At 70.7% G+C, this 54316-nt stretch carries 53 protein-coding genes and 1 tRNA gene (2 of these 54 running past the window's edge); 12 read left to right on the top strand and 42 right to left on the bottom strand.

Annotation, left to right across the window (positions count from 1 at the left end):
* The 5 genes from ACO2TI_RS18700 to ACO2TI_RS18680 form a co-directional block, all read right to left on the bottom strand.
* Positions 1–241, bottom strand: the 5' end (the start) of a protein-coding gene (locus ACO2TI_RS18700) for a D-alanyl-D-alanine carboxypeptidase family protein (RefSeq protein WP_423286688.1). Its footprint begins 920 nt before the window's first position; the window shows 241 of its 1161 coding nt (coding positions 1–241); the start codon lies at positions 239–241; its stop codon lies off the left edge, out of view.
* 30 nt (positions 242–271) lie between these two features.
* The gene (locus tag ACO2TI_RS18695) at positions 272–901 is read right to left on the bottom strand and encodes an alpha/beta hydrolase (RefSeq protein WP_423286687.1); all 630 of its coding nucleotides are present in this window, start codon (positions 899–901) and stop codon (positions 272–274) included.
* The gene (locus ACO2TI_RS18690) at positions 898–1224 is read right to left on the bottom strand and encodes a (2Fe-2S) ferredoxin domain-containing protein (RefSeq protein ID WP_423286686.1); all 327 of its coding nucleotides are present in this window, start codon (positions 1222–1224) and stop codon (positions 898–900) included. The genes ACO2TI_RS18695 and ACO2TI_RS18690 overlap by 4 nt, the downstream gene beginning before the upstream one ends.
* Positions 1225–1318: 94 nt before the next feature.
* A complete protein-coding gene (locus ACO2TI_RS18685) occupies positions 1319–2437 on the bottom strand; it encodes a VanZ family protein (protein WP_423286685.1) in 1119 nt (372 codons plus the stop codon).
* Entirely contained in the window at positions 2437–2874 is a 438-nt protein-coding gene (locus ACO2TI_RS18680) for a CopD family protein (protein ID WP_423286684.1), read from the bottom strand. Before ACO2TI_RS18680 ends, ACO2TI_RS18685 begins: the two co-directional genes overlap by 1 nt.
* 239 nt (positions 2875–3113) lie before the next feature.
* Between ACO2TI_RS18680 and hemB the strand changes: the two genes are divergently transcribed.
* From hemB to ACO2TI_RS18665, 3 genes are all read left to right on the top strand, one after another.
* On the top strand, positions 3114–4124 hold the full coding sequence (gene hemB, locus ACO2TI_RS18675) for a porphobilinogen synthase (RefSeq protein ID WP_423286683.1): 1011 nt from the start codon (positions 3114–3116) through the stop codon (positions 4122–4124).
* A gap of 13 nt (positions 4125–4137) precedes the next feature.
* Positions 4138–5259: a magnesium transporter CorA family protein gene (locus tag ACO2TI_RS18670; protein ID WP_423286682.1), complete on the top strand. Its 1122-nt coding sequence runs from the start codon at positions 4138–4140 to the stop codon at positions 5257–5259.
* Between the two features lie 83 nt (positions 5260–5342).
* Entirely contained in the window at positions 5343–6152 is an 810-nt protein-coding gene (locus ACO2TI_RS18665) for a DMT family transporter (protein WP_423286741.1), read from the top strand.
* Here ACO2TI_RS18665 and ACO2TI_RS18660 read toward each other — a convergent pair whose 3' ends face one another.
* From ACO2TI_RS18660 to tsaB, 3 genes are read right to left on the bottom strand one after another with little or no spacing between them, the layout of a single operon-like run.
* Complete coding sequence (locus ACO2TI_RS18660) at positions 6153–6938, bottom strand: uracil-DNA glycosylase (protein ID WP_423286681.1); 786 nt, start codon at positions 6936–6938, stop codon at positions 6153–6155.
* Positions 6938–7438 carry a ribosomal protein S18-alanine N-acetyltransferase gene (rimI, locus tag ACO2TI_RS18655; RefSeq protein WP_423286680.1) on the bottom strand — a complete coding sequence of 167 codons (501 nt, stop codon included), beginning with the start codon at positions 7436–7438 and terminating at the stop codon, positions 6938–6940. The genes ACO2TI_RS18660 and rimI overlap by 1 nt, the downstream gene beginning before the upstream one ends.
* Positions 7435–8175 (bottom strand): tRNA (adenosine(37)-N6)-threonylcarbamoyltransferase complex dimerization subunit type 1 TsaB, encoded by a 741-nt coding sequence (gene tsaB / locus ACO2TI_RS18650; protein WP_423286679.1) that lies wholly within the window; start codon positions 8173–8175, stop codon positions 7435–7437. The genes rimI and tsaB overlap by 4 nt, the downstream gene beginning before the upstream one ends.
* 41 nt (positions 8176–8216) lie before the next feature.
* Here tsaB and dacB point away from each other — a divergent pair, with 41 nt between their 5' ends.
* The gene (dacB, locus tag ACO2TI_RS18645) at positions 8217–9764 is read left to right on the top strand and encodes a D-alanyl-D-alanine carboxypeptidase/D-alanyl-D-alanine endopeptidase (protein WP_423286678.1); all 1548 of its coding nucleotides are present in this window, start codon (positions 8217–8219) and stop codon (positions 9762–9764) included.
* Positions 9765–9830: 66 nt separating this feature from the next.
* Here the strand turns inward: dacB and ACO2TI_RS18640 are convergent, their stop codons facing one another.
* From ACO2TI_RS18640 to purE, 6 genes are all read right to left on the bottom strand, one after another.
* Positions 9831–10529: an OmpW/AlkL family protein gene (locus ACO2TI_RS18640; protein ID WP_423286677.1), complete on the bottom strand. Its 699-nt coding sequence runs from the start codon at positions 10527–10529 to the stop codon at positions 9831–9833.
* A 79-nt stretch (positions 10530–10608) separates the two neighbouring features.
* Complete coding sequence (locus tag ACO2TI_RS18635) at positions 10609–11991, bottom strand: alpha/beta hydrolase family protein (protein WP_423286676.1); 1383 nt, start codon at positions 11989–11991, stop codon at positions 10609–10611.
* Between the two features lie 189 nt (positions 11992–12180).
* Entirely contained in the window at positions 12181–13173 is a 993-nt protein-coding gene (locus tag ACO2TI_RS18630; RefSeq protein ID WP_423286675.1) for an SGNH/GDSL hydrolase family protein, read from the bottom strand.
* A gap of 15 nt (positions 13174–13188) precedes the next feature.
* Entirely contained in the window at positions 13189–14196 is a 1008-nt protein-coding gene (locus ACO2TI_RS18625; protein ID WP_423286674.1) for an L-threonylcarbamoyladenylate synthase, read from the bottom strand.
* Between the two features lie 10 nt (positions 14197–14206).
* Entirely contained in the window at positions 14207–15367 is a 1161-nt protein-coding gene (locus ACO2TI_RS18620; protein WP_423286673.1) for a 5-(carboxyamino)imidazole ribonucleotide synthase, read from the bottom strand.
* Positions 15364–15831, bottom strand: coding sequence for a 5-(carboxyamino)imidazole ribonucleotide mutase (gene purE / locus ACO2TI_RS18615; protein WP_423286740.1), 468 nt, complete (start codon positions 15829–15831; stop codon positions 15364–15366). Before purE ends, ACO2TI_RS18620 begins: the two co-directional genes overlap by 4 nt.
* A 113-nt stretch (positions 15832–15944) precedes the next feature.
* Here purE and ACO2TI_RS18610 point away from each other — a divergent pair, with 113 nt between their 5' ends.
* Entirely contained in the window at positions 15945–16889 is a 945-nt protein-coding gene (locus tag ACO2TI_RS18610) for a tetratricopeptide repeat protein (RefSeq protein WP_423286672.1), read from the top strand.
* A 25-nt stretch (positions 16890–16914) separates the two neighbouring features.
* Here ACO2TI_RS18610 and ACO2TI_RS18605 read toward each other — a convergent pair whose 3' ends face one another.
* From ACO2TI_RS18605 to def, 12 genes are all read right to left on the bottom strand, one after another.
* Positions 16915–18045, bottom strand: a complete 1131-nt coding sequence (locus ACO2TI_RS18605; RefSeq protein ID WP_423286671.1) for a hypothetical protein — start codon at positions 18043–18045, stop codon at positions 16915–16917.
* A gap of 26 nt (positions 18046–18071) precedes the next feature.
* A complete protein-coding gene (locus ACO2TI_RS18600) occupies positions 18072–18980 on the bottom strand; it encodes a phosphoribosylaminoimidazolesuccinocarboxamide synthase (RefSeq protein ID WP_423286670.1) in 909 nt (302 codons plus the stop codon).
* A gap of 115 nt (positions 18981–19095) precedes the next feature.
* Positions 19096–20160 carry a class II fructose-bisphosphate aldolase gene (gene fba / locus ACO2TI_RS18595; protein WP_423286669.1) on the bottom strand — a complete coding sequence of 355 codons (1065 nt, stop codon included), beginning with the start codon at positions 20158–20160 and terminating at the stop codon, positions 19096–19098.
* Between the two features lie 138 nt (positions 20161–20298).
* A complete protein-coding gene (gene pyk, locus ACO2TI_RS18590; protein ID WP_423286668.1) occupies positions 20299–21729 on the bottom strand; it encodes a pyruvate kinase in 1431 nt (476 codons plus the stop codon).
* A gap of 59 nt (positions 21730–21788) precedes the next feature.
* Positions 21789–22982: a phosphoglycerate kinase gene (locus ACO2TI_RS18585; protein ID WP_423286667.1), complete on the bottom strand. Its 1194-nt coding sequence runs from the start codon at positions 22980–22982 to the stop codon at positions 21789–21791.
* Between the two features lie 56 nt (positions 22983–23038).
* Positions 23039–23389 (bottom strand): AzlD domain-containing protein, encoded by a 351-nt coding sequence (locus ACO2TI_RS18580; RefSeq protein ID WP_423286666.1) that lies wholly within the window; start codon positions 23387–23389, stop codon positions 23039–23041.
* A complete protein-coding gene (locus tag ACO2TI_RS18575) occupies positions 23386–24204 on the bottom strand; it encodes an AzlC family ABC transporter permease (RefSeq protein WP_423286665.1) in 819 nt (272 codons plus the stop codon). The genes ACO2TI_RS18580 and ACO2TI_RS18575 overlap by 4 nt, the downstream gene beginning before the upstream one ends.
* A gap of 50 nt (positions 24205–24254) precedes the next feature.
* Positions 24255–24998, bottom strand: a complete 744-nt coding sequence (locus ACO2TI_RS18570) for a head GIN domain-containing protein (protein WP_423286664.1) — start codon at positions 24996–24998, stop codon at positions 24255–24257.
* 133 nt (positions 24999–25131) lie between these two features.
* A complete protein-coding gene (locus ACO2TI_RS18565; RefSeq protein ID WP_423286663.1) occupies positions 25132–25476 on the bottom strand; it encodes a hypothetical protein in 345 nt (114 codons plus the stop codon).
* Between the two features lie 40 nt (positions 25477–25516).
* Positions 25517–26368 carry a zinc metalloprotease HtpX gene (htpX, locus tag ACO2TI_RS18560; protein ID WP_423286662.1) on the bottom strand — a complete coding sequence of 284 codons (852 nt, stop codon included), beginning with the start codon at positions 26366–26368 and terminating at the stop codon, positions 25517–25519.
* A gap of 59 nt (positions 26369–26427) precedes the next feature.
* Positions 26428–27372 carry a methionyl-tRNA formyltransferase gene (gene fmt, locus ACO2TI_RS18555; RefSeq protein ID WP_423286661.1) on the bottom strand — a complete coding sequence of 315 codons (945 nt, stop codon included), beginning with the start codon at positions 27370–27372 and terminating at the stop codon, positions 26428–26430.
* 13 nt (positions 27373–27385) lie between these two features.
* Entirely contained in the window at positions 27386–27907 is a 522-nt protein-coding gene (gene def, locus ACO2TI_RS18550; RefSeq protein ID WP_423286660.1) for a peptide deformylase, read from the bottom strand.
* Positions 27908–28160: 253 nt separating this feature from the next.
* Here def and ACO2TI_RS18545 point away from each other — a divergent pair, with 253 nt between their 5' ends.
* The 3 genes from ACO2TI_RS18545 to ACO2TI_RS18535 all read left to right on the top strand — a co-directional run bounded on the left by ACO2TI_RS18545 (position 28161) and on the right by ACO2TI_RS18535 (position 30965).
* Positions 28161–29318, top strand: coding sequence for a LysM peptidoglycan-binding domain-containing protein (locus tag ACO2TI_RS18545; protein ID WP_423286659.1), 1158 nt, complete (start codon positions 28161–28163; stop codon positions 29316–29318).
* Positions 29319–29340: 22 nt separating this feature from the next.
* Positions 29341–30435: a DNA-processing protein DprA gene (dprA, locus tag ACO2TI_RS18540; RefSeq protein WP_423286739.1), complete on the top strand. Its 1095-nt coding sequence runs from the start codon at positions 29341–29343 to the stop codon at positions 30433–30435.
* 77 nt (positions 30436–30512) lie between these two features.
* Positions 30513–30965, top strand: coding sequence for a DUF494 family protein (locus ACO2TI_RS18535; protein WP_423286658.1), 453 nt, complete (start codon positions 30513–30515; stop codon positions 30963–30965).
* 73 nt (positions 30966–31038) lie between these two features.
* On the opposite strand, the gene ACO2TI_RS18530 is transcribed toward ACO2TI_RS18535, so the two are convergent.
* From ACO2TI_RS18530 to metE, 5 genes are all read right to left on the bottom strand, one after another.
* Positions 31039–33357: a DUF1631 family protein gene (locus ACO2TI_RS18530; protein ID WP_423286657.1), complete on the bottom strand. Its 2319-nt coding sequence runs from the start codon at positions 33355–33357 to the stop codon at positions 31039–31041.
* 43 nt (positions 33358–33400) lie between these two features.
* Positions 33401–34435, bottom strand: coding sequence for a protein translocase subunit SecF (gene secF, locus ACO2TI_RS18525; RefSeq protein ID WP_423286656.1), 1035 nt, complete (start codon positions 34433–34435; stop codon positions 33401–33403).
* Positions 34436–34451: 16 nt separating this feature from the next.
* The gene (gene secD, locus ACO2TI_RS18520) at positions 34452–36341 is read right to left on the bottom strand and encodes a protein translocase subunit SecD (protein WP_423286655.1); all 1890 of its coding nucleotides are present in this window, start codon (positions 36339–36341) and stop codon (positions 34452–34454) included.
* A gap of 117 nt (positions 36342–36458) precedes the next feature.
* Complete coding sequence (yajC, locus tag ACO2TI_RS18515; RefSeq protein ID WP_423286654.1) at positions 36459–36785, bottom strand: preprotein translocase subunit YajC; 327 nt, start codon at positions 36783–36785, stop codon at positions 36459–36461.
* A 102-nt stretch (positions 36786–36887) separates the two neighbouring features.
* On the bottom strand, positions 36888–39218 hold the full coding sequence (gene metE, locus ACO2TI_RS18510; protein WP_423286653.1) for a 5-methyltetrahydropteroyltriglutamate--homocysteine S-methyltransferase: 2331 nt from the start codon (positions 39216–39218) through the stop codon (positions 36888–36890).
* Between the two features lie 106 nt (positions 39219–39324).
* On the opposite strand from metE, the gene ACO2TI_RS18505 reads away from it, so the two are divergent.
* The gene (locus tag ACO2TI_RS18505) at positions 39325–40251 is read left to right on the top strand and encodes a LysR family transcriptional regulator (protein ID WP_423286652.1); all 927 of its coding nucleotides are present in this window, start codon (positions 39325–39327) and stop codon (positions 40249–40251) included.
* A gap of 62 nt (positions 40252–40313) precedes the next feature.
* Here the strand turns inward: ACO2TI_RS18505 and ACO2TI_RS18500 are convergent.
* The 11 genes from ACO2TI_RS18500 to ACO2TI_RS18450 all read right to left on the bottom strand — a co-directional run bounded on the left by ACO2TI_RS18500 (position 40314) and on the right by ACO2TI_RS18450 (position 52777).
* Positions 40314–40389: transfer RNA gene (locus tag ACO2TI_RS18500), tRNA-Phe, on the bottom strand.
* 47 nt (positions 40390–40436) lie between these two features.
* Entirely contained in the window at positions 40437–41126 is a 690-nt protein-coding gene (locus ACO2TI_RS18495) for a response regulator (protein ID WP_423286651.1), read from the bottom strand.
* Positions 41127–41175: 49 nt separating this feature from the next.
* Positions 41176–43458 carry an ATP-binding protein gene (locus tag ACO2TI_RS18490; RefSeq protein ID WP_423286650.1) on the bottom strand — a complete coding sequence of 761 codons (2283 nt, stop codon included), beginning with the start codon at positions 43456–43458 and terminating at the stop codon, positions 41176–41178.
* A gap of 28 nt (positions 43459–43486) precedes the next feature.
* On the bottom strand, positions 43487–44164 hold the full coding sequence (locus ACO2TI_RS18485) for a DUF4390 domain-containing protein (protein ID WP_423286649.1): 678 nt from the start codon (positions 44162–44164) through the stop codon (positions 43487–43489).
* A 58-nt stretch (positions 44165–44222) separates the two neighbouring features.
* Positions 44223–45572, bottom strand: a complete 1350-nt coding sequence (gene rsmB / locus ACO2TI_RS18480) for a 16S rRNA (cytosine(967)-C(5))-methyltransferase RsmB (RefSeq protein WP_423286648.1) — start codon at positions 45570–45572, stop codon at positions 44223–44225.
* Positions 45553–46185: a LemA family protein gene (locus ACO2TI_RS18475; RefSeq protein WP_423286647.1), complete on the bottom strand. Its 633-nt coding sequence runs from the start codon at positions 46183–46185 to the stop codon at positions 45553–45555. Before ACO2TI_RS18475 ends, rsmB begins: the two co-directional genes overlap by 20 nt.
* A gap of 72 nt (positions 46186–46257) precedes the next feature.
* Positions 46258–46983 carry a 7-cyano-7-deazaguanine synthase QueC gene (queC, locus tag ACO2TI_RS18470; RefSeq protein ID WP_423286646.1) on the bottom strand — a complete coding sequence of 242 codons (726 nt, stop codon included), beginning with the start codon at positions 46981–46983 and terminating at the stop codon, positions 46258–46260.
* The gene (locus tag ACO2TI_RS18465; RefSeq protein ID WP_423286645.1) at positions 46983–48278 is read right to left on the bottom strand and encodes a glutamate-5-semialdehyde dehydrogenase; all 1296 of its coding nucleotides are present in this window, start codon (positions 48276–48278) and stop codon (positions 46983–46985) included. Before ACO2TI_RS18465 ends, queC begins: the two co-directional genes overlap by 1 nt.
* Positions 48279–48340: 62 nt before the next feature.
* On the bottom strand, positions 48341–49339 hold the full coding sequence (locus tag ACO2TI_RS18460) for an AEC family transporter (protein ID WP_423286643.1): 999 nt from the start codon (positions 49337–49339) through the stop codon (positions 48341–48343).
* 7 nt (positions 49340–49346) lie between these two features.
* Entirely contained in the window at positions 49347–50201 is an 855-nt protein-coding gene (locus tag ACO2TI_RS18455) for a GNAT family N-acetyltransferase (RefSeq protein ID WP_423286641.1), read from the bottom strand.
* Positions 50201–52777: a DNA topoisomerase III gene (locus tag ACO2TI_RS18450; protein WP_423286639.1), complete on the bottom strand. Its 2577-nt coding sequence runs from the start codon at positions 52775–52777 to the stop codon at positions 50201–50203. Before ACO2TI_RS18450 ends, ACO2TI_RS18455 begins: the two co-directional genes overlap by 1 nt.
* A 141-nt stretch (positions 52778–52918) precedes the next feature.
* Between ACO2TI_RS18450 and ACO2TI_RS18445 the strand changes: the two genes are divergently transcribed.
* The 3 genes in view from ACO2TI_RS18445 to ACO2TI_RS18435 are tightly spaced (at most 5 nt apart) and all read left to right on the top strand, a layout consistent with a single transcriptional unit that may run on beyond the window.
* A complete protein-coding gene (locus tag ACO2TI_RS18445; protein ID WP_423286637.1) occupies positions 52919–53443 on the top strand; it encodes an SET domain-containing protein in 525 nt (174 codons plus the stop codon).
* Positions 53444–53448: 5 nt separating this feature from the next.
* Positions 53449–54267: a biotin--[acetyl-CoA-carboxylase] ligase gene (locus ACO2TI_RS18440; protein ID WP_423286635.1), complete on the top strand. Its 819-nt coding sequence runs from the start codon at positions 53449–53451 to the stop codon at positions 54265–54267.
* A protein-coding gene (locus ACO2TI_RS18435) for a hypothetical protein (RefSeq protein ID WP_423286633.1) crosses the window boundary here: on the top strand, positions 54261–54316 show its 5' end (the start). It continues 709 nt past the right edge of the window; only the first 56 of its 765 coding nucleotides appear in the window; the start codon lies at positions 54261–54263; its stop codon lies beyond the right edge, outside the window. Before ACO2TI_RS18440 ends, ACO2TI_RS18435 begins: the two co-directional genes overlap by 7 nt.

The following is a 54316-nucleotide window of genomic DNA, read 5'->3' as shown; positions in this document are numbered from 1 at the left end:
TGAGCTTGCCGTCCTTGAGGGCCTGGAACACCACGTAGGCGCTCATCAGCTTGGTCAACGAAGCAGGCTCGATGGAGGCGTCCGGCTCCTTGGCACCCAGCACCTGGCCGGTCGTGACGTCCAGCAGCAGCCACGAGCGCGCAGCAACCTCGGGCGGCTGCGGCATCTGCGCCTGCGCGGTACCGAACATCAGGGCGGCGGCGCCGACGGCGGCCAGCAAGCGGAAGAACAGTCGTTTCATCGGCGAAAGAAGATCAGCAACGGGAAGAAGTCAGGGGCGCCAGGCGCGCAGCACGATGGCTTTCAGCTGCGGCAATGCACCATGGAAGAAGTGGCCGACGCCCGGCACCACAACGACCGGCAGGCCCTGCGGCCGCGCCCAGTCGAGCGAGGCGGCCAGCGGCACGACGTCGTCGGTCTCGCCATGCACCAGCAGCGTGGCGTCGACGTCGGCCACCGCCGGCGCCTGGTGATTGCGCGTCGAGGGCGCTACGAGCGCGAGGCGCTGCGGCTTGAGTTCGGGGGCGAGCCGGTCGGCCGCCGCGGCGGCCACGTAGCCGCCAAACGAGAAGCCGGCCAGCGCGAACGGGCCTGCGGCGCCGACGCGCTCGCGGCCGGCCGCAATGACGGCCAGCGCGTCGTCGACTTCGCCACGGCCCTCGTCCCAGGCGCCGGCCGAGCCGCCGACGCCGCGGAAGTTGAAGCGCAGCACGGCCATGCCCAGCGCCAGGCCGGCGCGCGCCACCGTCTGCACGACCTTGTTGTCCATCGTGCCGCCATGCAGCGGATGCGGATGGCACGCGACCAGCCAACCGCGCGGCTCGCCGTCGGGACGGTCGAGCGCGCAGGCGAGCGTGCCGGCCGGGCCCTCGATCGTGAAGCGTTCAGTCTGCGCGTTCATCGGCCCACGTCAGGCGCAAGCAGCAGGCGCTCGACGACCTTACCGTCGCGCAGGTGCGACTCGACGATCTCGTCGATGTCGCTCTTGTCGACGTAGGTGTACCAGGTGCCCTCGGGGTAGACCACCGCCACCGGCCCGCCGGCGCAGCGGTCCAGGCAGCCGGCCCGGTTGACGCGCACCTTGCCGGGCCCCGTCAGGCCAAGCGCCTTCGCGCGCTGCTTGCAGTGGCCGAAGGCGGACTCGGCATCGTGGTCCGAGCAGGCGGCCTCGCCGGGCTCGCGCTGATTCAGGCAGAAGAAGATGTGTCGCTGGTAGTAGCTCATCGCAGTGGGCGCTCGCGACGCTTCGGTGCGGCGCCTCGTCGGGCCCGCCAGGGCGGCGGGCAGCATCCGATGGATTGTAGAAGCGGCCCTGGGTTCAACCTGCGGGCGCGGGCCTGGGACGCGAGGCCAGTCGTGTCAGCAGGTAAACGATGGCCGCATACGGCCAGATCCAGCCGACCCACTGCGACAGGCCGTGAAAACGGATGAAGCGCCCCTGCTCCCAGCCGAGCAGGCTGGCGGCGTAGTACGGGTCGGCCGGCGCCAGGTTGACCAGCGCCACGCCGGTCGCGATGACCGGCAGCGCAACTGCCGCGGCCGCGCGCCCCGGCAGCCAGGCCAGCGCCGCCGCGACCACGGCTGCCAGCGCCATGCCGGGCGCGACCGGCGGCGTCCACCAGGCCAGCGCGTGCTCGGGGCCGAAGTTCAAGGCCGTCGACAGCGTGGTCGCGGCCAGCGCGAGCAGCAGCGCGCCGACCAGCAGCACCAGCCGGCGCGGGCCAGGACGCGTCAGCGCGAAAGCCAGCAGGCACGGCGCCAACAGCCCGCAAGCAATGCCCAGCAGTTCGACGCCAGGCGCCAGCGCGCGCATCGGCGGCAGCGGATCGGCGGGCAGCCAGCCGTCCCAGGCCGTGCCTTCGAGCCACTGGGCGAACGCCGAGCGCAAGCGCAGCACCGACTGCCCCAGCCCGAACGGCAGCGAAGGCGGAAACAGCAGGCCCACGGGCCACAGCAGCAGCAGCATCATGCCCACGCCCTGGCCATGCGGCACCCAGCGCTCGCGCAGGCGTTCCCAGCGCACCCAGCCGCCAACGCGCTCGACATAGCAGGTCAGCAGCACGCCGGCGGCCGTGCCGCCGGCATTGGCGATCCAGTCCAGCATCGACGGCACGCGCGTGGGCATGCCGTGCTGCAGCACTTCCATCGAGTAGCTCAGCAATGCACCGACGCCGAACGCCAACACGGCGCTGCGCGTCACGGGGCGGCCTTCGCGCAGCTGCGCAGCGGTCAGCAGCGCCCCCAGCGGCAGATAGGCGACGACGTTCGAGACCACGTCGAAGCGGCTGATGAGCCGCGGCAGCGGCAGGGTGAAGAGCTCGAGCCAGCCGTTGGGCGGCTCCTGCCAGCGCCACTCGAACGGATGCAGGCTGGCATAGACGATCAGCGCGAAGAAGCCCAAGGCGAACGCCCAGGCGGAACTGCGAACCGGCGCCATCAGAACGGCTTGACGACGACCAGCACGACGATCGCGATGAACAGCAGCACCGCGCTCTCGTTGTAGACGCGGAACCACCGGTGCGTGCGGCGCGGGCCCGGGCCCTGCGGCTGCTCGAAGCCGCGCAGCAGGCGCCGGTTGTAGTGGTGCAGGCCGATCGCGCCGAGCACGAACACCAGCTTGGCATGCAGCCAGCCGTTGCCCGCGCCGCGGCCGATGCCGAAGCCCAGCCACAGCCACAGCCCCAGTAGCAGCGCCGGCACCATCAGCAGCGTCGCGAAGCGCTGCAGCTTGTGCGCCATCAGCAGCAGCCGCTCGCGCTCGGCGTGGCTGTCGGCCGGCACCATCGCGAGGTTCACGAAGATGCGCGGCAGGTAGAACAGCGCCGCGAACCAGCTCGCGACGAAGACGATGTGGAAGGCCTTGACCCAGAGCATCGCGGCATTATCCCGGCCACGTCGAGCGCGCCGCGCTTCGCGCGTACAAAAGAAAAACCCCGGCGCAAGCGCCGGGGCACAAAGCCGATCGCCGTGAGGCGACCAAGCTCCTGCTCAGGGAGGAAAAGCAGGGAATGACACATCGCGAGACGTATCATTCGCCGCACACTTTAGCAAGTCCAGCTTGCGCCGGGTTGTCTGTTCGGCCGCGGCGCGACACCGTCTGTCGTGAGCCTCGATTGAGTCACTACCCCCAACGCTTTCCCGCCGTGCGCGCGCGCCGTCTGCGCCGCGATGCCGCCACCCGCGCGCTGGTGCGCGAACACCGCCTCGCACCCGAGGACCTGATCCTTCCCGTGTTCGTGCTCGAGGACGCCCGCGCCGTGCAGGACGTGCCCTCGATGCCCGGCGTGCAGCGCATGGGCCTCGAGCCTCTGCTGCGCGTGGCCGAGCAATGCCTGTCGCTGGGCGTGCCGGTGATGGCGCTGTTTCCCGTGATCGACGCGGCCAGGAAGACCGAGGACGGCCGCGAGGCCACCAACCCCGAGGGCCTGGTGCCGAGCGTCGTCCGCGAACTCAAGCGGCGCTTTCCGGAGCTGGCGCTGCTGACCGATGTCGCGCTCGACCCCTTCACCAGCCACGGCCAGGACGGCCTGCTCGACGCCACCGGCTACATCGTCAACGACCCGACGGTCGAAGTGCTGACGCAGCAGGCGCTGGTGCAGGCCGAGGCCGGCGTCGACATCGTCGCGCCGTCGGACATGATGGACGGGCGCATCGGCGCGATCCGCAGCGCGCTCGAGGAGCGCGGCCTGATCCACACCCGCATCATGGCCTACAGCGCCAAGTACGCGAGCGCCTTCTACGGCCCGTTCCGCGACGCGGTCGGCTCTGCCAAGAACCTCGGCAAGGCGGACAAGAAGGTCTACCAGATGGATCCGGGCAACAGCGACGAGGCGTTGCGCGAGGTGGCGATGGACATCGCCGAAGGCGCCGACATGGTGATGGTCAAGCCCGGCATGCCTTACCTCGACATCGTGCGGCGCGTGAAAGACGAGTTCCGCGTGCCGACCTTCGCCTACCAGGTCAGCGGCGAGTACGCGATGCTCAAGGCCGCCGCGCTCAACGGCTGGCTCGACCACGACGCGGTGATGATGGAGTCGCTGCTGGCATTCAAGCGCGCGGGCGCCGACGGCGTGCTGAGCTACTTCGCGCTCGACGCGGCGCGCTGGCTCGCCAAGCAGCGCTGAAGCGCCTGCCGGGATGCGCATCTTCCACGTCTGCGACGGCTTCAACGAGCTCGCGGAACTGCCGGCCGAACTGCCGCCCACCGGCTTCGTGTGGGTCGCCAGCGGCCGTCGCGAGTTCGAGGTCGGCGCCGGCGAGCTGCAGGCAATGCTCACGCGCCTGGGCCTGGGCCAGCTCGTCGACCTCCACGTCTCCGACCTGCTCAACAACCAGCTGCCCTCGCACTACGACTACACGTCGTGGTACGACCTGCTGGTCTTCCGCCGCCTGGCTGCCGGCGCGGGCAGCACCGGCATGTTCGTCGATGACGCGCACGGCACGGCGCAAAGCGCGCGCCAGGCTCTGGCGGCGATCGACACCTCGCCGGTCGGCTTCGCGGTCTACGACCGGCTGCTGATCACGGTGCATCCGGCCGAGTGCCAGGTGCGCGACTATTTCATCGCCCGCCTCACGCAGCAGGCCACCGCCGGCGCGCAGGCGCCGAGCGGCAGCGAAGGCAAGCCGCTCGGCCCGCGCCTGCCGCCCAGCCCGGCCGACCTGATGCTGCGCGTCGTCAACCACATGGTCGACGGCTACCTCGACCTGCGCCGGCTGCTCACGCGCCAGCTCGGCTACCTGCAGCAGGAGCTGCTGCGCGCGCGCAGCCACTTCGACGACTGGCAAGCCCTGCTCGAGAGCCGCAACGCGTTGCACCAGCTCGAAGACATCTGCGAGGACCAGCGCAGCGCGATCCAGGAGTGGATCGACGCGCTCGACGACTGGCCGGTGCCTGCCGAAGCCGGGGCGGCGCGCGAACGCGAGGTGCTGCGCGTGCGCTCGAAAGACGTGCTCGAGCACATCGAGCGCGTGCTCGGCCATGTGCGCCGGCTCGAGAACTCGGCCGAGGGCGCGGTGCAGATGCACTTCTCGGCGCAGAGCAACCGCACCAACGACATCATGCGCACGCTGACCGTGCTCACCGCGATCTTCATGCCGCTGAACCTGATCACCGGCATCTTCGGCATGAACTTCGACTTCCTGCCGCTGGTCCACAGCACGTCCGGCCTGTGGGTCGTGCTGGTGACGATGACCGTGCTGGCGGTGCTGCTGGTCGTGTACTTCCGGCGCAAGCGCTACCTCGCGGACCACCGTCACTGACGATCTTGGGCTCGCACTTCACCGCGCGTCATGCGCTGCTGCTCGTCGGGCTGACGCTGTGCTGGGGCCTGAACTGGCCGGTGATGAAGCTCGGCGTCACGCACTACCCGCCGCTGAGCTTTCGCGCGCTGTCGATGTGGCTGGGCCTGCCCGCGCTGTGGCTGGTGCTGCGCGTGCAGGGCGTGCCGTTCGCAGTGGCCCGCTCGGGCTGGCGCGAACTGGGCGCGCTGACCTTCTTCAACATGCTGGTGTGGCACGTGCTGGCCATTCTGGCGGTGCAGGCGCTGAGCTCGGGGCGCGCGGCCATCCTGGGCTACACGATGCCGATCTTCTCGGCGCTGCTCGGCGCCGCACTGTTCGGCGAACGCATCCACTGGCGCCAGGCGGTCGGCGTCGCGGCCGCGGCGCTCGGCGTCGTGCTGCTGCTGTGGCACGAGATCGGCGCGATGGCCGGGCGGCCCTGGGCGGTACTGGCCATGCTGGTCGCCGCGGCCGCCTGGGCCTACGGCACGCAGCGCATGCGCCGCACGCGGCTGCCCGAGCCGACGCTGGCGCTGGTGTTCTGGATGACGCTCGCGACCGCGATCGTGATGACGGTCGTCGCCGCGCTGCGCGAGTCCTCGCAATGGCATGCGCCCGACGCCACCGCGTGGGCCGCGATCGTCTACAACGCGCTCCTGATCTTCGCGTTCGCGCAGCCGGTGTGGCTGTGGCTGGCGCGCACGCTGCCGCCGATCGCCTCGACGCTGTCGGTGATGATGATCCCGGTGCTGGGCGTGATCAGCGGCGCGTGGTGGCTGGGCGAGACGCTGCACTGGCAGGACTGGACCGCGGTCGCGCTGATCATGGTGGCGATCGCCTCGGTGCTGCTGCCGCAACGCCGATCGGCCTGATCAGTCGGCGCGCTCGGCCGCGCGCAGCGTCTCCACGGCCAAGCACAGGTCGTCCCAGGCCTTGGCCTTGTCCGGCAGGTTGCGCAGCAGGTAGGCCGGGTGGTAAGTCACGATCGTCGGCACGCCGGCGTAGCGGTGCACCCGGCCGCGCAGGCGGCCGATCGCCTCGTCGGTGCGCAGCAGCGACTGCACCGCGAAACGCCCCATCGCCAGGATGATGCGCGGGCGCACCAGCTGCACCTGGCGCAGCAGGAAGGGCTCGCACTGCGCCACTTCGGCGGGGTCGGGATTGCGGTTGCCGGGCGGGCGGCACTTGAGCACGTTGCAGATGAACACCTGCCGCTCGGCATCGCCCTCGCCGCGCGACAGGCCGACGGCTCGCAGCATGTTGTCGAGCAGCTGGCCGGCCTTGCCGACGAAGGGCTCGCCCTGGCGATCTTCCTGCTCGCCCGGCGCCTCGCCGACGATCATCCAGTGCGCGCGCTCGTGGCCGACGCCGAACACCGTCTGCGTGCGCGTGCGGCACAGCCCGCAGGCGGTGCAGCCGGCCACGGCCTCGCGCAGCGCCGGCCAGTCCATCGTCTCGACGCCGCTCGGGCGCGGGCCCTGCGGCGCCGGGCCGGTTGGCTCGGCGGGCGGTGCGACGGGCGCCGGCTCGGCATGAAGCACGGCGACCTCGGGCGGCGCCTCGACGGCCACGGCCACCGTCGCCGGCGCCACGTGGCGCAGCCAGCCGCCGACGCCCATCTCCTGCAGCATCGCGCGCTGCCTGGCGGTCCAGCTCATCAGCCCAGCCCGTGAATGGCTTCGGGGATCGCGAGGCTCATCACCACCGCATCCTCGCGCGCACGAGCGCGCGCCGGGTAGTAGCCGCGCCGCAGGCCCACCGAGCGGAAGCCGTACTGCTCGTAGAGCCGGCGCGCGCGCTCGTTGGACAGCCGCACCTCGAGCCACAGCTGCGTCAGGCGCCGCGCCGCCGCCTCGGCGCGCAAGGCGTCGAGCATCCAGCGCGCATGGCCGCGCCCCTGTTCGGCGGGCGCCACGGTCAGGTTCAGCAGGTGCATCTCGTCGACGCCTTGCATCGCGACGCAGTAGCCCACGAGCGTGTCGCCGGCCATCGCGGCGCGCACCAGATAGCCCGCGCGCTGCGAGTCCAGGAAGTTGCCGCGCGTCCACGGAAAGTCGTAGGCCTGCACCTCGATCGCGAGCACCGCGTCGAGGCGCTCGGCATCGACCGGCTCGAAGCGGCGCTCGGGCAAGTCGCGCTCGCGCGGCAAGGCGCTCATGACGGCGCCCCCGTGGCCGCACGCGACCGCTCGCGCTCGGCCGTGGTCTGGGCGACCTTGTCGCGCACGTACAGCGGCAGCGCCTGTGCGGCGTCGAGCCGCTCGCCGCGCCGCCACGCGGCCTCGGCCAGCGCGAGCAGCGCGTCGGCCCGCGGCGCCGCATCCGGCCAGCGGCCGCCGGACCAGGCAGCCCAGGCGCCGGCGTGCACGCTCAGCGAGTTGCCGGCCACGGCCCAGGCGCCGCGATCCTCCGCCGCCAGCCGCGCGGCCAGCGCGGCCGGGTCGGCGAGCGCGGGCGCCTCAACCGTCCGCCAGGTGCCCCCGACATGCCGATAGGTCGCGGCATAGACCTCGCCCATGCGTGCGTCGACGGCCACCTGCACCGCGTCGCCGGCGCCGCTGGCGCGCGCGTCCTCGGCCACCGCGAGCAGGGTGTCGATCGCGATCACCGGCAAGCCCAGGCCGAACGCGAGCCCCTGCGCGACCGCGCAGGCACCGCGCACGCCGGTGAAGGCGCCGGGGCCGCGGCCGAAGCCGATCGCGTCGAGATCGCGCCAGGCGATGCCGGCTTCGTCGAGCAGGCCGGCGAGCGCGGGCAGCAGATGTTCCGAGGCACGCGCGCCGCCCGGCAGCGCGCGCGTGAAGCGCCGTCCGCGCAGGCCCAGGCCGAGATGCAGGGTCTCGGTCGCGGTGTCGAGCACCAGCAGCGAAGAAAGGGCGGACGCGTTGGGATTCACGAGACATTCGAGTGTAGCGGCGCCCCTCCTATGATCGGCCGATGCCTCGAGCCCTTCCACGTCTGTGTAGCTGGCTGGTCGCCGCCTGGCTGACCGGCGGCATGCATGCCACGACAGCGGCCGCCCCCCCGGCCGCGCCCGCTGCGTCCGGCGCCTTGTCAGGCGCCACCGACACGCTGCCGCTGCCGGTGCTTGCCGCGCTGCACGACGCTCGCCTGCCGCCCGGCGCGCTGGCCGTCGAAGTGCTGGAGGTCGGCGTCGCGAAGCCGCGACTGGCCTGGCGCGAGCGCGAGCCGGTCAACCCGGCGTCGCTGATGAAGCTCTACACGACCGGCGTCGCGCTCGAGCGGCTCGGCCCGGCCTGGACCTGGCAGACGCCGGTCTACGTCTCGGGGCCGGTCGAGCGCGGCGTGCTCCACGGCGATCTGGTGATCGTCGGGCGCGGCGACCCGAGCCTGACAATCGAGCGCGTGTGGCTGCTGTTGCGCCAGGTGCGTGCGCGCGGCGTGCGCGAGGTGCGCGGCGACATCGTGCTCGACAGCAGCGCGTTCGCGGTGCCCGGCGGCGACGCCGGCGATTTCGACGGCGAGCGCCTGCGCCCCTACAACGTGCTGCCCGACGCGCTGCTGCTGAACCAGAAGTCGCTGATGCTGAGCTTCGTGCCCGACGCGGCGCGCGGCGTCGCGTCGGTCTCGGTGGAGCCGCCGCTGGCCGGCGTCGAGGTCGACGCCAGCGTGCCGCTCGGGCGTCCGGGCCGCGCCTGCGGCGACTGGCGCGACGCCCTGAAGATCGACGTCAGCAACCCGCAGCGGGTGCGCTTCGGCGGCAGCTTCCCGAGCGCCTGCGGCGACAAGAGCTGGCCGATCGCGTTTGCCGACGCGCGCAGCTACAACGCGCGGCTGATCGAGTCGCTGTGGCGCGAACTCGGCGGCGGCCTCGACGGCCGCGTGCGCGAGGGCAAGCTCGACGACACCGCCGCCCAGCTGCTGACCGAGTTCGCATCGGTGCCGCTGGCGCAGGTGGTGCGCGACATCAACAAGTTCAGCAACAACGTGATGGCGCAGCAGCTGTTCTACACGCTGCCGCTGGCGACCGCCGAGGCCGCGAACGGCGGCGCGACATCCGATCTCGACGCGGCGCGCGCGCTGGTGGCGGGCACGGTGAGCCAGCGCATCGGCTGCGGCGCCGCGGAACTGGTGATCGACAACGGCTCGGGCCTGTCGCGCCTGTCGCGCTCGAGCGCGCACTGCCTCGCGGCGTGGCTTCAGGCGCAATGGGTTTCGCCGGCCATGCCCGAGCTGCTGGCCTCGCTGCCGGTGCCCGGCCACGACGGCACGACGCGCCGGCCGGGCCGCGACTGGGGCCCGGCCTTGGGGCGTGCGCACCTGAAGACCGGCTCGCTGCGCGACGTGGTCGCGATCGCCGGCGAGGTGCTGGGCGCGTCGGGGCGGCGCTATCTCATTGCCGCCGTGATCCAGCACGACAACGCCCAGGCGGGGCGGCCGGTGCTCGACGCGCTGGTGCAGTGGACGGCCGCGGACGAAGCGGCCGCGGGCTGCTGCGGCGCGATGGCGACGACGCGCCCTTGATGGGGCGCGCCTCGCGTCAAGTCCCGCTGGCGGGCAGCACAGCGCAGAAGCCGCAAGCGCGGAGGCTCAGAAGCTGTAGCCGATGCACAGCGTGTAGACCACCGGGCGGAAGTCGATGGTCGTGCGGCGCACGACCTGGCCGGTGCCGGTGGTCGTGGTCGCCGTCACGTCGCTCTCGACGTCGGCATAGGCGATCGTGCCCAGGATCGACCAGTTCTGGTCCAGCTTGTAGGCCAGGCCGGCGTGCGCGGCCAGGCCCCACGAGCTGGAGAGCTTGATCTTGGTCGGGCCGCCGCTGGCCGCGTTGCCCGACGGCGTGCTACGGCCGTCGATGAATTTGGTGTAGTTGAGCCCCAGGCCCACGAAGGGCTCGACGCCCGAGTTGCCGATCGGCTCGAAGTGCCAGTTCACGAACACCGTCGGGGCCACCTGCTTCATCGACGAAACCTGGCCGAACGGCTCGATGAAGTCGGTGCCGTAGGTCTTGTGCTCGGGCGGGATGCCCAACGCCGCTTCGAGACTCCAGCGCTCGTTGACGCGGTAGATGTAGCCGAAGATGACCGTCGAGGCGTCGTCGACCTTGACGCCCGCCTCGAAGCCGGTGGGCAGCGTCGGCGGGTTGCTGGACAAGGGCGGCGCCTTCGAGTGAAGGTCGATGTAGGCGCCGCCGAGGCTGAAGGTGTGGGTCTGGGCCGCTGCCGGCGCAACGGCACCGGCGGCGATCAGGGCGAGGGCGGCTGCGCCGCGAGCGAGAAGGTGCTTCATGTCGAGGATGAATCCGGGATCGGCGGCCGACTCGCGCCGGCCGCGCTCGAAGGACAGGCTTGGCTCAGGCGTCGATGCCTCAGCCGCCGGCCGCCAGAACTTGCTGGAAGAAGCCGCGCACGAGCGCCGAGCAGAACGGCGGCACCAGCGTGCCGTGGTACTGAGCCTGGGCGTTGGTGCCGGCGGCCGCTTTGGACTGCTGGAAGCCACCGTAGATCGCGTCGCCGACGGCGCCGGCCGGCAGGCTGGCGCGCGTTTCGAGGTCGAAGGCCGGCACTGCAACGCCCTGTGCAGCGAACACGCCTTGCGCGACCGGGGCGTTGATCGACCAGTAGACCGTCGGATCCTGCGCGCCGCCGCACAGCGCCACCGGGTGCGCCGGCTTCCAGCCGATCGCGCTGCCGCCGGGGCCGTCGGTGCCGGCGAGCGTGTTGGTCTTCAGGGCCGCGCGGAAGTTGCTGGTCGCGTAGCCGGCGCGGAAGCTGTCCTTGAGCAGGCCGCCGGTGCCGAACAGCAGCGTGAAGGTCGGATCCTGCGGCAGCTTGTTCTCGGCCAGCAGTTGCGACACTGGCGTGTCGGTCGGGAACAGGGTCGGGGCGGTCGTGTCGTAGGGCGACTGGTAGACGTCGGAGGGCGCCGCGTAGATGTTGCCGTAGGCGCGCTGGTACGAGGTCAGCAGCAGCGGCGCGAAGATCGTCGCGCCGCCGTTGATCGGCCCCGGGCCGGTGACGATGTCGTTGAAGCTCACCAGGTTGTAGGGGCCGGACATCGGACCCGATGCGCTGACGGTGAACTCGCTCGCGTGGTCGCGCTCGATCACCTTGTGCGTGGCCATCGCGACGTGGCCGCCTTGCGAATAGCCGGTGATCAGCAGCTTGGCCGAAGGCTTGACCGTGCTCGCGGCGGCGAGGTGCGCCTTGGCCGCGCGCAGGCCGTCGATCATGTCTCCGGCCTGGGTCTCGGCGTCGAGATAGGGGTGGTAGTTGAGGCTGGACTGGTCGTAACCGAGGTAGTTCGGCGCCACCACGATGAAGCCTTGCGCGGCGTACATCGCCATGACCAGCTTGGCTTCGTTGTCGTTGACCACGTCGGCCATGTTCTTGGACTTCGTGGTGGTGGTGCCGTGCGCGTAGAGCACCACCGGTCGATCGCCGGTGCAGGCGGCATCGGTGCCCGAGGGCACCAGCACGCCGGCCGACGCGGTCTGCGGCTGGCCTTGCGCGTCGCGGGTGACGTAGAGCACGTAGCGCACGTCGACATCGCACGCCGCCAAGCCGGACAGCGGCTGCAGGCCGCTGGTCGCGGTGCCGGCGTCGATCTGCGCGCGCGTGGCGTGGCCGGCGAGCTGGCCGGTGACGACCGTGCCGCGTGCCGGCGGCGCGTCGTCGTCGCTGCCGCCGCACGCGGCCAGGGCAAGCGCCGTCAGCGCGGCCGCGAGGCCGCGAGAACCTTGGAATTTCATCGGTGGGGACCCTTCAGCAGTGGCGCCGCGCCGCCGCGCATCGAAGGCGCGACTTTTTAGCACGGTCGTTCTATTTTCCAGCCGCAGACTGTAGAGGCGCGTTCGCGCCGCTCCGCAGCGGGGAAACCCGCGATGACAGCGCGGCGACATGCGCCGCGTGACAAGCCGGGCCGCGCAGGCCCGTCGCGGTCAGAAGGGGTTGTTCGTCGCGCGCTGGATCGCCAGCGTGCCCACCTGGCCGTGGAAGTTGGGACCGAAGCGCAGATCGTCGGCCCAGAAGTAGCGCGCACCGTCTTCCTCGGCGCCCGAAACCAGCGTGCGCGTCGTGCAGTTGGGCAGCGTGACGTCGCACGCGGCCTCGGTGACGTTGGTGTAGCCGTAGCTGCCGGCGAACTTGATCACGCGCGAGGCCAGCTCGTCGAGCTGAACGAGGCCGATCTTGGTGCCGTCGTTGAGCATGGTCGAGCGCAACTTGGCGTTGAAGCGCTCGGTCAGCGTCGCGAGCGCGTCGGCGCGGTCGAAGTCGTCATGCGCGGCCTTCTCGGCGACGCCGAACGGCGTGAGGCCCTGGTTCGGCACGGTCGCGATCAGCACGCGCGCGCCGGTGTCGGCGAAAGCGTTGACCTGCAGGCCCAGCCGCGTGCCGGCCGCCTCGACCGCATCGATCGCGGTCTGCATGTCGTCGACGGTGGTGATGTTGTTGTACGCCGCGATGATGTCGTTCTGCCCGGTCAGCAAGGTGACGAGGTCGGTGTCGACGAAGCCGCTGGTCGTCTCGTGGCGCGCGATCTGCGCGGCGATGCCGTCGACGCCGCTGCCGGCCGTCGCGTAGTTGCGCGCGCGCGGCGTGGCCTCGACCTCTGACGAGATCGGGCACTGCGGAAAGCCCATGCGGTAGTGGGACGCAAGCGCCTGCACCCAGATCGCGTTGGACAGGCAGTCCATCGAGGCGGTCGAGGTGTCTGCCGTCAGCGCATTGACCGAGTACTTCGCGCCGGTGCTGGTGATCACGCTGGCTTCGTCGCCGAAAACGAGGATGCGCGAGGGCTGGAACGATTCGACCAGGTCGCCGCCACCGCAGCCGTTGAGCGCCGCCAGCGTCAGGCCGGCCGTCAACGCCGCGCCGAGGCGGCGCATCCACACAGTTGAAAGTCGCTTGTTGGTCATCTTCAGGTCGGTCATTCGACAGCAGCGGATTCAGCGTCCGGCCGCGGCGGCGCGCCGCAGCCGATCGCGCACGCCGGCCCAGGCCGGCTCGTCGGGAGGGTCTTCGACCCAGATCAGCGTCACGCCCTCGGCATCGAGATCGCGCAGCGTGGCGAACAGTTCCTGCGCGGCGGCCTGTGCATCGGCGGGCATGCGTGCCAGGCGCAATCCGCGCGGCACGCTCGCGAGGCTGCGGGAATATACCGCCAGCTTGTTGCTGCCCTTCGAAGCGCGCAGCGCGTCGGCCGGCAGCACGTCGAGCGCGGTGCGCAACTGCGCCAGCGGCATCAGCCGCACCGTCGCATGCGGCGCGTAGTGCTGCTCCAGCGTGCCGGAGGCGCGCGGCGCGCTGCCGTCAGGCGCGTGCAAGGGCTCGCCCGCGGCGGCCTCGATCTGCGCGCTGGTCAGCACGCCGGGGCGCAGCAGCACCGGGCGACCGCGCGAGCAGTCGACGATGGCCGACTCGATGCCGACGTCGCAGTCGCCGCCGTCGAGCACCAGCAGCTGCGCGCCGAATTCGTCGGCCACATGGCTCGCGCGCGTCGGGCTCACGCGCCCGAAGCGGTTCGCGCTCGGCGCCGCGACGCCGGCAACGCCCAGCGCCTGCGCGCGGGCCAGCAGCGCGCGCGCGACCGGATGCGAAGGGCAGCGCAGGCCGATCGTGTCCTGGCCGCCGGCCGCAGCGGTGCCGATGCCTTCGCGCCGCGGCACGATGACGGTGAGCGGTCCGGGCCAGAAGGCCTCCATCAGCCGCCGCGCGACCGGCGGCAGCCCGGCGGCGAAGCGCTCGGCCTGCGCCGCGTCGCTCACGTGGACGATCAGCGGGTGATCGCTCGGCCGACCCTTGGCCGCGAAGATCGCCGCGACCGCCGCGTCGTCGTCGGCGCGCGCGCCGAGGCCGTAGACGGTTTCGGTCGGCAGCGCGACCAGCTCGCCGCGCGCGAGCGCCTCGGCGGCCGCGTCGAGCGCGGCGGGATCGGATCCGGCGAGGATGGGCATGAAGGCCGCGTCAATAGGCGGGCAGGCCGAGCACCGCGCAGGCGGCCAGCGCCGTCTCGCGCGCGGCCTGCGGCGTCGCCGCGGTGATTGTCAGGTGGCCCATCTTGCGCCCGCGCCGCGCGCTGGTCTTGCCGTAAAGGTGCAGGTGCGCGCCGGGCAGCGCCAGCACGCGGTCCCAGGCCGGCGTGCGCTCGCAGCCCCGCTCGTCGAACCACAGGTCGCCGAGGATGTTGAGCATCACCGCGCTCGAATGCAGGCGCGGCGCGACCAGCGGCAAGCCCGCCATGCAACGCACCTGCAGCTCGAACTGCGAGACGTCGCAGGCGTCGATGCTGTAGTGGCCGGAGTTGTGCGGGCGCGGCGCCATCTCGTTGGCGACCAGGCTGCAGTCTTGCAGCACAAAGAACTCGACGCACAGCACGCCGACGTAGCCCAGGCCCTCGGCGATGCGTTGCGCGTTGGCGAGCGCCTGCGCGGCCAGGGCGTCGGTCACGCCGGGCGCCGGCGCCTCGGTCACGGCCAGGATGCCGTCGCGGTGCAGGTTGCGCTGCACCGGCAGCGCAACCACGGCGCCGTCGCGACCGCGCGCGACGATGACGCTGACCTCGAAGGCGAGCGGCAGCATCTTCTCGAGCACGCAGGGCACGCGCTGGAGCTCGTCCCAGGCACGCGCCAGCTCGGCACGCGTGGCCACGCGCACCTGGCCCTTGCCGTCGTAGCCCAGGCGCGCGGTCTTCAGGATGCCGGGCAGCAAAGCGTCGGCCACCGCGGCGAGCTGCTCGGGCGTCTCGATCACCGCATGCGGAGCGCACGGCACGCCACAGGCGACGAAGTGCGCCTTCTCGGCCGCGCGGTCCTGGCACACCGCGACGCTTGCGCCTTCGGGCGCGCACGGCAGCTTCTCGCCGAGCGCGGTCAGCGCCTGTGCCGGCACGTTCTCGAATTCGGTCGTGATCGCCGCGCAGGCGCCCATCTGCGCCAGGCCGTCGGCATCGAGATAGCCGCAACGCACGTGCAGGTGCGAGACCAGGCCGGCCGGACTGTCGGCATCGGGGTCGAGCACCGCGGTGCGATAGCCCAGCGACTGCGCGGCATGCACGAACATGCGGCCGAGCTGGCCGCCACCCAACACGCCCAGCGTCGCGCCAGGCAGCACGGTCGGATTCGTCATCGCTTCAGCTCGGCGCTCATCGCGCGTGCGGCCTCGGTCTGTCGCGCGCGAAACGCCTCGAGGCGTTCGCGCAGCGCCGCATCGCCGGCGGCCAGCATCGCCACCGCGAACAGCGCGGCATTGGCGGCGCCGGCGGTGCCGATCGCGAAGGTGGCGACCGGCACGCCCTTGGGCATCTGCACGATCGAATGCAGCGAGTCGACGCCCTGCAGATGCTTGCTCGGCACCGGCACACCCAGCACCGGCACCATGGTCTTGGCGGCCAGCATGCCGGGCAGGTGTGCGGCGCCGCCGGCGCCCGCGATGATCGCGCGCAGCCCGCGGCCCTGGGCCGCCTCGGCGTAGCGGAACATCTCGTCGGGCATGCGATGTGCCGAGACGACCTGCGCCTCATGCGGCACGCCGAACTCGGCGAGAATCTCCGCGGCGTGGCGCATGACCTCCCAGTCGCTGCTGGAACCCATCACCACGCCGATCAGGGGGGTCTGCGCTGTGGCCACAGCACGCTCCTCGTCGCAAAACCTTGGATTGTAGGTGGGGGCTGGCATCCGGCCGCATCGCCTCCATCTGGAACCCCATGATCGACATCACCCTACAGAACTTCGAAACCGAGCTGATCCAGGCCTCGGTCGAGCAGCCCGTACTGCTCGACATCTGGGCGCCGTGGTGCGGCCCCTGCCGCACGCTGGGCCCGATGCTGGAAAAGCTCGAGACCGAGTACGCCGGGCGCTTCACGCTGGCCAAGCTCAACAGCGACGACCAGCCCGAGATCGCCGGCCAGCTGAGCCAGGCCTTCGGCGTGCGCTCGATTCCGTTTTGCGTGATGTTCGTCGGCGGTCAGCCGGTCGATGGTTTCGTCGGCGCACTGCCCGAGCCGCAGATCCGCGCCTTCCTCGACAAGCACGTGCCCAGCGCCGACGCGCTGGCGGCCGAAGAGGAAGCCGACGTGGCCGACCTGCTGGCGGCCGACGGCGACACCGATGCGGCGCTGGCCAAGCTCGGCGAGGCGCTGGCGATCGATCCGGCCAACGACGCGCTGCGCGCCGATTACGTCAAGCGGCTGCTTGAGGGCGGGCGCACCGCCGACGCGCGCCGCGCCTATGAGCCGCTGGCCGCCAAGGCCATGCTCGACGCGCGCGCGGCCGCGCTGGGCCTGTACCTCGCGGCCTGCGAGGCCGCGGCGCAGGCCCGCGCACCCGACGCGCTGCACGCGGTCATCGCTGCCAACAAGCGCGACTTCGAGGCGCGCTACGAACTGGCGCAGATCCATTTCGCGGGCGGCCACTTCACCGAGGCGATGGACGAGCTGCTCGAGATCCTGATGCGCGACAAGGCCTGGAACGGCGAACTCGCGCGCAAGACCTATGTCGCGCTCCTCGAGCTGATGACGCGCCCGGCGCCCAAGGCCGGCACGCCGGAAGCAGCCAAGGGAGCGCTCGAGGTGACCGGCCGCTCGCAGGTTGCGCCGAGCGATCCGGTGGTCGACCAGTACCGCCGCAAGCTCAGCATGGCGCTGTTCTGAGCTGAGCCGCACGCCGGCCGGCCGCTCAGGCCGGCTGCAGCGGCGCGAGCGCGTCGTCGAGCGCGCGCAGCAGCTGCGCCTGCGCGTTGCGGTGAGTCCGCCAATCGGCCGCGGCGCGGCTGCGTGCACGCTCGGCATCGGGCGCCAGGCCCAGCGCTTCGAACACGCGCGCCACGCGCTGCAGCGCGACGGCGCGGTCGTCGATGTCGCAATGCGCCTCGACGGCCGCCAGCGCCGCCCGCGCCGATGCCAGCGCATCGTCGGAGCGGCCCAGCTGCCATTGGCACCACGCCATGTCGGCCAGGAAGCACGGCTCCATGCGCGTGAGGCCGTCTCGGCGCGCCTCGTCGAGGTGGGCTTCGTAGAGCGCCAGCGCGCTGGCGTGCTCGCCGCGCAGCACCATCAACAGCGCGCGCAGCATCGGCACCAGGGACGCGAGCGAGGCGGTGCCGATGCCGGCGTCGAAGTGGCCGGTGGAGTCGGCGCCCATCGCGGCGAGCCGCAGGCGCAGCTCGTCGCCGTTGCCGAACAGCTGCGCCTCGCGGGCCTGCGTGCCGTGCAGCCAGGCCATGTTGTGCATCAGCGCCGAGAGCGTGGTTTCGTCGCCGTCGGCGTTGGCGTGGTGGCGCGCACGCTGGTACCAGGGCTGGGCGCGCTCGTACTGGCCGGTGAAGTGGTAGGCCTGCGCGGCCACTAGGTTGGCGCGGGCGCGCGCGCCGTGATGGTCAGGCTCGGCCAACGTGAGGGCGCGCCGCAGGTGGACCAGCATCGAGCCCATGTCGTTGCGCACGTAGTCCATGTGCGCCAGCCACGCCGCGGTGAGCGATTGCAGGCGCGCGATCTGCGCCAGCGTGGCGATCTCGTGGGCGCGCGCGAGCTTGTCGCGCGCGGCCGGCAGCAAGGCGCTGTAGTGCTCGATCAGGCCCTCGGCCACCAGCAGCCAGGCCGACAAGGCCGGCGCCGGATTGCGCCGCCGCGCGCCGGTGACGGCCGGCTGGAGCGAGCGCACGATCTCGCGCGCTTCGTCGAGGTGGCCCTGGCGAGCGCGCAGCGCGGCGCGCTCGGCCTGCAGGCAGGCCTGCTCGAAGGGACTCACGGACTGCGCGATCGACGCGTCCAGGCGCGCCAGCAAACGCGACGGCGTGGGCGTCGGCATGCGGAACCCTCCTCGGGGAGCGCCGCTCAGCCGGTCAGACGTTGCAGCGCTTCGCGGTACTTGGCCGCGGTTTTCTCGATCACGTCCGCCGGCAAGGCAGGGGCCGGCGCCTTCTTGGCCCAGGGCCGGCCGTCCACCGTGGCCTGCTCGAGCCAGTCGCGTACGAACTGCTTGTCGTAGCTGGGCGGATTCTCGCCACGCTCGAAAGCGGCCTGGTAGCTCTCAACCGGCCAGTAACGTGACGAGTCCGGCGTCAGCACCTCGTCCATCAGCGTCAGCGTGCCGTTCGCGTCGAGGCCGAACTCGAACTTGGTGTCGGCGATGATGATGCCGCGCTCGAGCGCGAACGCGGCCGCACGGCGGTAGAGCTCGATCGACACGCTGCGCACCCGTTCGGCCAGCTCGGCGCCGACGATCTCGCTCATGCGTGCGAACGAGATGTTCTCGTCGTGGTCGCCCATCTCGGCCTTGGTGGCCGGCGTGAAGATCGGCTCGGGCAGCTGCTGCGCGTTGCGCAGGCCGGCCGGCAGCGCGACGCCGCACACGGTGCCCGACTCCTGGTACTCCTTCCAGCCCGAACCGGCCAGGTAGCCGCGCACGACCGCCTCCACCGGCAGCGGCTTGAGCCGCTTGACGAGCATCGAGCGGCCGCGCACCTGCTCGACCTCGTCGGGCGCGACGACGCCCGCCGGATCGGCGCCGGTCAGGTGGTTGGGCACCACGTCCTTCAGGCGCTCGAACCAGAACAGTGCCATCGTCGTCAGCAGCTCGCCCTTGCCGGGAATGGGCTCGCCCATCACGACGTCGAAAGCGCTCAGGCGGTCGCTCGCGACCATCAGGATGCGGTCGTCGCCGACGGCGTAGTTGTCGCGCACCTTGCCGCGCGCGAGCAGCGGCAGGGAACGGAGATTCGATGTCAGCAGGGGCTTGGACATGGCGGCGCGCTCGGTCGGGACGGGAAAACAGGGATTCTAGGAAACGCTTGCATCGCCTCGCGGGCATGAAAAAAGCCGGCGACGAAGGCCGGCTTTCGACGACGCAGCCGCCGCTTCAGTTCACGACCTGCGCCAGCTCGCCGCGCGCGTAGCGCTGAGCCACGTCAGCCAGGCCCAGCGGCTTGATCTTGCTCGCCTGGCCCTCGCAGCCGAACTCGAGGTAGCGCTGCTTGCAGATCGCCTTGGCCGCCTCGCGCGCGGGCTTGAGGTATTCGCGCGGGTCGAACTTGCTCGGGTTCTCGAACATGAACTTGCGGATCGCCGCCGTCATCGCCAGGCGGATGTCGGTGTCGATGTTGATCTTGCGCACGCCGTACTTGATGGCTTCCTGGATCTCTGAGACCGGCACGCCGTAGGTCTCCTTCATGTCGCCGCCGTACTTGCGGATCTCGGCGAGCAGGTCCTGCGGCACGCTCGACGAGCCGTGCATCACCAGGTGGGTGTTGGGGATGCGGCGATGGATCTCCTTGATGCGGTCGATCGCCAGGATGTCGCCGGTGGGCTTGCGGGTGAACTTGTAGGCGCCGTGGCTGGTGCCGATGGCAATCGCCAGCGCGTCGAGCTGGGTCTTCTTGACGAAATCGGCAGCCTGCTCGGGGTCGGTGAGCAGCTGCTCGCGCGTCATCGTGGCCTCGGTGCCGTGGCCGTCTTCCTTGTCGCCCTTCATGGTCTCGAGCGAGCCCAGGCAGCCCAGCTCGCCTTCGACCGTGACGCCCAGGCGGTGCGCCATGTCGACGACCTTGCGGGTCACGTCGACGTTGTAGTCGTAGCTGGCGATGGTCTTGCCGTCGGCCTCGAGCGAGCCGTCCATCATCACCGACGAGAAGCCGAGGTCGATCGCGCCCTTGCAGACGTCGGGGCTCTGGCCGTGGTCCTGGTGCATGACCAGCGGCACCTGCGGCCAGGACTCGAGGGACGCCTCGATCAGGTGCTTGATGAAGGGCTCGCCGGCGTACTTGCGGGCGCCCGCGCTGGCCTGCAGGATGACCGGCGCGCCGACCTCGGCGGCGGCCGACATCACGGCCTGCACCTGCTCGAGGTTGTTGACGTTGAACGCCGGGATGCCATAGCCCTGCTCGGCGGCGTGATCGAGCAGCTGGCGCATCGAAACGAGTGGCATGTTGCCCCCTGAAATGGAAGAGTCGAGGAAACCGTGGGGCGGCGTCAGGGCCGCCGATGCCTTGATTTTAGGCAGCGCCGGCGCTCATGCCGACCACGCAAACGAGGTTGCGCTGCCGCAGGGCAAACCTCGGGCCCGTCAGGCCACCCGGCAGACCTTCAGCATGTTGGTGCCGCCGGGGTGCCCCATCGGCTCGCCGCAGGTGATGGCGTAGGTGTCGCCCGACCTCAGCACGCCTTGCGACACCAGCAGGCCCTCGGCCTCGCGCAGCGCCTCGTCGCGGTCGGTGTAGCTGGGCATCAGCAGCGGGCGCACATTGCGGTACAGCGCCATCTTGCGCTGGCTGATGAGCTGCGAAGTCAGGCCGTGGATCGGCACGTGGATCTTGTAGCGGCTCATCCACAGCGCGGTCGAGCCGGATTCCGTCAACGCGATGATCGTCTTGCAGCCGAGGTGGTGGGCGGTGAACAGCGCGCCCATCGCGATGGTCTGGTCGATGCGAGCGAAGTTCTTGTTGGTGAAGTCGGCGTCGAGCGCGACTTCCTCGGCGCGCTCGGCTTCGAGCGCGATCGCGGCCATCTGCTCGATGGTCTCGACAGGGTACTTGCCGGCCGCCGTCTCGGCGCTGAGCATGACCGCGTCGGTGCCGTCGAGCACGGCGTTGGCGACGTCGCTGACCTCGGCGCGCGTGGGCACCGGGTTGACGATCATCGACTCCATCATCTGCGTCGCGGTGATGACGACCTTGTCCATCTCCCGCGCGCGCCGGATCATGCGCTTTTGCAGCGCCGGCACCGCGGCGTTGCCGACCTCGACCGCCAGGTCGCCGCGCGCGACCATGATGCCGTCGCTGGCGGCCAGGATCGCGTCGAGCTGCGGGATCGCCTCGCTGCGCTCGATCTTGGCGATCAGCGCCGGCTTGTGGCCGAAGGGCTCGCCGGCCACGTTGGCGAGCTGGCGCGCCATCTCCATGTCGGTCGCGTTCTTCGGGAAGCTCACCGCCAGGTAGTCGCACTGGAAGCTCATCGCGGTCTTGATGTCTTCCATGTCCTTGGCGGTCAGCGCCGGCGCCGACAGGCCACCGCCTTGCTTGTTGATGCCCTTGTTGTTGCCGAGTTCACCGCCGATGCGCACCACGGTGTGGATCTGGTCGCCACGCACCGACTCGACGGTCAGCACGATCAGGCCGTCGTTGAGCAGCAGCGTGTCGCCGGCGCGCACGTCGCGCGGCAGTGCCTTGTAGTCGAGGCCCACGCCGCCCTCGTCGCCGAGCTCGCTGCGCGCGGCGTCGAGCACGAAGGGCTTACCGGCCTCGAGCTGGACCTTGCCCTGCGCGAACTTGCCGACGCGGATCTTCGGCCCCTGAAGGTCGGCCATGATCGCGACCTCGCGGCCGGCCGCATGGGCCACCTCGCGCACCAGCGCGGCGCGGTCGACGTGGTCCTTGGCGCTGCCGTGCGAGAAGTTGAGCCGCACGACGTCGACGCCGGCGCGAATCATGCGACCGAGCACGTCGGGCGACGAGGACGCGGGGCCGAGGGTGGCAACGATCTTGGTGGCGCGATGCATGGCGTGAGCGGGTTGAAATGAAAGAGGGGCGCACCTAGCGCCCCGCGGTGTCGAGCGGCTCAGGCGGCCGCGCGCTTCTCGAGGATCTCGAAGGCCGGCAGGGTCTTGCCCTCCAACACCTCGAGGAAGGCGCCGCCGCCGGTCGAGATGTAGCCGACGTCCTTCTCGATGCCGTACTTGGCGATCGCGGCCAGCGTGTCGCCGCCGCCGGCGATCGAGAACGCGTCGGACTGGGCGACCGCACGCGCCACCACCTCGGTGCCATGGCTGAATGCGTCGAACTCGAACACGCCGACCGGGCCGTTCCAGACGATGGTGCCGGCCGAGCGCAGCTTGTCGGCGAGGATCGCCGCGGTCTTGGGCCCGATGTCGAGGATCAGGTCGTCGGCCGCGACGTCGGCCGCGGCCTTCACGGTGGCCGGCGCGTCGGGCTTGAAGTCCTTGGCGACGACCACGTCGACCGGAATCGGCACCTCGGCGCCGCGCGCGGCCATCGCGGCGATCACCGCCTTGGCGTCGCTCACGAGATCCGGCTCGGCCAGCGAGCGGCCGATCGGCAAGCCGGCGGCCAGCATGAAGGTGTTGGCAATGCCGCCGCCGACGATCAGGCCGTCGACCTTGCTCGCCAGCGCCTGCAGGATCGTCAGCTTGGTCGAGACCTTGGAGCCCGCGACGATGGCCACCAGCGGGCGCTTCGGGTTGGCCAGCGCCTTGGAGATCGCGTCGATCTCGGCAGCGAGCAGCGGGCCGGCGCATGCGACGGGCGCGAACTGCGCAATGCCGTAGGTGCTGGCCTCGGCGCGATGCGCGGTGCCGAAGGCGTCGTGCACGAAGATGTCGCACAGCGCCGCGAGCTTCTTCGCCAGCGCCGGGTCGTTCTTCTTCTCGCCCTTGTTGAGGCGGCAGTTCTCGAGCAGCACCACCTCGCCGGGCCGCACCTCGACGCCATCCACCCAGTCGGCCTTCAGCGCCACCGGGCGGCCCAGCAGCTCCGCCAGGCGCTCGGCCACCGGCGCCAGCGAGTCCTCCGGCCGGAACTCGCCTTCGGTCGGGCGGCCGAGGTGCGAGGTCACCATCACCGCGGCGCCGGCCTTGAGCGCCATCTCGATGCACGGCACCGAGGCGCGAATGCGCGTGTCCTCTGTGATGCGCCCGGCCTCGTCCTGAGGCACGTTGAGGTCGGCGCGGATGAAGACGCGCTTGCCTTGCGCGCGCCCTTGTTGCACCAGATCCGAAAAGCGAAGCACGTTCACGACCAGGTCTCCTCGTTTCGTTGAAGCAAATCGTTGCCCCGCGGCGCAGACCAGCGCTACCAGCCCAGCCCGATGCGCAGCGGCAGCAGCACGGCCATGCCGGTCACGATGGTGCCCAGGATGTCGCGCCGCCAGAAGAAGAAGTACAGCGTCGCCGCTGCGGCGGCGTACAGGCGCGCATCGAGCCACGGCGTCGCGGACACGCGGCCTTGGACCAGCAGCACCTCGGGAACGACCACCGCGGCGAGCGCGGCCAGCGGCGCGTAGCGCAGGCCGCGCTTGAGCCAGTCGGGCATCGCCAATTCGCGCTCGGGGATGAAGAAGAAGGCGCGCGTGACGACCGTGATCACCGTCAGGCCGAAGATCACCAGCAGCACTTCGCCGAGCGACATCGATTCGAGGCTCATGCGGCGCGCTCCATCGGCTTGCCGGCCGACTTACCTTCGCGCGACGCGGCGAGCAGGTTGCGCACGCGACGGCCGGCATCGCCGCCGCCGTCGATCATCAGCCCGATCACGACCGCCGCGGCGATCGCCACGACGATGTGCAGCTTGAACGGCAGCGCGAACGCCGCCACCGCGGCCGCACCGGCCACCACGGCCGACAGCAGCGTCGCACGGTCGGAGATCAGCGAATACAGCAGGCCCAGCAGCGCCAGCGTGCCGGCAAAGCCCAGGCCCCATTGCGTGGGGATCGCGTCGGCCAGCACGATGCCGATGACCGACGAGGCCTGCCAGGCGACGTAATTGGTGCCCGAGGTGCCCCAGAAGTAGGCCCACTGCGCGTCGCCATTGCCGTCCCGCGCAGTGTCGTCTGCACCGCCCGGCCCGAAGCGCTTCATGAACAGCACGTAGTTGATGTCGCCTGCGAAATAGCCCAGCGCGAGCCGCGTCGGGAGGCGGTAGCGCATGAAGTACGGTCGCCACTGCGCGCTGAAGATGACGAAACGCAGGTTGACGCAGAACGCCGTCGCCCAGATCACCCACACCGGCGCTCCGGAGGCGATCAGCGGCACGGTGGCGAGCTGGGCACTGCCGGCGAAGACCGTGAAGGTCATCAGCAGCGCGAGCGGCACACCGAGTCCCCCTTTGACCATCGCGACGCCGGTCACCAGTCCCCAGGCGGCGATGCCGAGCGAGGGGCCGGCCATCTCGCGTGCACCGGCGCGGAAAGCGGGATGTCGGGTGGTGGCGCGCCAGTCGGGCGCGGGGGAAGACTGCATGGCGGCATTCTCCCATCCTCGCCCGGCACACCCGTGCGCCGGCGGGGGGATCAGCGGCGGGTCACGCGCCCCGATCCGGCCACCGACGAGCGCAGCTGCGCATCGCCGCGGTAGCTGACGTCGCCGCTGCCGGCGATCGAGACGTCGAGTCGCTTCTTCGCGTGCACCTGGGCGTCGCCGCTGCCGGCCACCCGCACGCCGACCTCGTCGGCCTCCAAGGCGTCGGCCTTGACGTCGCCGCTGCCGGCGATGGTGATCGCGAGCTTGGCGGTCTTGCCGGCCGCGCGGACATCGCCGCTGCCGGCCACCGACAGCGTCAGCGAGTCGAGCTGCAAGCCGTCAAGCACGAGGTCGCCGGAACCGGACACGCTGCCGGACAGCGCCGGGGACTGCAGAGACTCGACCACCAGATCACCGTCGCCGGCGATCGCCACGGCGCGCAGGCTGGCGACCTCGACGGTGATGATCGGCTCGACCTTGGCGCGGGGCTCGCTGCCGCGCTTCCAGCCGATCTCGAGCGCGCGGTCGTCGCGCACCACGGTCTCGAGCAGCGGCAGCAGGTTGTCGTCGGCCTGCACCGTGACCGCTTCGCGGCCGGTCTGGCGCACGCGCACCTTGAACGGCGCGCGCAGCTTGATGGCATCGAAGCCGGTGACATGGCGCGACTCGCTGGCGCGCTGGCCCGAGCCGGCGGGACCGCCGTCGAGCCACCCGGCATGGGCCGAGCCGGCCACGGTGAAGGCGAATCCGGCCAGCAGCAAGCTGCGCCGGCGAGGAGAAGAAGCGGTATTCATGGCGGTCTGGCTCATCGGCAAGGCTGCGATGACCGCAGCATGCGCCGATGCGCGCACCCGTTCACGCGCCGGGCGACCGTTTGCGCCGGCACCGGCACGGACCGCAGGCGCCGCCGACGAAATGCAGACCGGCTCAAGACGCGCGCGACTTGCGCTGCGCCTCGCCGTCGCCGCGTGCCGTCTCGGCGCCGCGCTCGCCCGGCCGCGGCACGACCGGCGCCACCGCGTCGATCTTGTTCTCGCGCATGTACTCGTCCATCTCGCGCCAGCCGGCGAACACCGCCGCGCGCTGCGCCTTGGGATTGAGGACGTAGCAGTCCTCGATCGCCCGGCCGGCGTGGCGGCACGCGCTGCCGATGGCCTTGCCGTCGGCTTCCTTGAGGGCGGCGACCTTCTCCGGCGAATCGATGCCCAGCAGCTCGCAGCCCGCGAGCGCGGCGGCGAGGGGCAGGACGGCGAAGAGGGTCAGGACACGCATGGGCGTCTTATCGGACGCCCGCGCGCGGACTTGAGGCCGATCAGCGGCCGGCGGCCATCGCCAACAGCCGCTCGACGCGCTCCTCGGTCGACGGGTGGGTGCTGAACAGCCCGCGCAGACCGCCGCCGGACAGCGGGTTCATGATCATCATCTGCGCCGTCTCGGGGTGGCGTTCGGCCGCTTCCATCGGCACCTGGCCGTGGGCGTAGCGGTGGATCTTCTGCAGCGCACCGGCCAGTGCCTGCGGATCGCCGGAGATCTCGGCGCCGCCGCGGTCGGCCTCGAACTCGCGCGCGCGGCTGATCGCCATCTGGATCAGGCTGGCGGCCAGCGGCGCCAGCAGCATCACCAGCAGGCCCACGACCGGGTTGGCCGGGCGGCCCTCTTGATCGCGGCCGCCGAACAGCATTGCGAAATTCGCCAGCATCGAGATCGCGCCGGCCATCGTCGCGCTGATGGTCGAGATCAGGATGTCGCGGTGCTTCACGTGCGCCAGTTCGTGCGCCATCACGCCGCGCAGCTCGCGCTCGCTGAGCACGCGCAGGATGCCGGTGGTCGCAGCCACCGCGGCATTTTGCGGATTGCGGCCGGTCGCGAACGCGTTGGGCGCGGCTTCGTCGATCAGGTAGACGCGCGGCATCGGCAGGCCGGCGCGCTGCGCAAGCTCGCGGACCATGCCGTAGAACTGCGGCGCGGAGGCCTCGTCGACCTCCTGCGCGTTGTACATGCGCAGGACCAGCTTGTCGCTGAACCAGTAGCTGAAGAAGTTCATCCCCAGTGCCACGATCAGCGCGAGCATCATGCCCTGCCGTCCGCCGAGCAGCGATCCGATGGCCATGAACAGGGCGGTGATCGCGGCCATCAGGATGGCCGTCTTCATCAGGTTGAACATCGTGTGTCCTTGTTGCGTGCAATGCCGACCCAGCGTAGATGCGGGCCGTCGCCGCGAGTTCAATCGCCGAGGCGAACGCCGGGCGCGATCGGACGCGCGTGCAGGAACTCGCGCGCGCTGATGCGGCGCCCGCCGGGCCGCTGGAGTTCCAGCAAGGCGAGTGCCCGATCGCCGCATGCCACGGTCAGCGGCTCGCTGCGCAGCACCGTGCCGGGCGCGCCGGTGCCGTCGACGGCTTGCGCGCGCCAGAGCTTGACGACTTCGCCGGCGTGGCGGAAGTTCGCGCCGGGAAACGGATCGAAGGCGCGCACGCGGCGCTCGATCGCGTCGGCCGGCGCGGACCAGTCGATCGCCGCTTCCGCCTTCTCGATCTTGTGCGCATAGGTCACGCCTCCGGCCGGCTGCGGCGTGCGCGACAGTCCGCCGCAGGCGGCGAGCTCGAGCGCCTCGACGACCAGCCGCCCGCCGAGCACCGCCAGACGATCGTGCAGCGTTGCCGTCGTGTCCGTCGCACGGATGGCCTCGCGCTCGACCAACAGCATGTCGCCGGTGTCCAGCCCCTCGTCCATCTGCATGATGGTGATGCCAGTCTCGGCGTCGCCGGCCTCGATCGCGCGATGGATCGGCGCGGCGCCGCGCCAGCGCGGCAGCAGCGAGGCGTGGATGTTCAGGCAGCCCAGGCGAGGCAGTTCGAGCACCCAGCGTGGCAGGATCAGGCCGTAGGCGGCCACCACGATGGCGTCGATGCGCGCGTCTTGCAGCGCCTGCTTCGCGGCCGAGGCGTCGTCGGGAAACTTGCCGTCCAGACGCAGGCTGCGCGGTTGCGCCAGTGGCAAGGCGTTCGCCAGCGCGAACTGCTTGACCGCCGAGGGCTGCAACTGCATGCCCCGGCCGGCGGGACGGTCCGGCTGCGTGAGCACCAGGGCGATCTCGAAACCCGCCGCGTGCAATCGCTCGAGGGCGGTGCGCGCAAACTCCGGCGTGCCGGCGAAGGCGATCCTCATCGCTCCGCCTCGCTCAGGCGGCTTTCGCCTGCTGTTCCTCGCGCGTCTTCTTGAGCATCTTGCTCTTGATGCGGTTGCGCTTGAGCGGCGAGAGGTATTCGACGAAGACCTTGCCCATCAGGTGGTCCATCTCGTGCTGCACGCACACGGCCAGCAGCCCTTCGGCGTCGAACTGCTGCTGCCGACCTTCGCGGTCCAGCGCGCGCACCGTCACCTTGGCGTGGCGCGGCACCTTGTCGTAGACCTGCGGCACAGAGAGGCAACCCTCGTCGCCGAGCATCATTTCCTCGCTGGCCCAGACGATCTCGGGATTGATCAGCACGCGCGGTTCGTTGCGCTCGTCGGAGACGTCGATGACGATGACGCGCTCGTGCACGTCGACCTGCGTCGCGGCCAGCCCGACGCCCTGCGATTCGTACATGGTCTCGAACATGTCGTCGACCAGTTGGCGAATGCGCTCGTCGACCTCCGTCACCGGCTTCGCAACAAGGTGCAACCGGGGGTCGGGGTAGCGCAGGATCGGAAGCAGGGCCATCGCAAAGGGCGCCGTACAAGGCCGGCATCAAGTGTGGATCGTACGCAACGACGGGTCGTGAACGGTGCCCGATCCGGGTGACGTCACGGCGCCGGTTTCATTGCGGCATCAATGCTTTGTGGGCAGAATCTTCGAAACGAGGTGAGGATTTTCGCCGATCTGCGCAGGCCATGTGCCACGCAGGGAAGGCCGGCCCGCCACGATCAACAGGTCGCCGGGGAGGACACCACCGGCGCCGCCGGAGAGACTGTCCATGAAGCGACCCACCGCCGCCTTGCGCCGGATGTCCTGGCACCGCGCCCTCGCGCTGCCGCTTGCTCTGGCCGCTATCGGAAGCACGGCGATGGCCGCAGAGCCCAACTTCCCGATCACGCAGCAGCAGCGTGCTACTGCCCAGCAAGTCGCGCAGGCCGGCGTGCCGCTGTCGGAGCTCGCGCCCAACGCGCCGGACAGCTACACCGTCAAGCGCGGCGACACGCTGTGGGACATCTCCAAGCTGTTCCTGCGCAGCCCGTGGCGCTGGCCCGAGCTGTGGGGCATGAACCTCGAGCAGATCCGCAACCCGCACCTGATCTTCCCCGGCCAGGTGCTGGTGCTCGAGCGCACCGGCGACCGCGCGCGCCTGCGCGTGGCCGGCGCGCCCAGCGGGACCGACAAGCTCTCGCCGCGCGTGCGCGACGCCGGCCCCGGCATGGGCGCGATCGCTTCGGTGCCGCTGAAGTTCATCGAGGGTTTTCTCAATGACGCGGTGATCTACGAGGACGACAGCCTCGAGCGCGCGCCGCGCATCGTCGCCACGCCTGAAGGCCGCGTGCTGCTGGGTCGCGGAGACACCGCCTACGTGCGCGGGGAGCTGGGCGGCGTGCGCGAATGGCGGGTGTTCCGCCAGCCCAAGGCGCTGGTCGATCCCGAGACCAACAAGGTCATGGGCTACGAGGCTCGCTACGTCGGTGCCGCGCAGTTCGTACGCGAGGGCTCGACCAACGACAAGGGCGAGATCGTGCCGGCCACCTTCACGATCACGGCAGCCAAGGAAGAGGCGAACATGTTCGATCGCCTCGCCCCGGCACCGACGCCCGAGTACCCGCAGTACGTGCCGCGCGCCCCTGAGAAGCCCATCAGCGGGCGCATCGTGTCGATCTACGGCGACGCGCTGACCGCCGGGCAGAACCAGATCGTCGCGCTCAACCGCGGCTCTCAGGACGGCCTCGAGCGCGGCCACGTGCTTGCCCTGTGGCACGCCGGCGAGCTGGCGCGCGACACGACCTACGGCGCGCCGCAGCAGATTCGCCTGCCCGACGAGCGCCACGGCTTGCTGTTCGTGTTCCGCACGTTCCAGCACATGTCGTACGCGCTGATCCTGAACGTGCAAAAGCCGGTCAGCCCCGGCGACCGTTTCAGCGAACCCTGAGCCGGCGGGCCGGCGCCCGATGATCGACCGCGACGAGCTGGGCGCTTGGCTGCGCCTGCTGTTGACCCCTGAGCTCGGCCCGGGGGCGCAGCGTCAGCTGCTCGCGAGCTTTGGCGGCCCGCAAGCCGTCTTCGACGCACCCAGCAGCGCCTGGGCACAGGCGCTGGGCCCGGCGGCCGCCAAGCGCCTATCGGAACCGCCCGAAGGCCTCTCGGCCCTGGCCGACGCCACATGGCAATGGTTGCAGGCGCCATCCGAAGCCGCCCGCACGATCATCACGCTGGGCGATCCCCTCTACCCCGCCTCGCTGCTGCAGACCGCCGATCCGCCGCTGCTGCTGCATGCGCTGGGCCGAACCGAGCTCCTGAGCGCGGCATCGATCGGCGTCGTCGGAAGCCGCAATCCGACGCCGCAAGGCGCCGAGAACGCGCGCGCGTTCTCGCAGGCGCTCAGCCGCGCCGGACTGACCGTCGTCTCCGGCATGGCGCTGGGCATCGACGGCGCGGCTCACGCAGGCGCGCTCGACGGCCCCGGCTCGACGGTCGCGGTGCTGGGCACCGGCATCGACCGGGTCTATCCGAAGCGTCACCTCGAACTGGCGCACCGCATTGCGCGCGAGGGCCTGCTGATCAGTGAGTGCCCGCTTGGTGCGCCGCCCCTGGCGCATCACTTTCCGCAGCGCAATCGGCTGATCGCCGGCCTCAGCCTGGGCACGCTGGTCGTCGAGGCCGCCCTCCAGTCGGGCTCGCTGATCACCGCGCGGCTGGCGAGCGAAATGGGGCGCGAGGTGTTCGCCATTCCCGGTTCGATCCACAGCCCGCAGTCGCGCGGCTGCCATGCACTGATCCGCCAGGGGGCGAAGCTGGTCGAAAGCGCTGCCGACGTGCTCGAGGAACTGCATCTGCCGCGACCGGCCGCGCCAGATCCCGAGCCGCCGCCCGCCTCAGAAGATCCGCTGCTCGCGGCGCTCGGCTTCGACGCCGTCACGCTCGACGAGCTGTCGACACGCACGGGCATCGCCCCGCAGGAGCTGAGCGCCCGACTGCTGGAATTCGAGCTCGCCGGGGACGTCGCGCGCCTGCCCGGCCAGCGCATCCAGCGCGTCTCGCGTGCCTGAGGAATCCGCGAAAAGCTCACCGCCGGCCGCTTGTCCTTGTCAGGGGTCCGGACGGTGTGCTGTGGTATCGTGAATCCATGTTCGATGTGCTGGTCTACCTGTACGAAAACTACTGGCGCCCGGACGCCTGCCCCGACCCGCGCCAGCTCTCCCGCAAGCTCTCCGCGGTGGGGTTCGAGAACGACGAAATCCAAGACGCCTTGACCTGGCTCGAGGGCTTGGCCGAAGCGGCCGAATCCGGCGTGCAGTCGCAGACCGACACCGGCGTGCGCATCTACACCGCCAGCGAACGCGAGCGCCTCGGCGACGCCTCGGTCGGCTTCATCAGCTTCCTCGAATCGGCCGGCGTGCTCGCGCCGGCCATGCGCGAGATGGTGGTCGACCGCGCGATGGCCATCCCCGGCAGCCCCTTGCCCCTCGAAGACCTCAAGGTCATCGTGCTGATGGTGTTCTGGAGCCTGGGCGAAGAGCCCGATGCGCTGATCCTCGACGAGCTCTTCGTCGACGCCGACGAGCGGCTGATCCACTGAGCCTCGGCGCCCCTGACCACGGCCACCTTCGGGTGGCCGTTTCGTTTGCACGCCGCGGCGAGCCGACGGCGGCTCAGCTGAACAGCCGGCCCGGATCGACGTCGAGCTTGGCCAGCGCGCTGCGCGTGGCCTTGACCGTCAGCGACTCGTCCTGCGCCGGTACGAGCAGGCCGGCCTGGAGGAAGGCCGCCAGGCGGTTCTGCTGGAACAACGTGCCACGGCCATCCTGCGAGACGAACAGGCTCAGCTGCTTGCGCAAGCCCTGCCAGGCCAGCTGCACCGGCTCGATGCGGCCACGGTGCTCAAGCATGTACCAACCGCCGACCTGAAGCTCGCGCGCCCAGGCCAGCATCGCCGGCGTGGGCATCGAGCCGCCTTCGGTGACGACCTGCAAGTCGGTGCTCTCGTGGCCCGACAGGTCCATGACGATCGATTCATCGATCTGCACGTCATCGGCGTCGGGCAGCAGCTCTTCGAGCGTTTCGAGGCGGCCCATCAGCTCGTCCAGCCGCTCGGCGGGGATGGCCGCGGCGCGCGCGGTAAAGGCCGCCGCAAGCGAGTCATTGAGGGCCTGGACGTGCTCGTCCTGCTTCTCGGGCGGCAGACCCGCCTCGGCCATGCCTTCGCGCAGCGTCTTGAGGAGTCCGGGCAAGCGGCTGATCACCTCGGCGCGCTCCTCGCGCGAGACCTTGGCGCTGGCCGACCAGATCAGGTCGGCCGCGGCGCGCTTCATCGCCTTGATGCGGTCGCTCTGGGCATCGGACTTCAGCGCAGTCATCGCCAGCACATCGGCCCAGACGTGGAACAGGAAGGCGCGCACGCCCTCTTGCACAGGCACCTCGTTGAGCATCTTGCGCAGCTCGATCGTGTACTGGATCGCCAGCGTCTCGCGCTGCTCGACCTGCTGCGCCAGCGACACGCCCTTGCGTGTGAGCTCGTTCTCGTTCTTGAAGTAGTGCTCGAGGAAGCGCTCGAACTCGGTCAGCACGGTCTGGAACACGCGCCGGCCGGTGTCGGGGTAGGCCTCGACGACCTGAACGACGCGCTTGATCTCCTTGTCGAGCGCGTCGCCGACCTCGCGCGAGGTGGCGTCGAAGCCCATCACGCACGCGCCCATGCGGTCGATCAGCTTGCGCGCCGGGTGATCGGTGGTGGCGAAGAAGTCCGGCTCGCTGACCGCGACGCGCAGCACCGGCATCTGCAGGCGCGCGAACCACACGCGCACGGCGGCAGGGATGCGCTCCTCGGTCAGGATGCTCTGGAACAGCAGCGCAACGATCTCGATCGTCGCGCGCTCGACCGGCGTGGCCGCCGCCTGCTTGAGCGCTTCCTTGCGCTGCTGCAGGTCCTGGAGCATGGCGGGGGCCGACATCAGCGCGCGCTCGCGCGCCGTGGTGGCCATCTGCCGCTGGATCATGCTCTGGTGGTCCGCGATCGCCGCGGCCAGCCCCGGAGACGCCATCTCGACCGCGGTGGCCGCGAACTCCGGCACATAGCGGCCGACCAGCTTGTTGAGGCGCCCGAGCACGGCCGCGGCATGGCTCGAGCCGCCGCCGGCGGCGAGGGCGCTCATGCGCGTCATCAGGCGCGTCTCTTCGTGGACGCCGCCGGTCGGCGCCCCGACGCCAACCGTCGCCGAGCCGCGCCGCACGACCGAAGCCGAGCCGCCGGGCTGCAGGTCACCGAAGCCCGAGGTGATGGGAATCGGCGCGACGCCCGATCCGTGCGAGACCTTGATGAACGGCCTCAGGTCGATCTCGGGGCGCACGCCCTCGCCGAGCAGCCAGCGGTTGGTCTCGTGGTAGGCCTCTTCGCTGAGCTCGGCGAAATGCCGATGGATCACTTCCTGGAAGATGCGCCAGTGCTCGAGCGTCAAAGCCGCCTCGCGCCAGCTTTCGAGCACCATGCGCGCCAGCACGTGCGGACGCAGGATGTCGTCGGAGGGCAGGTCCTCGTTGTGCTCGAGGCTGCTCATGCGCGCGCGCAGGTCGGTGAACTCCCACGAGGCCTGGTCGGTGATCGCCAGCGCCAGCCGGGAGCCGAGGATCTCGATCTCGATGGTTTCGTCGTCGACCAGTTCCAGGGCCGGCAACGGCGCGCCGGCAGGCAGTTGCTGCGACAGCGTGCCGGTGCGCGTGCGCCAGGCCAGCGACTGCGGCCCGGCGTTGAGCAGGTCGACGAGCACGTGCTGGAAGCGCGGCAGCGGCGCCTGAAGGTCCAGCAGCGCGTGCTGGCGCTTGTGCGCGATCTCGGGTGCAGCCTTCTCTTCGGTCAACCGGTGGACGCCCTCGTGCAGGCGCTGGACCGCCGACGGAATGCCCCAAACCAGCGACTCCACGAAGACCCGTCGGGCCTGCGCGGCAAGGGCCGACGGCTGGGAAGCGGTCGCCATGGGGCTAGGCGGCGGTCCTATGCTGATAAGGGATCGTGGAACTCTACACCACGGCCCCGGCGTTCGGATCGTCGGGATCCCCTTCGTTGCGCGCCTGCGCCTTCACGAGATCCTCTCGCTTGACGCCCAGCCACATCGCGATCGCCGCAGCGACGAACACCGACGAGTAGATGCCGAACAGGATGCCGATCGTCAGTGCGAGCGCGAAGTAGTGAAGTGTCGGGCCGCCGAACAGCAGCATCGAGACCACCATCATCTGCGTCGAGCCGTGGGTGATGATGGTGCGACTCATCGTGCTGGTGATCGCGTGGTCGATCACCTGCGGCGTGGTCATCTTGCGGAACTTGCGGAAGGCCTCGCGGATACGGTCGAAGATCACGACCGACTCGTTGACCGAGTAGCCCAGCACCGCCAGCACCGCCGCCAGCACCGACAGCGAGAACTCCCACTGGAAGAAGGCGAAGAAGCCCAGGATGATCACCACGTCGTGCAGGTTCGCGACGATGCCGGCGACCGCGAACTTCCACTCGAAGCGGATCGACAGGTAGAGCATGATGCCGGCCACCGTGGCCAGCAGGGCGTAGGCGCCGTCGCGCGCGAGCTCCTCGCCGACCGTCGGGCCGACGAACTCGCTGCGTTGCAGCTTGACCGGCTCGCCGCCGGCCGCTTCGCAGACCTGCTTGCTGATGTGCTCGCCCTTGTCGGTGATGACCTCGCTTTGCTTGACCTGACCCTGTTCGGCCGCGCACAGCGCGCCGAAGACGCGGCCCACCACCTCCTGCTGCTTCACCTCGCCGCGCAACGGCAGGCGGATCAGCACGTCGCGCGAGGTGCCGAAGTTCTGCACCTGCACCTCGCCGAAATTCAGCGCCTCGACCGCCGAGCGAACCTTGCCGATGTCAGCCGGCTGCGTGTACTGGGCCTCGAGCACGGTGCCGCCGGTGAACTCGATCGACAGGTGCAAGCCGCGCGTGGCGATGAAGAACACCGCCAGCGCGAAGGTGATGAACGAGATCGCGTTGAAGACCAACGCGTGCCTCATGAATGGGATGTCGCGCTTGATGCGGAAGAATTCCATGGCTTTCGTTCCTCGCTCAGGCCTTGGCCGCCGGCGCGTCGCCGTTGCCGCCGTCGGGTCGCCAGACCTGGCCGATCGACACGCTCTTGAGCTTCTTCTTGCGGCCGTACCAGAGGTTGACGAGGCCGCGCGAGAAGAACACCGCCGAGAACATCGAGGTCAGGATGCCCAGGCAGTGCACGACCGCGAAGCCGCGCACCGGGCCGGAGCCGAAGGCCAGCAGCGCGACACCGGCGATCAGCGTGGTGACGTTGGAGTCGAGGATGGTGGCCCAGGCGTGCTCGTAGCCGGCGCTGATCGCCTGCTGCGGCGGACGGCCGTTGCGCAGCTCCTCTCGCACGCGCTCGTTGATCAGCACGTTGGCGTCGATGGCCATGCCCAGCGTCAGCGCGATGGCCGCGATGCCCGGCAGGGTCAGCGTGGCCTGCAGCATCGACAGCACCGCGACCAGCAGCACCAGGTTCAGCGCCAGCGCCAGCGTCGAGAACACACCGAACAGCAGGTAGTACAGGCACATGAACACCGCGATTGCGGCGAAGCCGTATTTCACGCTGTCGAAGCCCTTGCCGATGTTCTCGGCGCCCAGGCTCGGGCCGATCGTGCGCTCCTCGATGATCTCCATGGGCGCGGCCAGCGAGCCGGCACGCAGCAGCAGCGCGGTGTCGCTGGCCTCCTGCGTGGTCATGCGGCCCGAGATCTGCACGCGACCGCCGCCGATCTCGCTGCGGATCACCGGCGCCGTGACGACCTCGCCCTTGCCCTTCTCGAACAAGAGGATCGCCATGCGCTTGCCGACGTTCTCGCGCGTGATGTCGCGGAAGATGCGCGCGCCCTTGGCGTCGAGCGTCAGGTGCACGGCCGGCTCTTGCGTCTGGCCGTCGAAGCCGGGCTGCGCGTCGGTCAGGTTGTCGCCGGTCAGGATGACCTGGCGCTTGACGATCAGCGGCGCGCCGCCGCGCTCGACGTAGCGCTCGGTGCCGAAGGGCACCGGCCCGGTGCCCGCCGCGCCGGCCGCGGCCTCGACGCTGTCGTCGACCAGGCGCACTTCGAGTGTTGCCGTGCGGCCGATGATGTCCTTGGCCTTGGCGGTGTCCTGCACGCCGGGCAACTGCACGACGACACGATCAAGGCCCTGCTGCTGGATCACCGGCTCGGCAACGCCCAGCTCGTTGATGCGGTTGTGCAGCGTGGTGATGTTCTGCTTGAGCGCCTGCTCCTGCACGCGGCGCGCGGCCTCGGGCTTGAGTGCGCCGACGAGCGTGAGGTCGGCGCCTTCCGCGCCCTCGGTCCACGCCAGGTCAGGCAGCGCGTCGGCCAACACGTTGCGTGCCGCACTGCGCGTGGCCGCGTCGCGAAAGCGCACTTCGACGGCATCGCCCGTGCGCTGGATGCCCGCGTGGCGGATGCTCTTGTCGCGCAGCAGCGTGCGCATGTCGCCCGCCATCGCGTCGGCGCGCTTGGTCAGCGCGCCCTTCATGTCGACCTGCATCAGGAAGTGCACGCCGCCGCGCAGGTCCAGGCCCAGGTACATGGGCAGCGCGTGCAGCGAGGCCAGCCAGGTCGGCGAGCGGCTCAGCAGGTTGAGCGCGACGATGTAGCTCGGATCGGCGGCATCCGGGTTGAGCGCACGCGCGATCGCGTCCTTGGCCTTGATCTGCGTGTCGGTGTCGGCGAAGCGCGCCTTGACCGAGTTGCCGTCGAACTGCACGAAGTCGGCCGTCACGCCGGCGTCGGCCAGCGCTTTCTCGACGCGCGGCACCAGACTGGCGTCGAGCTTGAGGGTCGCCTTGCCGCTGGAGACCTGCACCGCCGGCGCCTCGCCAAAGAAGTTGGGCAGGGTATAGATCAGGCCGATCAGCAGCGCGACAGCGATGATCGCGTACTTCCACCACGGGTAGCGGTTCATGGCCGCTGTCCTTTCATGCGCATGGACGCTCTGTTGCGCGAAAGGCCGCGCGTCGCGGTTGACGACGTCACGGCCTCGATGGTTCCGAGCCCCGTGGCCCGGCGCAACACGAGCGGGTTACTTCAGCGTGCCCTTGGGCAGCACCTGCACCACGGCGCTGCGCTGCACTTGCAGTTCGACGCCGGTGGCCACTTCGATCGACAAGTAGTTGTCGCCCAGCTTGGCGACCTTGCCCAGCACGCCGCCCGCGGTGACGATCTCGTCGCCCTTGGCAAGCGCCTCGATCATCGCCTTGTGCTCCTTCTGCCGCTTCATCTGGGGGCGGATCATCACGAAGTAAAGCACGACGAACATCAGCACCAGCGGCAGCATCGACAGCAAGCTGGACTCGGCGCCGCCGGCGGCCGGCGCGGCCTGGGCGTAGGCTTCGGAGATGAAGAACACGGTGGGTCCTTGGGGGGTCTGTAAGGTAAGCCGTCGATTGTAGTGGCCGGACCCCTCGCGGGCTGCCGCACCGCTCGCCCCCCCCCAAGACTTCCTGCTCGGTCAGCCGGCCGGCGCTTCGGCGCGCAGCCGCGCCGCCGCCTCGACCATGTGCCGCAAGGCAGCGCGCGTTTCCGGCCAGCCGCGCGTCTTCAGGCCGCAGTCCGGGTTGACCCATAGCCGCTCGGGCGGGATCACGGCGGCCGCCCGACGCAGCAGAACCAGCATCTCCTCGACCGACGGCACGCGCGGCGAATGGATGTCGTAGACGCCGGGCCCGATCTCGTTCGGATAGCGGAACGCGCCGAAGCCGCGCAGCAGCTCCATGCCGGAACGGCTCGTCTCGATCGTGATCACGTCGGCGTCCATCGACGCGATCTCGGGCAGGATGTCGTTGAACTCGGCATAGCACATGTGGGTGTGGATCTGGGTCTCGTCGCGCGCCGCGCCGGCGGCGACGCGAAACGCCCGCGCCGCCCACGCCAGGTAGGCGCCCCACTGCGCACGCCGCAGCGGCAGGCCCTCGCGCACCGCCGGCTCGTCGATTTGGATCACGCCGATGCCGGCGTCCTGAAGATCCGCGACCTCGTCGCGGATCGCCAGCGCGATCTGCAGCGCGGTGTCGGCGCGCGGCTGGTCGTCGCGCACGAAGGACCACTGCAGGATCGTCACCGGGCCCGTCAGCATGCCCTTCATGGGTCGCGCGGTCAGGCGCTGCGCATAGGCCGTCCACTCGACCGTCATCGGCCGCGGCCGCGCGACGTCGCCGTAAAGCACCGGCGGCTTCACGCAGCGCGAGCCGTAGGACTGCACCCAGCCGTTGGCGGTGAACGCAAAGCCATCGAGCTGCTCGCCGAAGTACTCCACCATGTCATTGCGCTCGGCCTCGCCGTGCACCAGCACGTCCAGCCCGAGCGCCTCCTGTTCGCGCACGGCCAGCGCGATCTCCTCGCGCATCGCGTCGCGGTAGGCGTCGGCCGCAAGCTCGCCGCGCTTGAAGGCCGCGCGCGCGGCGCGGATCGCGGCGGTCTGCGGGAACGAACCGATCGTCGTGGTCGGAAAGGCCGGCAGTGCGAGCCGCGCGCGCTGGCGCTCGCGCCGGGCCTCGAAAGGGCTGGCGCGCCGATCGGCGTCGGCGGGCAGCTCGGCCAACCGCTGCGTCACTGCGGGCCGCCGCACGCGCGCGCTCGACAGGCGCTGTTCCCGTGCGCGACGCGCCGCTGCGAGCTCGGCACCCACGGCCTGCTTGCCTTCGACCAGCGCGCGCTTGAGCAGGGCCAGCTCGTCGAGCTTCTCCACCGAGCCGGCCAGCCAGCCGCGCAGCTCGTCGTCGAGCGCGGCATCGCCGGCCAGGCTCATCGGCACGTGCAGCAGCGAACACGAGGGCGCGATCCAGACGTCGGCGCGCCGGCGTTCGAGCGCGGCGCGCACCTGTGCCAGCGCGCGGTCGAGGTCGCAGCGCCAGACGTTGCGGCCATCGACGACGCCGATCGACAGCTGCTTGTGCTGCGGCAGCCAGTCGAGCACCGCCTGCAGCTCATGGCCCGCGCGCACCGCGTCGATGTGCAGGCCGGCGACCGGCAGCCTGCAGGCCAGGCCGAGCTGGTCTTCCAGCGCAGAGAAGTACGTCGCCAGCATCAGCGGCACGCCGGCGCCATGCAGCGCGTGGTAGGCGCGCTCGAACGCGAGGCGCCAGGCGCCGGGCAGGTCGAGGCCGAGGATGGGCTCGTCGATCTGAACCCAGGCAACGCCGGCGGCGCGCAGCTGGACCAGCAGTTCCACATAGGCCGGCAGCAGCACCTCGAGCAGCTCGAGGCGGTCGAAGCCCTCGACCTGCGACTTGCCCAGCCAGAGAAAGCTCAGCGGACCGACCAGCACCGGCTTGACCTCGTGGCCGAGCGCGCGCGCCTGCGCCACCTCGTCGAGCAGGCGCCGCGACGCGAGCCGAAAGCCGGTGTGCGGTCCGAACTCGGGCACGAGGTAGTGGTAGTTCGTGTCGAACCACTTCGTCATCTCGAGCGCCGCGCGGCCCGCATCGCCGTGCTCGCCAACGCATCGGCAACCCGCCTCGTGCACCGGCTCGGCGGCGACGCCGCGCGCCAGCGTGAACAGTCGCGCAAGTTCGGGCTCACCACCGTCGAAGCCGAAGCGCGCCGGCTCGCAGCCGAACATCAGGACGTGGTTCGCGACGTGGTCGTAGAACGCGAAGTCGCCGACCGTCACCACGTCGAGCCCGGCGGCACGCTGCAGCGCCCAGTGCCGCTCGCGCAGCATGCGGCCAACCGCCTCCAAGGCCTCCGCATCGATCTCGCCGCGCCAGTGCCGCTCGAGCGCGAACTTCAGCTCGCGTTGGGCGCCAATGCGAGGAAAGCCGAGAACATGAGTTCTTATCATGATGATCGAATAACAAGATGAATGTCACTTAAGATCATCGGCCACGTCGCCGTGCGCGCTCAAGCGAAACTTTCTGGCGATCACCCTGAATCCTCTTCATGCAGCCATGCCTGCTTCACCGCTCGAACTGCGCCACCTGAAGACGCTGCAAGCCCTGCACGAGGCCGGCAATCTGTCGCGCGCGGCCGAGCGGCTTGCGCTGACGCAGTCGGCGCTGTCTCACCAGATCAAGGCGCTGGAGTCGCACTACGGCGCGGCCCTGTTCGAGCGCAAGTCCAACCCGCTCGCCTTCACGCCGGCCGGCCAACGCCTGCTCGCGCTGGCCGCCGCCTTGCTGCCGCAGGTGAGCGATGCCGAGCGCGACATCGCGCGCCTGCTGCAGGGCGCAGCCGGCACGCTGCGCATCGCGGTTGAGTGCCACACCTGCTTCGACTGGCTGATGCCGGCGATGGACGCGTTGCGCGAGCGCTGGCCGGCGGTGGAGCTCGACATCGTCTCGGGCTTCCACGCCGACCCGGTCGGCCTGCTGCACCAGGACCGCGCCGAGCTGGCGATCGTCTCCGAGCCGAGCGACGGCGAGGCCGGCATCGACGTGCACCCGCTGTTCGGCTTCGAGATCGTCGCGGTGCTGCCGCGCGGCCATGCGCTGCTGGCCAAGCCCTGGCTCGAGGCGGCCGATTTCGCCAACGAGGCCTTGATCACCTATCCGGTGCCCGACGACATGCTCGACCTCGTGCGCCGCGTGCTGCGGCCGGCCGGTGTGACGCCGCCGCGCCGCACGACCGAGCTCACGGTCGCGATGCTGCAGCTCGTCGCCAGCGGGCGCGGGCTGGCTGCGCTGCCGCTGTGGGCGGTGAAGAGCTACCTCGACCGCGGCTACGTCGCCAGCCATCGCATCGGCCGCGACGGCCTTGGCGGACGGCTGTTCGCGGCGGTGCCCGAACGGCTGCGCGAGCGCCCCTACATCGTCGAGTTCCTGCGGCTGATGCGCGAGACCTCGATCGCGACGCTGCCGGGCGTGCGGCTGCTGTGAAATGACGCGAGCGAAATGCAAAAAGCCCCGAGAGGCACGACCTCGCGGGGCTTTGAAATATCTGGTGGCTCGGGGCGGAATCGAACCACCGACACGCGGATTTTCAATCCGCTGCTCTACCAACTGAGCTACCGAGCCAAGAGCCCGAGAGTATAGCAGCGTCTTTGCTGCTGACCCTCTGGGCGTCAGCCGACCAGGCTTTTCTTGTTGCGGCTCAGGTCCACGCCCAACTGCTTGAGCTTGCGGTAGAGGTGGGTGCGCTCGAGACCGGTCTTCTCGGCCACGCGCGTCATGCTGCCGTTCTCGCGCGCGAGGTGGAACTCGAAGTAGGCCTTCTCGAAAGCGTCGCGCGCCTCGCGCAGCGGACGGTCGAGTTCGAAGCTCTGTTCGGCCTGCGGGCCCAGCGCTGCGGCCAGCGCGCCGCTGCCCAGCGGGGCGGCGACTTCGTTGAAGCGCTCGCGGCCGTCGATGGCGCGCAGCGGCGTCGGCGCATTGGCCTGCGGCCGGGCCGCCGGCTTGGCCAGGCCCTGCTCGACGGCACGCAGCAGCTTTTGCAGCGTGATCGGCTTTTCGAGGAAGGCCATCGCGCCGACCTTGACCGCCTCGACCGCGGTGTCGATCGTGCCGTGGCCGCTCATCATGATCACGGGCATCGTCAGCAGGCCGCTGGCGCCCCACTCCTTGAGCAGGGTCACGCCGTCGACGTCGGGCATCCAGATGTCGAGCAGCACCAGATCGGGACGCTCGCGCTCGCGCGAGGCGCGCGCTTGCGCGGCGTTCTCGGCAAGCTCGATGGTGTGCCCTTCGTCACTGAGGATTTCCGACAGCAGCGCGCGGATGCCCAGTTCGTCGTCGACTACGAGGATATTGGCCATGGAATCTCGGAAACAGCGCGCACCGGCGCGCGCTGGCGGCCCGCAACGGTCACGCGAGCCACTTCGAAAATGATATCGAAACCTGCGCGCCCGCCGACACGGGTTCGCCCTCGGGCCCTGCAGGCCCCGCAATGTTGGCCACGCGCACCCGCGCGGCGTGCTCGTCGGCGATCTTCTTGACCACCGCAAGACCCAGGCCCGTTCCCTTGCTCTTGGTGGTGACGTAGGGCTCGAACGCGCGCTTGAGCACGCGCTCGGCGAAGCCCGGGCCGTTGTCGGCGACGACCAGTCGCACGCTGCGCCAGCGGCCGTCGTCGTGGCGCGCGCCCTCGGTGCGCACGCTCACCACGCCGTCGGGCCGGTCGGCCACCGCATCGAGCGCGTTCTGCACCAGGTTGTGCACCACCTGGCGCAGCTGGGTCGCGTCGCCCTCGATGCGCGGCAGCGCCTCGGCCAGTTCGGCGCGCACGCGCCCGGCCTCCTGTTGCGCAGCGTAGAGCTGCAGCACCTCGCCGACCAGGGCGTTGAGATCCAGCGGTGCGAGCTGCGCGGCCGGCAGGCGCGCGTAGTCGCGGAACTCGTTGACCAGCTGCTTCATCGCCTGCACCTGCGCGACGATGGTGGCAACCGACTTGGCGAGCATCTGCTGATCGGCCGGCTCGGCGAGCTTGGCCTCGAGCTTGTGCTGCAGCCGCTCGGCCGACAGCTGGATGGGCGTCAGCGGGTTCTTGATCTCGTGCGCCAGCCGGCGCGCGACCTCGGCCCAGGCTTCGACGCGCTGCGCCGAGACCAGCTCGGAGATGTCGTCGAACACGATCAGCCGCGCGCCGTCGGGCAGCAGCGCACCGCGCACCAGCAGGGTCAGCGCCTCGTCGCCGGCACGCAGCGAGAAGCTGTGCTGCCATTGGTCGATGCGCTCGCCCGCCTCAGGCTGCGACTCGACCTGCTCGAAGCGCTCATGGGCCTGCCGCGCGAACGCCTCCAGCCCTGGCACCAGCTCGAGCGCGCTGCCGAGATAGGCCGACATCGGCGCGCGCAGGATGCGCGTGGCGCCCGGGTTCACGGTGTCGATGCGGTGGTCGCGGTCGAACACGATCACGCCAGCGCTCATGTTGTCGAGGATGGTCTGCAGCTTCGCGCGCGCGGCGTCGAGCGCGGCGGCGCTGCGCTCGGCATAGCTGTGCGCATCGGCCAGCTGGCGCGTCATCTCGGCGAAGTCGCGCGTCAAGCCGCCCAGTTCGTCGCGCGACGTGAACACCGCCTTGGGACGCAGGTCGCCGCGCGCGACCTCGCGCACACCGTCGGCCAGCAGCAGCAAGGGCTTGGCGACGCGGTTGCCGAACGCCAGCGCCAGCGCCACTGCACTGAACACCGCGAGGATCAACGTCAGCGTCAGCGTGCCGATGTACATCTTGCGCAGGCCCTCGCGCGCCAGCGAACGCTGCTGGTACTCGCGGTACGCGGCCTGCACGGCCAGCGCATTGGCCGCCAGCGACGAGGGCAGCAGCTGCGTGACGAGCAGGAATCGCTCGCCGCCGGCCAGCGCGAAGCCGGCGGTCGGAATCAGCGCCAGCGCCCGCACGCGAGGCTGCGAGCTGCCGCCGGCCGCCGCGACGGCGCTGGCCGCGGCGACGCCGGCCGCGCCCTGGCCGCCCGCGCCGTCGTCATCCAGGCCCTCGAGCTGCGCGACGACGCGCTGCGTGCGTGCCTGGCGCAGCTGGGCCTGCGTCACGCGCTCGGTGGCGAACAGGTTGCCGGCGGCGCCGGCCGAGGCAATTCGTTGGCCGTTGAGGCCGAGCACCGCCACTTCCTGCGCCGCGAGCTGCTCGCGAAGGCGCTCGAGCGCCAGCGGCTGCGCGCGCTCCGCGCCGTCGGCGATGCGCTCGGCGGCCAGCCGCGTCTTGCCGGCGAGGTCGTTGACCAGCGTGTCGAGCGTGCCGCGGCCGAGGTTGAGGCCGGCATCGAGCGCACCCTCAACCTGCACGTCGAACCAGCTCTCGATGCTGCGCGAGACGAACAGGTAGCTCACGGTGTAGACCAGCACGCCGGGCAGCAGGCCGACCAGGCCGAGGATCAGCGCCAGGCGCAGCAGCAGCCGGCTGCCGAAGCGCCCGCGCACCACGCGCACCATCAGCTGCACCGTGGCCGAGACCACCACCAGCAGCAGCACGCAGGCAATCACCACGTTGACCCAGAACAGCCACGGGTAGTGGCGCTCGTAGACCTGCTGGTTGTTGGTCGAGATGGCGAGCAGGAAGCTCAGCACCAGGCCCGCGCCGGTGGCGGCGACGAGCGCGGCCAGCCACGCCCAGCGGGCATCGCGGCGGTTCATTCGGCGCGCTCCTCTTCGCTCTTGGGTCTCAACGCAGCGCCGGCGGCGCGTCGGGCGGCGGCACCACGGCTTGGCGCTCGACCGTCAGGCTCCAGTCGGCCTGGCCGCCGATGCCGATCTGCAGCGGGCGCGGCAGCTGCGAGGTGTCGAGCCGGAACGAGAACTCGACGTACTGCCGCGTGTCGGGCTCGAGCGCGGCGGCGTCGGCGATCTTCCAGCGCGAGGCGCGCTGGATCGCGGCCAGTGCGTCGTCGAGCCGCTCGTAGCTCTGGCTCAGCGAGCCCTGGCTGAGCCGGTAGCGCCGCGTCAGCGGCTGCCACGCCAGGCGCCAGTTGCGCTCGGCGCCGCCGATGCGCTTGTCGCGCCAGTACCAGCGGCTGCGCAGCACCTCGGCGCGCGCGACGAAGTACAGCGGCACGCCCTTGAGCAGCGCGTCCTCGACCGGCCGCGAGAGATCGAAATCCAGCACGTAGCCGAGCATCAGGCCGTCCTCGCCATGGCTGAGCTCGAACGATTGCAGCACGGGCGCCCCCTCGGCGCGTGCGCTGCCGGGCCCCAGCAGGCCGCCCAGGGCCAGTAGCAGACACAGGCCGGCAACGAGCAGCGTGCGCAGCGAACTTTGCAGCAGCGCCGACGAACCGCCGAAGGCGGTGGCGCAGTCCCGTCGCGCGAGGCGCGGGCCGGTCGATGCGGTGGGTGCTTCCAACGGCGTCCCTTAGCCGATTGAACGTACCGCGACCCATGGAGCCGGTCGGGGAGTCGCTTCAGCGGCCCTGCTTGTCGATGCGTGCGTAGAAGAAACCGTCGGTGGCCGAGGCATGGGCCGCCGACGTGTCGGCATTGTCGACCAGGGGCAGGCAGTGACCGGGGGATGGCCTCGGGCAGGCATCGGGGGCTCGTTGCAAAAAAGCGTCGATCTGTTGTGCGCCCTCGGCGCGAAACACGGAGCACGTGGCGTAGACCAGACGCCCGCCCGGCGCCAGCAGCGGCCACAGTGCATCGAGCAGGCCAGATTGGGTGCGGCGGAGCCCGTCGAGGTCGCTTTCGCGGCGCAGCCAGCGCACATCGGGGTGGCGGCGCACGATGCCCGAGGCGCTGCACGGCGCGTCGAGCAAGATCGCGTCGAACGGGCGGCCGTCCCACCAGGCGGCGACATCGCGCGCATCGGCCGCGCGGGTGCGCGCGGCCAGGCGCAGGCGCGCCAGCGTCTCGTCGACGCGCGCGAGGCGCTGCGCATCGGCGTCGAGCGCCAGCAGGTCGAGCTCGGCCAGTTCGAGCAGGTGGGCGGTCTTGCCGCCGGGCGCCGCGCAGGCGTCGAGCACCCGCGCGCCGGCCGCCAGCGGTGTGTCGCCATTGAAGGCCGGGCCGAGCAGCAGTGGCGCGGCCCATTGCGCGGCGAGGTCCTGCACCGAGACGTCGCCGTCGGCGAAGCCGGGCAGCGCACCGACCGGCGCCGGGCGCAGCAGTTCGACCGCCTGCGGCCCGACCTGGCGCGCCGCGAGGCCGGCCTCGGCCAGCCGCGCGACGTAGGACGCGGCGTCGCCGCGCCGCGCATTGACGCGCAGCGTCATCGGCGCGCGCGCGTTGTTGGCCGCGAGCACGGCTTGCCACTGTTCAGGCCAGTCGGCACGCAGGCGATCGATCCACCAGCGCGGATGGTTCCAGCGCGCCACCGGATCGGCCGCCACCGACGCGAGCAGCGCGTCGCGCTCGCGCAGCGCGCGGCGCAGCACCGCATTGACCAGGCCGGACTGCGCGCTCGCGCGCCGCTTGGCGGCCTCGACGGCCTGGTTGACCAGCGTGTGCGGCGCGTAGCTGGAGCCGGCCGCATCGGCCTCGCGCGTGACGAAGCCCAGCGCCACCAGCAGCAGCGCGTCGACCCACGGCGGCGGCGTCTTCGTGACCATCGCCGCGCGCAGCGCCTGCGCGCGGCCCAGCTCGCGCAGCGCATCGAAGGCCAGCGCCTGCGTGCCGGCGCGCGTGGCCGCCGGCACGGCGGCCAGCGCATCGGTCAGCGAGCGGCCGGCGCGCACCGCTGCCACCGCATCGGCGGCGTGCGTGAGCAAGACGGCCAGCGGCGCGCTCGCGCCGGCTTCAGAGGCGGGACGGCTCATGCACCTCGGACAGCGGCTCGGGCTGCGGCAGGCTGGTCGTCCTGCGCACGTTGAACAGCGCGGCGATCACGCGCGTGGGCCATTCGGTCACCGCCGCGTTGAGCGCCTGCACCGACTGCTCGTGCTGCTGGCGCCCGAAAGCGATCTGCGCCTCGGTCTGCTGCAGCGCCTGCATCAGCGACTCGGTGCGCTCGCCGAGCGAGGGCTCGTTCAGCAAGCCGGCATGCGCGTCGAACACGCGGCGCAGCGAGCGCAGCGCGTGGTCCAGCGTGCGCTCGGCCACGCCCAGGCTTTGCACGCCGCCGGCATCGACCGGCCGGCCATGGATGTGGCCGCAGGCCGCGTCGGCCTGCCGGCTCGCGGCGACCACCGCCTCGATCACCGCCCGCTCGGCCAGCGGCGCGTCGGCCGGCAGCGCGCCGCCAAGCATCTCGCCGAGTTCGCGCGCGAGGCCATGCCGACGCTTGAGCTGGGCATCCAGCGGCCCCCACGCGGCGACCATCGCGCTGCGCAGCCGCACCAGCCGGTTGTAGGCGCCGACGGCCCAGAACACCAGCAGGGCCGCGACGAGGATCAGCACCGCGCGCGTCGAGAACATCGAAGTCGATGGCATCGCCTGCCTCCGGAAGGAGCCGTTCCAGGGCGGCCACTGTATGCGCGCGATGCACGCGCGGCGAGCACGGCGTCACGCGGCGCGGCGCGCGCGCCACGCCTGCCAGCCGGCCGCGCGCAACGCACAGGCGGGGCACTGGCCGCAGCCGTAGCCCCAGTCGTGCCGCTGCGAACGCTCGCCGAGGTAGCAGCTGTGCGTGTGCTCGACCGCCAGGTCGACGAGCGCCTGGCCGCCGAGCCGCTCGGTCAGCGCCCAGGTCTGCGCCTTGTCGATCCACATCAGTGGCGTCTCGATCGTCATCGGGGTGTCCATGCCGAGCGAGAGCGCGACCTGCAGCGCCTTGAGCGTGTTGTCGCGACAGTCGGGGTAGCCGGAGTAGTCGGTCTCGCACATGCCGCCGACCAGGACCGACAGCCCGCGGCGATACGCCAGCGTCGCCGCGAAGCCGAGGAACAGCAGATTGCGGCCCGGCACGAAGGTGTTGGGCAGGCCGTTGGCCTGCATCTCGATCGCGCGCGCATCGGTCAGCGCGGTGTCGCTGATCTGGCCGAGCAGCGAGAGGTCGAGCAGGTGGTCGTCGCCGAGCTTGGCGCTCCAGTGCGGGAAGCGCTCGCGCAAGGCCGCGATCACGCGCGGGCGGCACTCGAGCTCGACGCGGTGGCGCTGGCCGTAGTCGAAGCCGATGGTCTCGACGCGCGCGTAGCGCTCGAGCGCCCAGGCGAGGCAGGCGGTGGAATCCTGGCCGCCGGAAAAGAGCACCAGCGCGCCGCGGGGATCTGGGGCCCCCACGCTCGACATCAACTGCGTCCCTCGCCGTTGCCCAGCACGATCCACTTCATCGAGGTCAGGCCTTCGAGCCCGACCGGGCCGCGCGCGTGGAACTTGTCGGTCGAGATGCCGATCTCGGCGCCGAGGCCGAACTCGAAGCCGTCGGCGAAGCGCGTGCTGGCGTTGACCATCACGCTGGCCGAGTCGACCTCGCGCAGGAAGCGCATCGCGTTGGGATGGTCGCGCGTGACGATCGCGTCGGTGTGGTGCGAGCCGTAGCGGTTGATGTGCGCGATCGCCTCGTCGAGCGAGTCGACCAGCTTGATGCTGATGACCGGCGCGAGGTACTCGCAGGACCAGTCGGCCTCGCTCGCCTCGACGAGCTTGACGCCGGCGACGTGGAACAGCGCTGCCTTCAGCAGCGCCAGGCTCTCGGCATCGCAGCGCATCTCGACGCCCTTGGCGGCGAACACGGTGCCGATGCGCGTGAGGAAGTCGTTGGCCACCGCGCGGTGCACCAGCAGCGACTCGGCGGCATTGCAGGGGCTGTACTTCTGCGTCTTGGCGTTGTCGGTCACCGCGACCGCCATCTCGAGGTCCGCGGCCGCGTCGACATAGACGTGGCAGTTGCCGTCGAGGTGCTTGATCACCGGCACCTTGGCCTCGTTGGCGACGCGCTCGACCAGGCTCTTGCCGCCGCGCGGGATGATCACGTCGACGTACTCGGGCATCGCCAGCAGGCGGCCGACCGCGGCGCGGTCGGTGGTCGGCACGAGCTGCACCGCATCGATCGGCAGGCCGTTGGTGCCCAGCGCGCGCGTCACCAGCGTCATCAGCGCGGTGTTCGAGTGGATGGCCTCCGAGCCGCCGCGCAGGATCGCCGCGTTGCCGCTCTTGATGGCCAGCGAGGCGGCGTCGATCGTCACGTTCGGCCGGCTCTCGTAGATCATGCCGAACACGCCCAGCGGCACGCGCATCTGGCCGACCGTGATGCCGCTCGGGCGGCGGCGCAGGTGGTTCATCTCGCCGATCGGGTCGGGCAGGGCGGCGACCTGCTCGCAGCCTTCGGCCATCTGCGCGATCACCTTGTCGGTCAGGCGCAGGCGGTCGACCATCGGCGCGGCCAGGCCCGCGGCCTCGGCGGCGGCGACGTCGCGCGCGTTCTCGGTCTGCAGCACCAGCGACTCGGCGCGGATCTCGGCCGCCAGCGCGAGCAGCGCGGCGTTCTTGGCCGCGGTGCTCGCGGCGGCCATCGCGGTCGACGCGCCGCGCGCGGCCTCGCCGAGGCGGCGCATCAGGGTGTCGACGTTTTCTTGGGCATCCATCGTGGGCGGATTGTCGCGCAGCCCGTTCGCCCTACCGACGCCAAGGGGCAGCGCACGCGTGTCTAGCGAACCCCGAGCCCGCCCGGCAGCAGGCCGAGCAGCACCAGCCACAGCGGCGCGGTGACGACGAAAGCCAGCGTCGAGACGACGATCGCCGCGGTGGTCTCGCCCTCTTGCGTGCGGTAGCGCTGCGCGAACATCAGCGCGTTGGCGCCGGTGGGGTTGGACGCCGCCATCACGATCACCGCCAGTGGCAGGCCCGCCAGTCCGCCGACCGCGAGCCCGGCCGCCAGCACCAGGGCCGGCTGCACCAGCAACTTGCCGGCCGACAGCGCGACCGCCGACGCCGCCGCGCCCTTGAGGCCGTAATGCCCGAGCGACAGGCCGATCGCCACCAGGCACAGCGGCACCACCGCCGTGCCCAGCATCTGCAGCACCTCGTCGACCGGGCCCGGCAACGGCCAGCCGGTGAGATTCCAGCCCATGCCCGCCAGGACCGGCAGCACGATCGGATGAACGATGGTGTTCTTCGCCACCAGCGCGAGCGTGCGGCCCAGCGGCGCGCGCTGGCCGGAGGCCTGCGCCTGTGCATGCGCGAGGTCGCGCTCGACCAGCAGCGTCAGGATCGTCAGCAGCGTCAGCGCATGCAGGCTGACCACCGCGACGTGGATCTGCAGGCCGGCCTCGGCGAACAGCGCCGCGGCCATCGGGATGCCGAGCTGGGCGTTGTTGCCGAACGCGGCCGTGATCGCGCGCGCCGCGGGCCGCGCCGGCGACGCCGCCGGTTCCTGCCGCAGACTGCGGCGCTGCCAGGCGTAGACGAGCAGCATCCACGCCACCACCGGCACGAAAAACACCAGCAGCGCGCGCCACGGCATTGCGTGGAAGTCGATGCGCGCCGTGGCGCGAAACAGCAGCGCGGGCGCGAAGATGTAGAACGCGGCGTTGGACAGGATGCGCGCGGCATCGCCGCCGCGAAACGCCGCCGTGCGGCCGGCGGCCCAGCCGATCGCGATCGTCACGAAGATCGCGATCAGCTTCAAGAAGAGGATCGGGGGCATGCGTCGGTCAGTTGTCGAAGCGGCAGCGCATCAGCTGCTGGTGCAGCGCCAGGCGCTGCCAGCCTTCGGCCTGCATCGCGTCGCCGCCGAGGTCGGCGCGCTGCAGCTGCGGCATGGCCAGCGTGGCATTCGGGTGAGCGTTGGCCAGCGCGCGCAGCAGCACCCGCGCGTCTTGCTGCGTCGCGCCGAGATCGACCAGGCTGGCGACGACCACGCGCTGCTCGCCGCGCGCGTGGAACAGCAACTGCGCGCGCCCGCGCCGCCAGGCCGAAGGCGGCGTCGCGGCCAGGGCGATGGCCTGCGCCGACACCTGCCACGGCAGCGCGTCGATCGCAGCGTCGTTCAACCAGCGGACCGCGTCTTCGATGTCGACCGTTTCGATCGCCGCGTCTTGGTCGGCCGGCGTCGCGCCGGGCGCGCGCTCATAGCCGAACAGCTCGGCCACCGGGACGAAGCCGTGCGACCGGTACAGCGCCAGCGCGCGCGGGTTCTGCGCAAAGACCTCGAGCTCGATCCAGCGGTCGCCGCGCTCGCGCGAATCGGCGATCGAGCGCGCCAGCAGCGCGCGCGCCGCACCGCTGCCGCGCGCCTCGCGGCGTGCGCCCATCGTCGCCAGCCGCGTGCGGCCGTCGGCCAGCGGCGCGACGAGCGAGAAGGCCAGGATGCGCCCGGCCTCGGCAACGACGCGGCTGGTCGCGAGGTCGATGCCCTGGCGGCGCAGGAAGACCGGCCATGCGGCCAGCGCGATGTCGGGTGCGCCGGCGATGTAGTCGGAGAACGCGTCGTCGAAGGCCTCCAGCAAGGCCTCGGCCGGCCAATCGGAAGCGGCCGTGATCGACGGCGCGGTCACACCCGCGCCCATCACGCCGCCTTCTTCGCCGCCGCGGTCTTCTTGGCCGCCGCCTTCTTGGCCGGCGCGCGCGCCTCGCGCGGCTCGAACTCGAAACCGACCTTGCCTTCCTTGGCGTCGTAGGCCAGGAAAGCCTTGAACTTGCGCTTGGTCTTGTTGGAGACGAAGTTCTCCAGCAGGTCGGTCTTGCCGGTCGCCAGCAGCTTGCTCGCCTGCTCGCGCGCGATCGGCTGCTGCAGGATGATCTTGCCGGTCTTGAAGTCGCAGGTCACGTGCGCGCCGACGCTGTGCTCGCAGACGTAGTTGCTGCCGTGCTCGAACACGCGGCCCTTGCACTTGGGGCAAGGTCCCAGGCTCTCCTGTCCGGAGAAGTCGACCGGCTCGCCGTCGGCGCCGCCTTCCTTGCCGTCGTCGCCGAAGTCGAACTCGAGCTTCCAGTTCTTGATCTCGTCGTCATAGGCCAGGCGCAGCTCGGCGGTGAACGGCCAGCCGGCCTTGGAGCGAAAGCCTTCGAGCGGGCCGATCTTCTTGTCGCGCAGAAAGGCCTCGGCCTCGTGCAGCTCGAAGCTGCGCCCGCCGGGGATCTTGGTGATCGAGAACTCGCAGCTTTCGCAGGCGAAGCGGCGGTAGTTCTCCTTCACGACGCCGCCGCAGTTGGGGCAGGGCGTCTTCAGGGTCGCGTAGTCGCCGGGAATGGTGTCGCGGTCGTAGCCCTTGGCCTTCTTGACGATGCGCTCGGCCATCGCGGCGACGTCGCGCATGAAGGCCTCGCGCGAGAGCCGGCCGTGCTCCATCTCGGCCAGGCGGTACTCCCAGTCGCCGGTCAGCTCGGGCTTGGTGAGGTCTTCGACGTCGAGCCCGCGCAGCAGCGTCATCAGCTGGAAGGCCTTGGCGGTGGGGATCAGCTCGCGGCCCTCGCGCACCATGTATTTCTCGAGGATCAGGCCTTCGATGATGGCCGCGCGCGTGGCCGGGGTGCCCAGGCCCTTCTCGTGCATCGCGGCGCGCAGCTCCTCGTCCTCGATCAGCTTGCCGGCACCTTCCATCGCGGTCAGCAGCGTCGCTTCGCTGTAGCGCGCGGGCGGACGCGTCTTCAGGCCGTTGACGACCACCGCCTCGGTCGTCACCGCCTCGTTCGCCTGCACCGGCACGAGGTTGGCGTCCTCGTCCTGCGCCTCCTTGCCGTAGACCGCGAGCCAGCCCGGATTCACCAGCACCTTGCCGTTGGTCTGGAAGTGCTGCTCGCCGGCACTGGTGGCGACCTTGGTGATGCGCGTCGTGACCAGGTACTCGGCGCTCGGATAGAACACCGCGAGGAAGCGCTTGACCACCAGGTCGTAGAGCTTGGCCTCGGCCTCGGTCAGCGACTTGGGCGCCTGCAGCGTCGGGATGATGGCGAAGTGGTCCGAGACCTTGGCGTTGTCGAACACGCGCTTGGTCGGGCGGATGTAGTCCTCCTTGATCGCCTTGGCCGCGTGCTGCGAGAGCTCGCGCAGCGGGCCGGGCATGTCTTCCTCGGCCAGCATCTTCACGGTCTGCTTGACGACGCCGAGGTAGTCCTCGGGCAGCGCGCGCGAGTCGGTTCGCGGATAGGTCAGCGCCTTGTGCTTCTCGTACAGCGCCTGCGCGAGCGAGAGCGTGGTCTTGGCCGAGAAGCCGAAACGCCCGTTCGCCTCGCGCTGCAAGCTGGTGAGGTCGTAGAGCAGCGGGCTGGCCTGCGAGCTGGGCTTGGCCTCTTCGCTGACCGTGCCCGGCTGGCCGCGCACGGCCTCGGCGATGGCGTCGGCCTGCTGCTGGTCCCACACGCGATCGGCGCGGCGATCGGCGTCCTCGTCCTTCTTGAACTTGGGATCGAACCACTTGCCCTCGTACAGGCCCGCCTGCGCACCGAAGTCGGCCTTGATCTCCCAGTAGTCGCGCGCAACGTGCTTGCGGATCTTCTCCTCGCGCTCGACCACGATCGACAGCGTGGGCGTCTGCACCCGGCCCACGGTGGTGAGGAAGAAGCCGCCGTCGCGCGAGTTGAACGCGGTCATCGCGCGCGTGCCGTTGATGCCGACCAGCCAGTCGGCCTCGCTGCGGCTGCGCGCGGCGTCGGCCAGGCCTTGCAGCTGCGCGTCGCTGCGCAGCTTGTCGAAGCCGTCGCGGATCGCCTGCGGCGTCATGCTCTGCAGCCACAGGCGGCGCACCGGCTGCTTGGCCTTCGCGTACTGCTGGATCAGCCGGAAGATCAGCTCGCCCTCGCGGCCCGCGTCGCAGGCGTTGATCAGTTCGCCCACGTCCTTGCGCTTGACGAGCTTGACGATGGCGTTGAGCCTGCCCTTGCTCTTGTCGATCGGCGCGAGGTCGAAGTGCGGCGGCACGACCGGCAGGTTGGCGAAGCTCCACTTGCCGCGCTTGACGTCGAACTCTTCCGGCGCCTTGATCTCGACCAGGTGGCCGACGGCCGAGGTCACGACGTAATGCTCGTTCTCGAAGTACTCGTCGTGCTTGTCGAACTTGCCCGACGCCGGCGTCAGCGCACGGACGATGTCCTGCGCGACCGAGGGCTTCTCGGCAATGACGAGGGCTTTGCTTGCTGTGCTCATGGTCTCGGATTCGATGGGTTGGCTCGGCGTGGCGAGGAGTGCGGCATACCGCGCTCCTACAATCCGGGCCGCTCACGCGCACGCACGTACGCATACGTGCGCACGCGCGCCTGCCTTTTTTCAATGTACCGAAAGAGCCCGATGACGCAAGCGCGCGCCAAGAAAGCCTCGCCGAACCCCGCCAAGAAGCCGAAGACCGCCGCGCCGCAAGCCGCATCCGGCCGCCGCATCCAGGTACGCCGCTCGGGCGTGCACGGCAAGGGCGTCTACGCGACCCAGCCGATCGCCGAGGGCCAGGTGGTCATCGAATACAAGGGCGAGATCATCAGCTGGCCCGAGGCGCTGCGCCGCCATCCGCACGATCCGAAGGATCCGCACCACACCTTCTACTTCCACATCAACGACGGCCACGTCATCGATGCGAAGTACGGCGGCAACGCGGCGCGCTGGATCAACCACGCCTGCGAGCCCAACTGCGAGGCCGACGAGACCGACGACGGCCGCGTCTTCATCAAGGCGCTGCGCAACATCGAGCCGGGCGAGGAGCTGTTCTACGACTACGGCCTGGTGATCGACGAGCGCTACACGCCCAAGCTGAAGAAGCAGTACGAGTGCCGCTGCGGCAGCAAGCGCTGCCGCAAGACCATGCTCTCGCCCAAGCGATAGGCGCCATGGCGCTGCCCGCGCTGCGCTGGCCCGCCGAGGCGCTGTGGCTCGACCTCGAGCCGCTGCGCCCGGGCCTGAGCGTCGAGGTCAGCGCCGAGTGCGACTCGACCAGCACGCGCCTGCTCGAGCGCGCGCGCGCCGGCGATCCCTCGCCGTGCCTGCTGGTCGCCGAACGGCAGACCGCCGGGCGCGGGCGCATGGGCCGGCAGTGGCGATCGTCGCTCGGCGACTCGCTGACCTTCTCGCTCGCGCTGCCGTTCGCGCCGCCGCGCTGGGAGGGCTTGTCGCTGGCGGTCGGCGTCGCGCTGGCCGAGGCGCTGCACCCGGCGCTGCGGCTCAAGTGGCCCAACGACCTGTGGCTACCGGGCGAGGGCAAGGCCCCCGACCGCAAGCTCGGCGGCGTGCTGATCGAGACGCAGGGGCTCGCGAACCCGGGCCGTGCGGGCGAGCGCTTCCTCGTCGTCGGCATCGGCATCAACCTCCATGCGCCGGCGGCCGAGCCGGGCGATGCCTACGCCAGCGCCGGACTGGCCGAACTCGACCCGTCGCTCGACGCGCCCGGCGCGCTCGCGCGCGTCGCCAGGCCGCTGCTCGAGGCGCTGGCGGTGTTCGAAACCCAGGGCTTCGATGCCACGCTGCAGGCACGCTTCGCCGCGCGCGACGCGCTGCGCGGACGCCGCGTGCGGCTGCAGGGAGCCGGCCTTGGCGACGAGGAAGGCACCGCATGCGGCGTCGACAGCGACGGCGCCCTGCTCGTGCATACTGGTCCGCAAGGCGAGACACGGCGGATCATGAGCGGCGACGTGAGCGTGCGGACATGCTGATGCGGGTACTGGTGCTGGCGCTGCTGCTGGCCAACGCCGGCTTCTTCGC

This window comes from Caldimonas sp. KR1-144 (assembly GCF_049446155.1).
Taxonomy (GTDB): domain Bacteria; phylum Pseudomonadota; class Gammaproteobacteria; order Burkholderiales; family Burkholderiaceae_C; genus Rivibacter.
This window is presented reverse-complemented; position numbering and strand designations above follow the sequence as displayed.

Excerpts from the sequence above, each read along its gene's own strand:
- ACO2TI_RS18695 (WP_423286687.1), bottom strand. The coding sequence starts at position 901 with ATGAACGCGCAGACTGAACGCTTCACGATCGAGGGCCCGGCCGGCACG.
- ACO2TI_RS18690 (WP_423286686.1), bottom strand. The coding sequence starts at position 1,224 with ATGAGCTACTACCAGCGACACATCTTCTTCTGCCTGAATCAGCGCGAG.
- ACO2TI_RS18685 (WP_423286685.1), bottom strand. The coding sequence starts at position 2,437 with ATGGCGCCGGTTCGCAGTTCCGCCTGGGCGTTCGCCTTGGGCTTCTTC.
- ACO2TI_RS18680 (WP_423286684.1), bottom strand. The coding sequence starts at position 2,874 with ATGCTCTGGGTCAAGGCCTTCCACATCGTCTTCGTCGCGAGCTGGTTC.
- ACO2TI_RS18670 (WP_423286682.1), top strand. The coding sequence starts at position 4,138 with ATGCGCATCTTCCACGTCTGCGACGGCTTCAACGAGCTCGCGGAACTG.
- ACO2TI_RS18665 (WP_423286741.1), top strand. The coding sequence starts at position 5,343 with ATGAAGCTCGGCGTCACGCACTACCCGCCGCTGAGCTTTCGCGCGCTG.
- ACO2TI_RS18660 (WP_423286681.1), bottom strand. The coding sequence starts at position 6,938 with ATGAGCTGGACCGCCAGGCAGCGCGCGATGCTGCAGGAGATGGGCGTC.
- rimI (WP_423286680.1), bottom strand. The coding sequence starts at position 7,438 with ATGAGCGCCTTGCCGCGCGAGCGCGACTTGCCCGAGCGCCGCTTCGAG.
- dacB (WP_423286678.1), top strand. The coding sequence starts at position 8,217 with ATGCCTCGAGCCCTTCCACGTCTGTGTAGCTGGCTGGTCGCCGCCTGG.
- ACO2TI_RS18640 (WP_423286677.1), bottom strand. The coding sequence starts at position 10,529 with ATGAAGCACCTTCTCGCTCGCGGCGCAGCCGCCCTCGCCCTGATCGCC.
- ACO2TI_RS18635 (WP_423286676.1), bottom strand. The coding sequence starts at position 11,991 with ATGAAATTCCAAGGTTCTCGCGGCCTCGCGGCCGCGCTGACGGCGCTT.
- ACO2TI_RS18630 (WP_423286675.1), bottom strand. The coding sequence starts at position 13,173 with ATGACCGACCTGAAGATGACCAACAAGCGACTTTCAACTGTGTGGATG.
- ACO2TI_RS18625 (WP_423286674.1), bottom strand. The coding sequence starts at position 14,196 with ATGCCCATCCTCGCCGGATCCGATCCCGCCGCGCTCGACGCGGCCGCC.
- ACO2TI_RS18620 (WP_423286673.1), bottom strand. The coding sequence starts at position 15,367 with ATGACGAATCCGACCGTGCTGCCTGGCGCGACGCTGGGCGTGTTGGGT.
- purE (WP_423286740.1), bottom strand. The coding sequence starts at position 15,831 with ATGGGTTCCAGCAGCGACTGGGAGGTCATGCGCCACGCCGCGGAGATT.
- ACO2TI_RS18610 (WP_423286672.1), top strand. The coding sequence starts at position 15,945 with ATGATCGACATCACCCTACAGAACTTCGAAACCGAGCTGATCCAGGCC.
- ACO2TI_RS18605 (WP_423286671.1), bottom strand. The coding sequence starts at position 18,045 with ATGCCGACGCCCACGCCGTCGCGTTTGCTGGCGCGCCTGGACGCGTCG.
- ACO2TI_RS18600 (WP_423286670.1), bottom strand. The coding sequence starts at position 18,980 with ATGTCCAAGCCCCTGCTGACATCGAATCTCCGTTCCCTGCCGCTGCTC.
- fba (WP_423286669.1), bottom strand. The coding sequence starts at position 20,160 with ATGCCACTCGTTTCGATGCGCCAGCTGCTCGATCACGCCGCCGAGCAG.
- pyk (WP_423286668.1), bottom strand. The coding sequence starts at position 21,729 with ATGCATCGCGCCACCAAGATCGTTGCCACCCTCGGCCCCGCGTCCTCG.
- ACO2TI_RS18580 (WP_423286666.1), bottom strand. The coding sequence starts at position 23,389 with ATGAGCCTCGAATCGATGTCGCTCGGCGAAGTGCTGCTGGTGATCTTC.
- ACO2TI_RS18575 (WP_423286665.1), bottom strand. The coding sequence starts at position 24,204 with ATGCAGTCTTCCCCCGCGCCCGACTGGCGCGCCACCACCCGACATCCC.
- ACO2TI_RS18570 (WP_423286664.1), bottom strand. The coding sequence starts at position 24,998 with ATGAATACCGCTTCTTCTCCTCGCCGGCGCAGCTTGCTGCTGGCCGGA.
- ACO2TI_RS18565 (WP_423286663.1), bottom strand. The coding sequence starts at position 25,476 with ATGCGTGTCCTGACCCTCTTCGCCGTCCTGCCCCTCGCCGCCGCGCTC.
- htpX (WP_423286662.1), bottom strand. The coding sequence starts at position 26,368 with ATGTTCAACCTGATGAAGACGGCCATCCTGATGGCCGCGATCACCGCC.
- fmt (WP_423286661.1), bottom strand. The coding sequence starts at position 27,372 with ATGAGGATCGCCTTCGCCGGCACGCCGGAGTTTGCGCGCACCGCCCTC.
- def (WP_423286660.1), bottom strand. The coding sequence starts at position 27,907 with ATGGCCCTGCTTCCGATCCTGCGCTACCCCGACCCCCGGTTGCACCTT.
- ACO2TI_RS18545 (WP_423286659.1), top strand. The coding sequence starts at position 28,161 with ATGAAGCGACCCACCGCCGCCTTGCGCCGGATGTCCTGGCACCGCGCC.
- ACO2TI_RS18535 (WP_423286658.1), top strand. The coding sequence starts at position 30,513 with ATGTTCGATGTGCTGGTCTACCTGTACGAAAACTACTGGCGCCCGGAC.
- ACO2TI_RS18530 (WP_423286657.1), bottom strand. The coding sequence starts at position 33,357 with ATGGCGACCGCTTCCCAGCCGTCGGCCCTTGCCGCGCAGGCCCGACGG.
- secF (WP_423286656.1), bottom strand. The coding sequence starts at position 34,435 with ATGGAATTCTTCCGCATCAAGCGCGACATCCCATTCATGAGGCACGCG.
- secD (WP_423286655.1), bottom strand. The coding sequence starts at position 36,341 with ATGAACCGCTACCCGTGGTGGAAGTACGCGATCATCGCTGTCGCGCTG.
- metE (WP_423286653.1), bottom strand. The coding sequence starts at position 39,218 with ATGATAAGAACTCATGTTCTCGGCTTTCCTCGCATTGGCGCCCAACGC.
- ACO2TI_RS18505 (WP_423286652.1), top strand. The coding sequence starts at position 39,325 with ATGCCTGCTTCACCGCTCGAACTGCGCCACCTGAAGACGCTGCAAGCC.
- ACO2TI_RS18495 (WP_423286651.1), bottom strand. The coding sequence starts at position 41,126 with ATGGCCAATATCCTCGTAGTCGACGACGAACTGGGCATCCGCGCGCTG.
- ACO2TI_RS18490 (WP_423286650.1), bottom strand. The coding sequence starts at position 43,458 with ATGAACCGCCGCGATGCCCGCTGGGCGTGGCTGGCCGCGCTCGTCGCC.
- rsmB (WP_423286648.1), bottom strand. The coding sequence starts at position 45,572 with ATGAGCCGTCCCGCCTCTGAAGCCGGCGCGAGCGCGCCGCTGGCCGTC.
- ACO2TI_RS18475 (WP_423286647.1), bottom strand. The coding sequence starts at position 46,185 with ATGCCATCGACTTCGATGTTCTCGACGCGCGCGGTGCTGATCCTCGTC.
- queC (WP_423286646.1), bottom strand. The coding sequence starts at position 46,983 with ATGTCGAGCGTGGGGGCCCCAGATCCCCGCGGCGCGCTGGTGCTCTTT.
- ACO2TI_RS18465 (WP_423286645.1), bottom strand. The coding sequence starts at position 48,278 with ATGGATGCCCAAGAAAACGTCGACACCCTGATGCGCCGCCTCGGCGAG.
- ACO2TI_RS18460 (WP_423286643.1), bottom strand. The coding sequence starts at position 49,339 with ATGCCCCCGATCCTCTTCTTGAAGCTGATCGCGATCTTCGTGACGATC.
- ACO2TI_RS18455 (WP_423286641.1), bottom strand. The coding sequence starts at position 50,201 with ATGGGCGCGGGTGTGACCGCGCCGTCGATCACGGCCGCTTCCGATTGG.
- ACO2TI_RS18450 (WP_423286639.1), bottom strand. The coding sequence starts at position 52,777 with ATGAGCACAGCAAGCAAAGCCCTCGTCATTGCCGAGAAGCCCTCGGTC.
- ACO2TI_RS18445 (WP_423286637.1), top strand. The coding sequence starts at position 52,919 with ATGACGCAAGCGCGCGCCAAGAAAGCCTCGCCGAACCCCGCCAAGAAG.
- ACO2TI_RS18440 (WP_423286635.1), top strand. The coding sequence starts at position 53,449 with ATGGCGCTGCCCGCGCTGCGCTGGCCCGCCGAGGCGCTGTGGCTCGAC.